Annotated in this window: 59 protein-coding genes (2 of these 59 cut by a window edge); 43 read left to right on the forward strand and 16 right to left on the reverse strand. The window is 62.0% G+C overall.

The annotated features are described in order from the left end of the window. The 19 genes from rpsE to truA form a co-directional block, all read left to right on the forward strand. A protein-coding gene (rpsE, locus tag J2Y41_RS02350; protein WP_216925200.1) for a 30S ribosomal protein S5 crosses the window boundary here: on the forward strand, positions 1-52 show its 3' portion. The gene continues 620 nt to the left of window position 1, outside the view; only the last 52 of its 672 coding nucleotides appear in the window; its start codon lies off the left edge, out of view; it ends in the stop codon at positions 50-52. A 2-nt stretch (positions 53-54) separates the two neighbouring features. Continuing rightward, positions 55-261 (forward strand): 50S ribosomal protein L30, encoded by a 207-nt coding sequence (rpmD, locus tag J2Y41_RS02355; RefSeq protein ID WP_216925092.1) that lies wholly within the window; start codon positions 55-57, stop codon positions 259-261. Further along, positions 261-743: a 50S ribosomal protein L15 gene (rplO, locus tag J2Y41_RS02360; protein ID WP_224164997.1), complete on the forward strand. Its 483-nt coding sequence runs from the start codon at positions 261-263 to the stop codon at positions 741-743. The genes rpmD and rplO overlap by 1 nt, the downstream gene beginning before the upstream one ends. Positions 744-929: 186 nt before the next feature. Beyond that, positions 930-2,240, forward strand: a complete 1,311-nt coding sequence (secY, locus tag J2Y41_RS02365; protein WP_224164996.1) for a preprotein translocase subunit SecY — start codon at positions 930-932, stop codon at positions 2,238-2,240. Between the two features lie 5 nt (positions 2,241-2,245). After that, a complete protein-coding gene (locus J2Y41_RS02370) occupies positions 2,246-2,815 on the forward strand; it encodes an adenylate kinase (RefSeq protein ID WP_224091119.1) in 570 nt (189 codons plus the stop codon). 111 nt (positions 2,816-2,926) lie between these two features. Continuing rightward, positions 2,927-3,982 carry a 3-oxoacyl-[acyl-carrier-protein] synthase III C-terminal domain-containing protein gene (locus J2Y41_RS02375; RefSeq protein ID WP_309925805.1) on the forward strand — a complete coding sequence of 352 codons (1,056 nt, stop codon included), beginning with the start codon at positions 2,927-2,929 and terminating at the stop codon, positions 3,980-3,982. Further along, complete coding sequence (locus J2Y41_RS02380) at positions 3,979-4,767, forward strand: glycosyltransferase (protein WP_309925807.1); 789 nt, start codon at positions 3,979-3,981, stop codon at positions 4,765-4,767. The genes J2Y41_RS02375 and J2Y41_RS02380 overlap by 4 nt, the downstream gene beginning before the upstream one ends. Continuing rightward, positions 4,724-5,992, forward strand: a complete 1,269-nt coding sequence (locus J2Y41_RS02385; protein WP_309925809.1) for a cytochrome P450 — start codon at positions 4,724-4,726, stop codon at positions 5,990-5,992. The genes J2Y41_RS02380 and J2Y41_RS02385 overlap by 44 nt, the downstream gene beginning before the upstream one ends. Further along, positions 5,985-7,742 (forward strand): class I adenylate-forming enzyme family protein, encoded by a 1,758-nt coding sequence (locus J2Y41_RS02390; protein WP_309925810.1) that lies wholly within the window; start codon positions 5,985-5,987, stop codon positions 7,740-7,742. The genes J2Y41_RS02385 and J2Y41_RS02390 overlap by 8 nt, the downstream gene beginning before the upstream one ends. Before the next feature lie 13 nt (positions 7,743-7,755). Continuing rightward, positions 7,756-8,667 carry an NAD-dependent epimerase/dehydratase family protein gene (locus J2Y41_RS02395; protein ID WP_309925813.1) on the forward strand — a complete coding sequence of 304 codons (912 nt, stop codon included), beginning with the start codon at positions 7,756-7,758 and terminating at the stop codon, positions 8,665-8,667. Positions 8,668-8,700: 33 nt separating this feature from the next. Next, positions 8,701-9,528, forward strand: coding sequence for a type I methionyl aminopeptidase (map, locus tag J2Y41_RS02400; RefSeq protein WP_224164990.1), 828 nt, complete (start codon positions 8,701-8,703; stop codon positions 9,526-9,528). Positions 9,529-9,598: 70 nt separating this feature from the next. Next, entirely contained in the window at positions 9,599-10,609 is a 1,011-nt protein-coding gene (locus tag J2Y41_RS02405) for a P1 family peptidase (RefSeq protein ID WP_309925816.1), read from the forward strand. 194 nt (positions 10,610-10,803) lie between these two features. Then, entirely contained in the window at positions 10,804-11,025 is a 222-nt protein-coding gene (gene infA / locus J2Y41_RS02410; protein WP_011775571.1) for a translation initiation factor IF-1, read from the forward strand. Positions 11,026-11,097: 72 nt separating this feature from the next. Beyond that, positions 11,098-11,211 (forward strand): 50S ribosomal protein L36, encoded by a 114-nt coding sequence (rpmJ, locus tag J2Y41_RS02415; protein WP_011775570.1) that lies wholly within the window; start codon positions 11,098-11,100, stop codon positions 11,209-11,211. Positions 11,212-11,407: 196 nt separating this feature from the next. Then, positions 11,408-11,785 carry a 30S ribosomal protein S13 gene (gene rpsM, locus J2Y41_RS02420; protein ID WP_011775569.1) on the forward strand — a complete coding sequence of 126 codons (378 nt, stop codon included), beginning with the start codon at positions 11,408-11,410 and terminating at the stop codon, positions 11,783-11,785. Positions 11,786-11,836: 51 nt separating this feature from the next. After that, complete coding sequence (gene rpsK / locus J2Y41_RS02425; RefSeq protein WP_014922380.1) at positions 11,837-12,238, forward strand: 30S ribosomal protein S11; 402 nt, start codon at positions 11,837-11,839, stop codon at positions 12,236-12,238. A 149-nt stretch (positions 12,239-12,387) separates the two neighbouring features. After that, on the forward strand, positions 12,388-13,398 hold the full coding sequence (locus tag J2Y41_RS02430; RefSeq protein ID WP_011775567.1) for a DNA-directed RNA polymerase subunit alpha: 1,011 nt from the start codon (positions 12,388-12,390) through the stop codon (positions 13,396-13,398). A gap of 66 nt (positions 13,399-13,464) precedes the next feature. Next, on the forward strand, positions 13,465-14,025 hold the full coding sequence (rplQ, locus tag J2Y41_RS02435; protein ID WP_224164988.1) for a 50S ribosomal protein L17: 561 nt from the start codon (positions 13,465-13,467) through the stop codon (positions 14,023-14,025). A gap of 32 nt (positions 14,026-14,057) precedes the next feature. Further along, entirely contained in the window at positions 14,058-14,948 is an 891-nt protein-coding gene (gene truA / locus J2Y41_RS02440) for a tRNA pseudouridine(38-40) synthase TruA (protein ID WP_309925823.1), read from the forward strand. Positions 14,949-15,058: 110 nt separating this feature from the next. On the opposite strand, the gene J2Y41_RS02445 is transcribed toward truA, so the two are convergent. From J2Y41_RS02445 to J2Y41_RS02485, 9 genes are all read right to left on the reverse strand, one after another. Beyond that, positions 15,059-15,937 (reverse strand): type II secretion system F family protein, encoded by an 879-nt coding sequence (locus J2Y41_RS02445; RefSeq protein WP_224164986.1) that lies wholly within the window; start codon positions 15,935-15,937, stop codon positions 15,059-15,061. 12 nt (positions 15,938-15,949) lie between these two features. After that, a complete protein-coding gene (locus tag J2Y41_RS02450) occupies positions 15,950-16,891 on the reverse strand; it encodes a type II secretion system F family protein (RefSeq protein WP_224164985.1) in 942 nt (313 codons plus the stop codon). Between the two features lies 1 nt (position 16,892). Continuing rightward, positions 16,893-18,335: a CpaF family protein gene (locus J2Y41_RS02455; RefSeq protein ID WP_224164984.1), complete on the reverse strand. Its 1,443-nt coding sequence runs from the start codon at positions 18,333-18,335 to the stop codon at positions 16,893-16,895. Continuing rightward, the gene (locus J2Y41_RS02460; protein WP_224164983.1) at positions 18,332-19,531 is read right to left on the reverse strand and encodes an AAA family ATPase; all 1,200 of its coding nucleotides are present in this window, start codon (positions 19,529-19,531) and stop codon (positions 18,332-18,334) included. Before J2Y41_RS02460 ends, J2Y41_RS02455 begins: the two co-directional genes overlap by 4 nt. After that, positions 19,528-20,295 (reverse strand): Flp pilus assembly protein CpaB, encoded by a 768-nt coding sequence (locus J2Y41_RS02465; protein WP_224164982.1) that lies wholly within the window; start codon positions 20,293-20,295, stop codon positions 19,528-19,530. The genes J2Y41_RS02460 and J2Y41_RS02465 overlap by 4 nt, the downstream gene beginning before the upstream one ends. A 53-nt stretch (positions 20,296-20,348) precedes the next feature. After that, complete coding sequence (locus J2Y41_RS02470; RefSeq protein WP_396133428.1) at positions 20,349-21,389, reverse strand: pilus assembly protein TadG-related protein; 1,041 nt, start codon at positions 21,387-21,389, stop codon at positions 20,349-20,351. Beyond that, positions 21,377-21,784, reverse strand: coding sequence for a TadE/TadG family type IV pilus assembly protein (locus J2Y41_RS02475; RefSeq protein WP_224164981.1), 408 nt, complete (start codon positions 21,782-21,784; stop codon positions 21,377-21,379). Before J2Y41_RS02475 ends, J2Y41_RS02470 begins: the two co-directional genes overlap by 13 nt. Before the next feature lie 116 nt (positions 21,785-21,900). Further along, positions 21,901-22,095 carry a Flp family type IVb pilin gene (locus J2Y41_RS02480; protein WP_309925833.1) on the reverse strand — a complete coding sequence of 65 codons (195 nt, stop codon included), beginning with the start codon at positions 22,093-22,095 and terminating at the stop codon, positions 21,901-21,903. A 331-nt stretch (positions 22,096-22,426) separates the two neighbouring features. Continuing rightward, positions 22,427-23,071 carry an A24 family peptidase gene (locus J2Y41_RS02485; protein WP_309925835.1) on the reverse strand — a complete coding sequence of 215 codons (645 nt, stop codon included), beginning with the start codon at positions 23,069-23,071 and terminating at the stop codon, positions 22,427-22,429. A 287-nt stretch (positions 23,072-23,358) separates the two neighbouring features. Between J2Y41_RS02485 and rplM the strand changes: the two genes are divergently transcribed. From rplM to glmM, 3 genes are all read left to right on the forward strand, one after another. Continuing rightward, the gene (gene rplM, locus J2Y41_RS02490; protein WP_011775554.1) at positions 23,359-23,802 is read left to right on the forward strand and encodes a 50S ribosomal protein L13; all 444 of its coding nucleotides are present in this window, start codon (positions 23,359-23,361) and stop codon (positions 23,800-23,802) included. A 38-nt stretch (positions 23,803-23,840) separates the two neighbouring features. Beyond that, a complete protein-coding gene (gene rpsI / locus J2Y41_RS02495; RefSeq protein WP_216925110.1) occupies positions 23,841-24,347 on the forward strand; it encodes a 30S ribosomal protein S9 in 507 nt (168 codons plus the stop codon). A 177-nt stretch (positions 24,348-24,524) separates the two neighbouring features. Continuing rightward, positions 24,525-25,889, forward strand: a complete 1,365-nt coding sequence (glmM, locus tag J2Y41_RS02500) for a phosphoglucosamine mutase (RefSeq protein WP_223946542.1) — start codon at positions 24,525-24,527, stop codon at positions 25,887-25,889. Between the two features lie 88 nt (positions 25,890-25,977). Here the strand turns inward: glmM and J2Y41_RS02505 are convergent, their stop codons facing one another. Continuing rightward, positions 25,978-26,817, reverse strand: coding sequence for a D-alanyl-D-alanine carboxypeptidase family protein (locus J2Y41_RS02505; RefSeq protein ID WP_396133429.1), 840 nt, complete (start codon positions 26,815-26,817; stop codon positions 25,978-25,980). A 1-nt stretch (position 26,818) separates the two neighbouring features. Next, on the reverse strand, positions 26,819-27,784 hold the full coding sequence (coaA, locus tag J2Y41_RS02510) for a type I pantothenate kinase (RefSeq protein WP_216925113.1): 966 nt from the start codon (positions 27,782-27,784) through the stop codon (positions 26,819-26,821). A gap of 144 nt (positions 27,785-27,928) precedes the next feature. Between coaA and glmS the strand changes: the two genes are divergently transcribed. The 8 genes from glmS (at position 27,929) to J2Y41_RS02550 (ending at position 40,697) form a co-directional block, all read left to right on the forward strand. Further along, positions 27,929-29,812 (forward strand): glutamine--fructose-6-phosphate transaminase (isomerizing), encoded by a 1,884-nt coding sequence (gene glmS / locus J2Y41_RS02515; protein WP_224164977.1) that lies wholly within the window; start codon positions 27,929-27,931, stop codon positions 29,810-29,812. A gap of 4 nt (positions 29,813-29,816) precedes the next feature. After that, positions 29,817-30,164, forward strand: a complete 348-nt coding sequence (locus J2Y41_RS02520; RefSeq protein WP_216925115.1) for a holo-ACP synthase — start codon at positions 29,817-29,819, stop codon at positions 30,162-30,164. Between the two features lie 18 nt (positions 30,165-30,182). Then, a complete protein-coding gene (locus J2Y41_RS02525) occupies positions 30,183-31,754 on the forward strand; it encodes an NAD(P)H-hydrate epimerase (protein ID WP_309925842.1) in 1,572 nt (523 codons plus the stop codon). A 70-nt stretch (positions 31,755-31,824) separates the two neighbouring features. Then, positions 31,825-34,170 carry a glycogen debranching protein GlgX gene (gene glgX / locus J2Y41_RS02530; RefSeq protein ID WP_309925844.1) on the forward strand — a complete coding sequence of 782 codons (2,346 nt, stop codon included), beginning with the start codon at positions 31,825-31,827 and terminating at the stop codon, positions 34,168-34,170. Continuing rightward, entirely contained in the window at positions 34,167-36,479 is a 2,313-nt protein-coding gene (gene treY / locus J2Y41_RS02535; RefSeq protein WP_309925847.1) for a malto-oligosyltrehalose synthase, read from the forward strand. The genes glgX and treY overlap by 4 nt, the downstream gene beginning before the upstream one ends. Before the next feature lie 70 nt (positions 36,480-36,549). Then, positions 36,550-38,334: a malto-oligosyltrehalose trehalohydrolase gene (treZ, locus tag J2Y41_RS02540; RefSeq protein WP_309925849.1), complete on the forward strand. Its 1,785-nt coding sequence runs from the start codon at positions 36,550-36,552 to the stop codon at positions 38,332-38,334. 69 nt (positions 38,335-38,403) lie between these two features. After that, complete coding sequence (mgrA, locus tag J2Y41_RS02545; protein ID WP_309925852.1) at positions 38,404-39,441, forward strand: L-glyceraldehyde 3-phosphate reductase; 1,038 nt, start codon at positions 38,404-38,406, stop codon at positions 39,439-39,441. A gap of 170 nt (positions 39,442-39,611) precedes the next feature. Then, positions 39,612-40,697 carry an inositol-3-phosphate synthase gene (locus tag J2Y41_RS02550; protein WP_224088285.1) on the forward strand — a complete coding sequence of 362 codons (1,086 nt, stop codon included), beginning with the start codon at positions 39,612-39,614 and terminating at the stop codon, positions 40,695-40,697. A gap of 91 nt (positions 40,698-40,788) precedes the next feature. Here the strand turns inward: J2Y41_RS02550 and J2Y41_RS02555 are convergent, their stop codons facing one another. Both J2Y41_RS02555 and mshA read right to left on the reverse strand, forming a co-directional pair. Continuing rightward, positions 40,789-42,477, reverse strand: a complete 1,689-nt coding sequence (locus tag J2Y41_RS02555; RefSeq protein ID WP_309925855.1) for a formate--tetrahydrofolate ligase — start codon at positions 42,475-42,477, stop codon at positions 40,789-40,791. A 105-nt stretch (positions 42,478-42,582) separates the two neighbouring features. Beyond that, entirely contained in the window at positions 42,583-43,827 is a 1,245-nt protein-coding gene (mshA, locus tag J2Y41_RS02560) for a D-inositol-3-phosphate glycosyltransferase (protein ID WP_309925858.1), read from the reverse strand. 123 nt (positions 43,828-43,950) lie between these two features. On the opposite strand from mshA, the gene J2Y41_RS02565 reads away from it, so the two are divergent. After that, a complete protein-coding gene (locus J2Y41_RS02565; protein ID WP_309925861.1) occupies positions 43,951-44,484 on the forward strand; it encodes an N-acetyltransferase in 534 nt (177 codons plus the stop codon). Positions 44,485-44,487: 3 nt separating this feature from the next. On the opposite strand, the gene J2Y41_RS02570 is transcribed toward J2Y41_RS02565, so the two are convergent. Continuing rightward, positions 44,488-45,864 (reverse strand): 6-phospho-beta-glucosidase, encoded by a 1,377-nt coding sequence (locus tag J2Y41_RS02570; protein ID WP_309925863.1) that lies wholly within the window; start codon positions 45,862-45,864, stop codon positions 44,488-44,490. Between the two features lie 46 nt (positions 45,865-45,910). Between J2Y41_RS02570 and J2Y41_RS02575 the strand changes: the two genes are divergently transcribed. The 6 genes from J2Y41_RS02575 to tsaD are packed head-to-tail and all read left to right on the forward strand — an operon-like array spanning position 45,911 to position 51,264. After that, the gene (locus J2Y41_RS02575) at positions 45,911-47,005 is read left to right on the forward strand and encodes a carbohydrate kinase family protein (protein ID WP_224088279.1); all 1,095 of its coding nucleotides are present in this window, start codon (positions 45,911-45,913) and stop codon (positions 47,003-47,005) included. 50 nt (positions 47,006-47,055) lie between these two features. After that, positions 47,056-48,309: an alanine racemase gene (gene alr, locus J2Y41_RS02580; protein WP_224088277.1), complete on the forward strand. Its 1,254-nt coding sequence runs from the start codon at positions 47,056-47,058 to the stop codon at positions 48,307-48,309. Beyond that, positions 48,306-48,935, forward strand: coding sequence for a tRNA (adenosine(37)-N6)-threonylcarbamoyltransferase complex ATPase subunit type 1 TsaE (gene tsaE / locus J2Y41_RS02585; protein WP_309925867.1), 630 nt, complete (start codon positions 48,306-48,308; stop codon positions 48,933-48,935). Before alr ends, tsaE begins: the two co-directional genes overlap by 4 nt. Then, positions 48,935-49,606, forward strand: a complete 672-nt coding sequence (tsaB, locus tag J2Y41_RS02590; RefSeq protein ID WP_224164965.1) for a tRNA (adenosine(37)-N6)-threonylcarbamoyltransferase complex dimerization subunit type 1 TsaB — start codon at positions 48,935-48,937, stop codon at positions 49,604-49,606. The genes tsaE and tsaB overlap by 1 nt, the downstream gene beginning before the upstream one ends. 13 nt (positions 49,607-49,619) lie before the next feature. Continuing rightward, positions 49,620-50,099, forward strand: a complete 480-nt coding sequence (gene rimI / locus J2Y41_RS02595) for a ribosomal protein S18-alanine N-acetyltransferase (protein WP_224088273.1) — start codon at positions 49,620-49,622, stop codon at positions 50,097-50,099. A gap of 37 nt (positions 50,100-50,136) precedes the next feature. Next, positions 50,137-51,264 carry a tRNA (adenosine(37)-N6)-threonylcarbamoyltransferase complex transferase subunit TsaD gene (tsaD, locus tag J2Y41_RS02600; protein ID WP_309925871.1) on the forward strand — a complete coding sequence of 376 codons (1,128 nt, stop codon included), beginning with the start codon at positions 50,137-50,139 and terminating at the stop codon, positions 51,262-51,264. A 10-nt stretch (positions 51,265-51,274) separates the two neighbouring features. Here the strand turns inward: tsaD and J2Y41_RS02605 are convergent, their stop codons facing one another. After that, entirely contained in the window at positions 51,275-52,426 is a 1,152-nt protein-coding gene (locus J2Y41_RS02605; protein ID WP_224164962.1) for a glutamate--cysteine ligase, read from the reverse strand. 185 nt (positions 52,427-52,611) lie between these two features. On the opposite strand from J2Y41_RS02605, the gene J2Y41_RS02610 reads away from it, so the two are divergent. The 3 genes from J2Y41_RS02610 to J2Y41_RS02620 are packed head-to-tail and all read left to right on the forward strand — an operon-like array spanning position 52,612 to position 54,771. Next, on the forward strand, positions 52,612-53,751 hold the full coding sequence (locus J2Y41_RS02610; RefSeq protein ID WP_309925873.1) for a GTP-binding protein: 1,140 nt from the start codon (positions 52,612-52,614) through the stop codon (positions 53,749-53,751). Positions 53,752-53,796: 45 nt separating this feature from the next. After that, the gene (gene ykgO, locus J2Y41_RS02615) at positions 53,797-53,919 is read left to right on the forward strand and encodes a type B 50S ribosomal protein L36 (RefSeq protein ID WP_011775528.1); all 123 of its coding nucleotides are present in this window, start codon (positions 53,797-53,799) and stop codon (positions 53,917-53,919) included. Between the two features lie 39 nt (positions 53,920-53,958). Next, positions 53,959-54,771, forward strand: coding sequence for a shikimate 5-dehydrogenase (locus J2Y41_RS02620; RefSeq protein WP_309925875.1), 813 nt, complete (start codon positions 53,959-53,961; stop codon positions 54,769-54,771). 6 nt (positions 54,772-54,777) lie between these two features. Here J2Y41_RS02620 and J2Y41_RS02625 read toward each other — a convergent pair whose 3' ends face one another. Beyond that, the gene (locus J2Y41_RS02625; protein WP_309925877.1) at positions 54,778-56,004 is read right to left on the reverse strand and encodes a class I SAM-dependent methyltransferase; all 1,227 of its coding nucleotides are present in this window, start codon (positions 56,002-56,004) and stop codon (positions 54,778-54,780) included. 67 nt (positions 56,005-56,071) lie between these two features. Between J2Y41_RS02625 and J2Y41_RS02630 the strand changes: the two genes are divergently transcribed. The 3 genes from J2Y41_RS02630 to groL form a co-directional block, all read left to right on the forward strand. After that, the gene (locus tag J2Y41_RS02630) at positions 56,072-56,500 is read left to right on the forward strand and encodes a hypothetical protein (RefSeq protein WP_224088267.1); all 429 of its coding nucleotides are present in this window, start codon (positions 56,072-56,074) and stop codon (positions 56,498-56,500) included. 191 nt (positions 56,501-56,691) lie between these two features. Then, entirely contained in the window at positions 56,692-56,988 is a 297-nt protein-coding gene (gene groES / locus J2Y41_RS02635; protein WP_011775524.1) for a co-chaperone GroES, read from the forward strand. Positions 56,989-57,072: 84 nt separating this feature from the next. Then, positions 57,073-57,118: the 5' end (the start) of a chaperonin GroEL gene (gene groL, locus J2Y41_RS02640; protein WP_216925135.1), read on the forward strand. It continues 1,568 nt past the right edge of the window; 46 of the gene's 1,614 nt are visible here — the first part of the coding sequence; it begins with the start codon at positions 57,073-57,075; its stop codon lies beyond the right edge, outside the window.

Genomic DNA, 57,118 nt, shown 5'->3' on the forward strand with positions numbered 1-57,118 from the left:
TGCTCCTGCTGCTCTGGTGCGCGCGCTCCAGAACCAGAAGGCAGGTGTTTAGTCATGGCTAAGAACCTGACTCCCTCCGACGCCAAGTTGGAGATCACCCAGATCAAGGGCGTCATCGGCGCCAAGCAGAACCAGAAGGCTACCCTCCGGTCCCTCGGCCTGAAGCGCATCGGACACACTGTTGTCCGTGACGCCGACGCCGTGACCGTTGGAATGCTCAACACGGTTCCGCACCTCGTGAATGTAGAGGAGGCGAAGTAATGGCCGAGAACAAGACCGCTGCAGAGGCTGCTGAGAAGCAGAACGCTCTGAAGGTCCACCACCTGCGTCCCGCCCCGGGTGCCAAGACCACCAAGACCCGTGTTGGTCGTGGTGAAGGCTCCAAGGGTAAGACCGCTGGTCGCGGTACCAAGGGTACGAAGGCCCGCTACCAGGTAAAGGCTGGCTTTGCCGGCGGCCAGCTGCCGCTGCACATGCGCCTGCCGAAGCTGCGCGGCTTCAAGAACCCGTTCCGGGTTGAGTTCCAGGTTGTGAACCTGGACAAGCTCAACGAGCTGTTCCCGGAAGGTGGCGCTGTCACCGTTGAGTCCCTGGTTGAGAAGGGTGCCGTTCGCAAGAACCAGCCCGTCAAGGTCCTGGGCACCGGCGACATCACCGTCAAGGTTGACGTCACCGCCCACGCTTTCTCTTCCAGCGCTGCTGAAAAGATTGCTGCAGCAGGTGGAAGCACCACTGCTCTCTAAGAGCCAGTGGGGCTGATGCCCGTTGTAAAAAAGATCCCGGTATGCGGGGCTTCGGCCCCGTATGCCGGGATTTTTTGCGTGAAAGTGGACTCTCGATTATTACGACGGCGTCACAAGCAGCTAGACTCGGTTGTTGGGTTTCATTGAGCCCATCCACATCCTTGTACTTTCTACTCAGGAGGACGCTTGCTAAGCGCATTCGGCCGGGCGTTTCGGACGCCTGATTTGCGACGCAAGTTGTTGTTCACGCTGGGAATCATCACAATCTTCCGCTTGGGAGCTTTCATCCCCTCGCCTGGTGTGAACTACCAGAATGTCCAGCAATGCTTGAACAACGGTGACACCTCGCAGGGCATTTACCAGCTGGTGAACTTGTTCAGCGGCGGCGCGTTGCTGCAGGTCTCGATCTTTGCCCTGGGCATCATGCCCTACATTACGTCGAGCATCATCGTTCAGCTGCTCCGGGTGGTCATTCCCCGGTTCCAGCAGCTCTACGAAGAGGGCTCCTCGGGCCAGTCGAAGTTGACCCAGTACACCCGGTACCTCACCATCGCGCTCGGACTCCTGAACGCCACCACCCTGGTGTCCTTGGCGCGGTCCGGCCAGCTTCTTCCGGGCTGCAACCTCCCGATCATTCCTGATGAGAGCATCATTACGACGCTGCTCATCATCATCACGCTGACGGCCGGTACCGGCCTCATCATGTGGATGGGCGAGCTGGTTACGGAAAAGGGTGTGGGCAACGGAATGTCGCTGCTCATCTTCACCTCCATCGCTGCAGGCTTCCCGCGTTCACTTGGTTCCATTTGGGAGACGAAGGGACCGGGAACGTTCTTCATCGTCCTGGCAATCGGCTTGCTCACGGTGGCATTGGTGGTCTTCGTGGAACAGTCCCAGCGGCGGGTTCCGGTCCAATATGCCAAGCGCATGATCGGACGCCGCACCGTGGGTGGCACCAGCACCTACATCCCCATCAAGGTGAACATGGCCGGCGTCGTGCCCGTCATCTTCGCTTCCTCCATGCTGTACCTGCCAGGCCTGATTGCGCAGTTCAACCAGCCGAAGCCAGGGGAGCAGCTGGCGCCCTGGGTTGAGTGGATCAACAACAACCTCACCCGTGGCGACCACCCCATCTACATGGCGCTGTACTTCGCCATGATCGTGTTCTTCACCTACTTCTATGTGGCCATCACCTTCAACCCTGAAGAAGTGTCGGACAACATGAAGAAGTACGGCGGGTTCATTCCGGGCATCCGGGCGGGTAAACCGACCGCGGACTACCTGCAGTACGTGCTTTCCAGGATCACCCTGCCTGGAGCCTTCTATCTGGGCTTCGTGGCGTTGATTCCGCTGGTTGCACTCGTCCTGATCAACGCCAACCAGAACTTCCCGTTTGGTGGCACATCAATCCTGATCATGGTGGGTGTCGGCCTGGAAACCGTCAAGCAGATTGATGCGCAGCTACAACAACGTCACTACGAAGGGCTTTTGCGATGACGAGAATGCTGATCATTGGACCTCCCGGTTCGGGTAAGGGTACGCAGGCTGAGCGGATTTCCGAGCGCCTCGGCGTAGTCGCCATCTCCACCGGCGACATCTTCCGTGCCAACGTTAAGGGCGAAACCCCTTTGGGCATTGAAGCCAAGAAATACATGGACGCAGGGGACTTCGTTCCGGACAGCGTCACGAACAACATGGTTCGTGACCGCCTGAGCCAGAGCGACGTCGAGAACGGCTTCCTTTTGGACGGCTACCCGCGCACCACCGCGCAGGTCGACTACCTGGACCAGATCCTCGCTGAAGGCGAGCAGGAGCTCGACGTCGTGCTCCAGCTGACTGCCGACGACGAAGAACTGGTGTCCCGCCTCCTGGGCCGTGCGAAGGAAACCGGGCGCTCTGACGACAATGAGGCCGTCATCCGTCACCGGCTGGACCTCTACCACGAGCAGACTGAGGCCGTTGTTGCCAAGTATGCCGAGCGCGGCATCCTGACGCAGGTGGACGGAATCGGCGGCATCGACGAAGTCACCGACCGCGTTCTCACCGCCATCGAGTCGGCCAAGGCCGTCTAGCGAGGGCTTTTCCACATAGCCGGATCGTCGGCGCTGGAGCAAAGGGTGTGTCCCGTACCATTGGTGCGGGACACACCCTTTTCGTTTCGCGGCAGTTTTTGGGGGAACCGCATGCAAACAGCTCTTTCCGGACACAGCAGGATTGCGGGTTTGGAGGTTTACCTTCCGCCTGCGCGCCTGGAGACTTCCGCCGTCGAACGCCGTATTGGTGAGTCGAGTCCGGGGTTCCGGGTACCCAAGGGCTTGATCTCCCGTGTTACCGGGATCCGCTCCCGGAGCGTCATGGCAGACTCCGAGCAAGCATCGGACCTTGCGGCCAATGCTGCGGCGAAGCTCCTTGCTGAATGTGGCCTGCAGGCCCCGGACATAGATCTCATCATCTTCGCGTCTGCCAGCCAGGACATGGTGGAACCGGCTACGGGCCACATGGCCGCCGCCAAACTCGGACTCTGCTGCCCGGTGATGGATGTGAAGAATGCGTGCAACAGTTTCCTGAACGGCCTGGAAGTGGGCGATGCCCTGATTGCCACGGGACGGTATACCCGGGTCCTGGTGGTCACGGGGGAGTCGCCGTCGCGGGCGGTCCGTTGGAGGGTTCCGGACTTTGGCACTTTCGCATCAAGCTTTCCCGGGTACACCATGAGCGACGGCGGAGCGGCAGTGTTGCTTGAACCCGCGGGTCCGGCGGCAATGGCGTCGAACGGACTGGAGGCGGGGCCGGCAGGCATTCTTGGTATGGGCTTCACTGCCCGCAGCAGCCACTGGTCTGTCGGCACCTTGGCTGCAGGTGGATCTGCTTATCCGCGTGATCCGGAAGCTACCTATTTCACCATGGACGGGGAGAAGCTCAAGGAGGCTTTTCTGGATTTGGGCTGCGGCGTCCTGGACGAAACTTTAAACGGCTTGGGTCTGCAGTGGACGGACTTCGCCGTGGTTTGCGTGCACCAGGTGAGTGCACCGTACCGGGAGGTCTTTGCGGAACGGGCCGGTGTTCCGCGTGAGTTGCTGGTTCCTTCGGTAGAGGACTTCGGAAATTTGGCCTCAGTTAGCTTGCCCCTGCAATTGAAACTCGCCGTGGACAGTGGACGCTGCGGTCCGGGAGATCTGGTGGCATTGGTGGGACTCGCCGGCGGCGTGAGCCTGGGTATGGCGGTGGTGCGGCTGTGACGCCGGAACACCATCCCGGAAGCACGGCCCGTACCCGGCCGCTGTCCATCGCCCTGCCCATGCTGAACGAAGAGAAGCTTGTCCGGCAGACGTTGGACTCTCTTGCGGCCCAGGAGCACCCGGACTTCACGGCGGTGGTTGTAGACAACGGATCCACGGACTCCAGCTGTTCGATCGTGGCAGAGTTCGCCGCAGCCCATCCCACTATGGACATCAGGCTTGTCCATGAAGCCGAGAAGGGGACGGGCGCGGCCGCGGATACCGGCATGCGCTTCGGTGTGGAGCATGGCGCGAGGTGGCTGGCCCGGACGGATGCCGATTGCCTCGCTGCGCCGGATTGGACCGCGAGGATTGTCCGGGCCTTCAACGACGGTCTGGAACTCATCGCCGGCCAGCTTGTGCCCCGTGAGGATGAAGGCATCAGTGCGGGGGAGCGGAGGATGATGCTCCTGGCAGTTGAGATCGCATCCTTCTTCGGCCGTATTCGCCCCGGCAACAAAGGTGACGGATATCTGGGCCCTTATCAGATGCTTCCAGGGTGCAATATGGCGATCACGGCAGATATGTATCACCGTTCAGGTGGGTTCCCGCGGACCAGCATAGAAGACCTCCATGAAGACCGCGCATTGTCCAACCGCGTGCGAAAGCTGACCCGCAATTACGCGCTGCGCCGGGATGTTGTCGTGTACGGCTCCTCACGGCGGGTCAAAGCCTGGGGTTTGAAGAACACCCTGGCCTGGTATGCGGACCATCGGTACCGCCCAGAGCACGTGGACATCCGGTGACGCCGTGATAACCAACGGCAGAAAGTCCAGCGGCAGGATGTCCAGCGGCTTCATGAGCAAGGCCGAACGCTGGGAACAGCGTGTTCAACTGGGGGCGCATCCATTGCTCTACCCGGCGATTCGTGGGCTGGGCAGCATGCGGCCGGTGATGCGTTTGCCCGGTCTGGGGATCCTTGTCAGCGAAGCCGCCCTGGTGCGTGACGTTCTCATGGATACCCAGCGGTTCATCAAGAACGGACCGTCGGGTTCAGGTGCGCTCTGGACTCCCGTAGTGGGACCAAAGGCGTTGGTGAACATGGACGGCACGGAGCACAGGGAGCTGCGGCGCAAGCTTGCCGACCTCTTCACTCCGGGCTCGGTGGCGGCGATTGTCGAGCCGGCGGCTGCGTCGCTTCATGACCGCTTACACCACGGACTGGACGCAGGTGGGCACGTGGATCTGGTGGACTGCGTCAAGGAGCTTGCCGGGGGAGTCATCTCCAGGCTGCTGGGCGTGCCGGATGATGCACCTGGCCGGTTGCCCAATAGGGAACTCTTCAATTTAGGGTCTTCCATCTCTTCCCTCGTCCACCTGGGGCGCCCCACGCTGACGGTGAGGCAGATCGCCAAGGGAAGATCCGCCGTCGGGGTTTTGGCAGGACCGGCGCGGGAAGCGTACCGGAAGAGCGACCCCCAAACGTTTCCAGGCAGGCTGCGCGCACTCGGCATGACCGAGGAGGAGGCCATGGGCATCATCAGCGCATTCGTGATGGTGGGAACTGAGACGCTGGTGTCCTTCGTTCCGCGGCTGATTGCCCTGCTCGCTGACAGTGGACGCCTTGCGGGACTGGTTGAGGATCGCTCCGGTGTTGCCTCGGCCGTGAACGAGGCATTACGGTTCACCGTGCCGTCCCCGATGATGCTGAGGGATGCTCTTTCTCCTTGCACCCTTGGCGGAGTCGCTATCCGGGCAGGGGACCGTCTTTTGCTATCGACTGTTCACGCCTCCAAGAGCCTGGGCAGATTCGAACCCGGGATTCCCACCCCGCCGCAGGCGCGTCAGCTGTGGTTCGGTGCGGGTCCGCACTTTTGCATCGGCATGCCGTTGGCCATGGCCGAGATCAATGCGACGCTGTCTTTGCTCCTGGACAGGTATGCCCGGCACCAGTGGCTCGTCTCGTCCCGGCAAGTGAGCAAAGGTGTGCTGATTCCCGGATACAGAAAGTTGGAGCTGGTCAATGCCTGATGACGCATTGTGGGAAGGTACCGCGTCCGGCACCGATCTTATCGAAGCCGTCTACGCCGCAGCCGGGCGCGTGCCAGAGAGCCCCGCGATCACGGCGCCTGGCAGATTTTCCCTCTGGAACCATGTTCCAGGGCGACTACGGCGTCCCGGCCGGCTCCGACCAGGACGGACCATCACATACCGCGAATTGGTCAAAGGCATAGATGCTACGGCCCGGCACCTCCATGATGACGGTTTTGGTGCCGGTGAACGGATGCTCTTCTCGGTCCGCCCCAGCCCGGCAGCGTTCATCCTGGCACTGGGGGCCGTCCGCGCCGGTGGTTCCGTAGTGTTCATCGATCCAGGAATCGGACCGTCGCTTTTCCATGACCGGGCCAGGCTGGCTGCGCCGCGGTGGGCTGCCTCAGAGTCCCTTCTGTACGCCCTCAGTACCAGGAGCCCACTGCGGCCGCTGGCCCGGCGGAGGGGATTGCTGCTGCCGGATTATGGTGCCATGGACGTCCGGCACTACTATTCCGGCCCATGGCTCCCTGGCGTACCCCGAGGCGCGACCCCGGTGAAGCGACTCGCCAGTCCCGGGCTTCCCAGGGATATCGTTCCGCCCTCCCCGGAGGCTTCCTCCGGGCAGGAAGCCGTGATCATTTTTACGTCAGGGACCACCGGTGCGCCGAAGGGCGTAGTACACACCCGGCGTTCGCTTGGAGCAGGATTCGAGCAGCTCAACCAACGCTGTACCTTTGGCGAGGGCGATCGCATCCACTCCGAGCAGCTCATGATGGGCTTGCCGGCACTCATCGCCGGCGCGCACTGGACCATGCCCGGCTATGGCTTTTCAGCGCACATTGACCCTCTTCGCTTGGCACGCGAGCTTGGGCCGGTGGCTGGCAAAGAGGACTCGTACGACGGCGCGACGCACCTTTTCCTTGTGCCGTCCCAGTTGGCGCCAATCCTGGATGCGGTCGAGGACGGCAGCGTCAGGCTCCCCCCAACGCTGCGGACAGTAATGCTTGGAGCCGCGCCGGTGCTTGCTCCCTTCCTGAAACGGGCAACGACACTGCTTCCCGGCGTCGAGTTCAAACTCATCTACGGCATGACGGAGTTGCTGCCGATTGCCGTTGCCGATGGTAGGGAAAAGCTGGCCTTTGCGTCCGGCGCTGATGCCGAATTTACGTCGCCGGATGGAAGTGGCGAAGGCGATTTCCTCGGAGAGCCACTGCCCGCCGTCGGCATCCGGGTAGGGGAGGACCACGAACTGTACGCCCGGGGACCGAACATGTGTCACGGATATCTGGGTGAGGAAGCCATGATTGAGCACGCCACCGGAGACCTGGTGCGGCTGGACCACGGTACGGCAGGCCCCGGAACGGGTCCCGCGCGCTTGGTGATGATCGGGCGCAAGAAGGACATGATCATCCGGGGCAAGACCAACATCTACCCTGCCCTGTATGAACCGCTGATCACTTCCGTGCCAGGAGTTCAGCAGGCCGTCATGGTCGGGGTGCCCGACGGGATCGGTGATGAAGCTGTGTGGCTGGCCGTCGTGGCTGCACAGGCGAACCCAGGGGCGGACGGAGAGCTGAAAGCAAAACTAACCAAGGTCCTCCCGGAGATGATTGACGAATCCGCTCTCCCCGACCACATCGAAATCCTGGATGCCATCCCTGTCGGCGGACGCCACAAGAAGCCGGACCGGGAAGCGCTTCGACGCGAATTTGCCCGCAAGTCCGCTGATAAAGCCGCGGCGCTGTGAAAGCCGGGGCGCTGTGAAAATCGCGGTTACCGGGGCCACAGGCTTCATAGGGGGAGCAGTCGCCGCTGCCGCCGAGGCTAAAGGGTGGGACGTTGTTCGTTTCGCACGGCGCCAAGGCCCTGGGCTGACGTATTGGGACCTAACGGGTGTGCCGCCTGGCCGAATGCCGGCCGTGGACGCGGTGGTCCATGCCGCCGCCCACGTGGCGGACTGGGGCGCCGCCCGCATGTTCTACCGCACGAATGTGCTGGGTACCCGTGCCGTGGTTGAGGCCTACCCAACAACGCGGCTGGTGCACATTTCCAGTTCAAGTGTCTACCCGTGGTGGGAGCCCTGTACCAACCGCGGCGAAGTTGAGGTGGCTGTGCGCCACCTCAACGCCTACGCGAGCAGCAAGGCGCTCGCCGACGTGGAGGCCCGACGGCATCGCAACGCCGTGGTTCTTCGACCACACGGAGTTTATGGACCGGGCGATCGGACGCTGATGCCGCGCCTGATCAGCAACGTACGCCGCGGAAGGCTCCTCACCGTGGGCCATGCCGGTATTCGTCATCAGCTCACGCATGTTGACAACCTGACAGAGGCAGCGCTGGCAGCTTGCCAGTCCGATGCCCGAGGGGCTATCAACGTGGCCGACGCGGAGCCGGTGGAGCTTGGGACCGTATTGAAGAAGGTACTTGCTGTCACTGGCCACGCCGGGGCGGGTATCAGGTACATTCCGGAGCCTGCCGCCATGGCACTTGCCGGCATTTCCGAAGCCGTTGCCCGCGTTTCCGGCCGGGCACCACGCCTCACGCGCTACGCCGTCAGCCAGCTCGGACGGGACAGAACCTACCGTTTGGACCGGCTCCGGGAAGAGCTGGGAGTCGAACCAATTTCGACCACGCTCTCCGATGCGGGAAAATGGTTGGAGCACGGGGCCTGATGGGCTCCTACAGCAAACCATCCAGAGGAGAACATGGCGTTCGGTCAGCCCCGCATCGAGTACAAAACCAACGAGCAAATGCGCAAGATGCACGAGGCCGGTTTGGTCCTCAGCCGTGCCCTTGACGCTGCCGTTGCGGCGGCCAAGGCAGGCGTCACCACCAAGGACCTCGACGACGTTTTCGCGGCAGTCCTGAATGACGCCGGGGCCAAGTCAAACTTCCTTGGCTACCACGGCTTTCCCGCCACCATCTGCACGTCAGTGAACGAGGAAGTGGTCCACGGCATCCCAGGAAACCGTGTCCTCAACGATGGCGACATTATTTCCATCGACGGCGGCTGCATCGTGGACGGATGGCACTCGGACTCCGCCCGCACTGTCATCGTTGGCACGGCAGACCCTGAGGACCAGCGCCTCTCGGATGTCACTGAGGCCGCCATGTGGCGAGGGATTGCTGCGCTGGCCAAGGGCAAGTTCGTCGGCGACATCGGCAATGCGATTGATGACTACGTTTCTTCCGTCCCCGGTAAGCCCTTGGGCATCCTGGAGGACTATGTTGGCCACGGCATCGGTTCGGAAATGCATATGGCCCCCGACGTCCTGAATTACCGCACCAATCACCGCGGCCCGAAGATCCGCCCGGGACTGTGCCTCGCCATTGAACCCATGCTGGTGCGCGGTGGCATCGAGACTGCCACCCTGGATGATGACTGGACTGTTGTCACCACCGACGGCAAGCGCTCCTGCCAGTGGGAACACTCGGTGGCCGTGCACGAAAAGGGCATCTGGGTCCTGTCCGCCCCGGACGGAGGGGCCGAGCAGTTGGCGCCGCTCGGCGTCGTGCCCGTCCCGATTCCGTAACCGGGGCGCGGCCGGCTGCCGGCCGGCGTGCTGCGGCTTAGGGCGTTGCCTCCAGGTGGACAATAAAGCCATGAATGCGATCACCGATGTACCGGGCATCCGTATTGGCCACGTCCAGAAGAACGACGGCGGGTGGCTCTCTGGCGTGACAGTCGTCCTTCCGCCTGTGGGAACCGTGGGGTCGGTGGACGTACGCGGGGGAGGTCCTGGTACTCATGAAACTGATGCTCTCGATCCGACGACGTTGGTATCCACGGTCGATGCCATCGTGCTGACGGGTGGCAGTGCGTTCGGCCTCGTCTCAGCGGCTGGTGCCCAGCTCTGGTGTGAGGAGCAGGGCAGGGGCTTTGCGGTTCCCGGAACCGTCGTACCGATCGTTCCGGCAGCAGCCATCTTCGACCTCGGACGCGGTGGTGACGTCAAAGCGCGACCAGGCGCGGACATGGGTTACCAGGCAGCCGCCGCAGCGTTCGCCTCAGGTGACCACGCCGCCGTCGGGCGCGGAAACGTTGGCGCAGGCACTGGCGCGGTGATTGCGCGCGGACAGTACAAAGGTGGCGTCGGAACATCCTCGATTACGCTCGACGGTGGGATCATCGTCGGTGCCATAGCAGTAGTCAACGCGCTGGGTGCGCCCGTGAGTGGGGGCCCGCAACCCTCTGCGCGCTCGGTCGTTCCTCCCTTGGACGCGCGCGGCCGGGTTCCGGGCCCCCAGGGCACGTCTCCCTCTGCTCCGGTCGTTTCTCCCCAAGGTCTCAACACAACGCTCGTCGTGGTCGCTACGAATGCTGTCCTGGATGTTGCTGAGTGCAAGCGGACCGCCAGCGCTGGGCACGCCGGGCTCGCGCGGGCGTTGGATCCGTCCCACACTTTGGCAGACGGTGACACCGTTTTCACTCTGGCGACCGGCGCCGTCGGGCTTGATCGCAGTACCGAGCAGGCACGGCAGGTATCGCTCATAACGCTCCAAAGCGCCGCAGCTGAGGCCGTGCGTTTGGCGATCCTGGACGGTGTTGAAGCCGCCGAAAGTGTCACGACGGCGGGAGGAGACTTCCCTGCTTACCGGACCGTAGGGGAGTGACGGGCGGCGGTACGTGCGCTACCATGGACGGATTTAACTTTCCGGCCCCATTGGCGTAGAGTTATTTGTTGGTTGTCTGTGCAGCCACGCCCTTTTTAGTGTCGTGGTTCCAAGAGGGCCAAGCAAACAAAAACGTCCGTTGGATTTTCGGTGCCTAACCGGAGGACAGCGGCAAACAACAGTTAGCGGAGGATATGGCCAAGAAGGACGGGGTCATTGAGATCGAGGGCGTTGTGACTGAGGCGCTGCCCAATGCGATGTTTCGTGTTGAGCTCACCAACAAGCACGTCGTTCTCGCACACATCTCTGGGAAGATGCGTCAGCACTACATTCGAATCCTCCCCGAGGACCGGGTAGTGGTGGAGCTGAGCCCATACGACCTCACACGTGGTCGTATCGTCTACCGCTACAAGTAAATTGCTGGGCGGCCCAGGCAATAGTGCCAAGCCGCTCCAGCAGATCAACTGCAAAACACGCAAAGGAACGCCATGAAGGTCAAGCCGAGCGTCAAGCAGATCTGCGACAAGTGCAAAGTGATCCGCCGTAACGGCCGGGTCATGGTGATCTGCGAGAACCCGCGCCACAAGCAGCGCCAGGGCTAATTCCCCTTCTGGGAATCAGCGCCCGCAAGGGCAAACCTGGGTTGCTAGCCCACGCAAGTAAATAAAGGCAGCACAAGTTGTGCCAGGACTGCATTACAGAGCCTGGTCAACGTACCCCCGGTCGGAGGCTGGGGCCACACGGATCGTGTGGGTGTACTGCCTACGACCTCCGGTTTATTCAAGGAGTACCGCCACTATGGCTCGTCTCGCTGGCGTAGACATTCCCCGCGAAAAGCGGTTGGAAATTGCGCTTACTTACATCTACGGCGTGGGCAAGACCCGTGCACACGAAACCCTGGCTGCCACCGGCATCAGCGCTGACGTTCGCGTCAAGGACCTGACTGACGCCGAACTGGTCCAGCTGCGTGACTACATTGAAGGCAACTACAAGGTTGAGGGTGACCTTCGCCGCGAGGTAGCCGCTGACATCCGCCGCAAGGTTGAGATCGGCAGCTACGAAGGCCTGCGCCACCGCAAGGGCCTGCCCGTACGCGGACAGCGTACGAAGACCAACGCTCGTACCCGCAAGGGCCCGAAGCGCACCGTCGCCGGCAAGAAGAAGGCCGGACGTTAATCCCTCGGGATTGACCTGGTTTTCCCCCGATAACTTTCTGTAGGAGAAACAATGCCCCCGAAGACTCGTGGAGCGGTTCGTAAGCCGCGTCGCAAGGATAAGAAGAATATTGCGCTTGGCCAGGCGCACATCAAGAGCACCTTTAACAACACCATCGTGTCCATCACGGACCCGAACGGTGCTGTAATCTCCTGGGCTTCCGCCGGTGAGGTTGGCTTCAAGGGCTCCCGTAAGTCCACCCCGTTCGCTGCCCAGATGGCTGCTGAAGCTGCTGCAAAGCGCGCTCAGGAGCACGGTCTGCGCAAGGTTGACGTATTCGTCAAGGGTCCGGGATCCGGACGCGAAACCGCAATCCGTTCGCTTCAGGCTGCTGGCCTTGAGGTTGGCTCCATCCAGGACGTCACCCCCAGCGCCCACAACGGTTGCCGCCCGCCGAAGCGCCGCCGCGTCTAATTAGGTATTCCCTGTCTGACCGGCCGGGCCTGCTGTACATGGTTTAGACCATCTACAAGCATGGCCCGGCTGGTCAGGCTGGAAACCGAAGCCGATTTCCACCACCTGTGTTGCGTCATATAGCGGATGCTCGCCGAAAGGAAACCTAAGTGCTCATTGCACAGCGCCCCACCCTGTCTGAAGAAGTTGTATCCGAGAACCGCTCCCGTTTCATCATTGAACCGCTGGAGCCGGGCTTCGGCTACACCCTCGGAAACTCCCTCCGCCGTACCCTGCTCTCCTCCATCCCCGGTGCCGCTGTAACCAGCATCCGGATCGATGGCGTGCTGCACGAGTTCACCACGGTTCCGGGTGTCAAGGAAGATGTCACCGAGATCATCCTGAACATCAAGAACCTTTCGGTTTCCTCCGAGCACGACGAGCCGGTTGTTGCTTACCTGCGCAAGCAGGGCCCCGGAGTCGTCACCGCCGCGGACATTGCTCCGCCGGCCGGCGTCGAATTCCACAACCCGGATCTGCACATTGCCACCCTGAACTCGAAGGGCAAGTTCGAACTCGAACTGACCATCGAGCGCGGCCGTGGCTACGTTTCGGCAGCTCAGAACAAGTCCGGCGACTCCGAGATCGGCCGTATTCCGGTTGACTCGATCTACTCGCCGGTCATGAAGGTAACCTTCCGCGTGGAAGCTACCCGTGTTGAGCAGCGCACTGACTTCGACAAGCTCATTGTCGACGTCGAGACCAAGCAGGCAATCGCTCCGCGCGACGCCGTTGCTTCTGCAGGCACCACCCTGGTGGAACTGTTCGGTCTGGCTCGTGAGCTGAACACCGCAGCTGAAGGTATCGAGATTGGCCCGTCGCCGACGGACGCTGCCCTGGCAGCGGACATGGCTCTGCCGATCGAGGATCTGGACCTTACCGTCCGTTCCTACAACTGCCTCAAGCGTGAGGGCATCCACACCGTGGGTGAACTCGTTGCCCGCTCCGAGGCTGACCTGATGGACATCCGTAACTTCGGTGCGAAGTCCATTGACGAGGTCAAGGCAAAGCTCGTCGAACTGGGTCTGTCCCTCAAGGACTCCCCTCCCGGTTTCGACCTCGCAGCCCGCGCCGCAGCCATCGAAGAGGACGACGCCGCGTTCAGCGACGACGAGCTCTAAAAAGCAGATCTTGGCCGTCAGGTCCAGCGATGGACCTGACCGGCTTACACAACAGGAGAAATTATTATGCCTACCCCCACTAAGGGTCCGCGCCTCGGAGGCGGCCCGGCTCACGAGCGCCTGATGCTCGCGAACCTGGCAGCTGCTCTGTTTGAGCACAAGCGCATCACCACCACGGTCACCAAGGCCAAGCGCCTGAAGCCGTACGCAGAGCGTTTGGTCACCTTCGCCAAGCGTGGCGACCTCTCGTCCCGCCGCCGCGTTCTCGGCCTGATCAGCGACAAGGGCATCGTCCACGAGCTGTTCACCGACATCGCCGGCGCCGTTGCCAACCGCGATGGTGGCTACACCCGTATCACCAAGATCGGCAACCGCAAGGGCGACAACGCTCCCATGGCTGTCATCGAGCTCGTCCTTGAGCCGGTTTCCCCGAAGCAGGCCGTAGTTGCTGAAGCAACCGCTGCTGCTGCCAAGGCTGCCCCGGCTGCTGAGGAAGAGGTTGTTGAGACCGAGGCTGTAGAGACCGAAGCTGCTGAAACCGAAGAGGCTCCGGCCGCTGAGGCTGAGGCTGCTGACGCTGAAGCTGCTGAAACCGAAGAGGCTCCGGCCGCTGAGGAAAAGAAGTAATTCACTGAATTCTTCTTAGTAGACTTAAGTCTATGAACGAACGAAAACCCGCTGCCCCCGCTTTGGAGGGCGGCGGGTTTTTGCGTGTCCGGATGGATCTTTCCTACGACGGTGGACCATTCAACGGCTGGGCCCTTCAGCCCGGTCTGCTCACAGTTCAGGGATCACTTGAGGAAGCTTTGGCGCTCCTCGTGCGCCGTCCCGTGCGGGTCACGGTTGCCGGCCGCACCGACGCCGGTGTCCACGCCCGCGGCCAGGTCGTCCATCTCGATCTGACTGAAGCCGAGTGGCTGGGACTTCCGCGTGGACACGAGCTGGACCCCGCCGTCGCGCTTTTACGGCGCCTTCGCGGCGCCCTCAGCCGCGTCCTCGGCGATCTTACCGGTGCCATAGAAGTGCACGACGCCGGTCTGGCGCCTGAAGGTTTCGACGCCCGGTTCTCTGCGTTGTGGCGTCGTTACAGTTACCGCATTGCTGATGGTGCCGAGCGCTGGGATCCGGTGCTTCGAGGAATTACGCTGTGGCATAAGGCGCCGCTGAACATTTCTCTTTTGAATGAGGGCGCTTCCCAGTTGCTGGGGCTCCAGGACTTCCGCTCCTACTGCAAGCCCCGCGAGGGCGCCACAACCATCCGCGAGCTACAGAAGTTTGAGTTCGAACGGGGGAGCGACGGGGTCATTGTCGCCACAGTTCAGGCCGATGCGTTCTGCCACAACATGGTCAGGTCCTTGGTGGGCTCGGCCCTGCGCGTGGGCGAAGGCCTGGAGCGACCGGGCTGGCTGCATGAACGTCTTCTGGAACGTAAGCGTGATGCCAAGTCCGTGTTGGCTGCACCCCACCCCTTGGTGTTGGAGGAAGTTGCGTACCCATCGGACGGCGAGCTGCTGGCACGGGCCGAGCTGACGAGGGCCCGGCGCGAGTAAGTCCGGACATTGGAGGACCCCCTCCCGGCTCTGGGTACCGGAAGGGGGCCGTTGTGGCCGTCCACGGTCTGGGATCCGCGAACGGCCGGTCTAATTCCCGCGGGGCAAGATCAGCTGAAGGCTTGGATGATCTTGATGGCCGCAGGACCCAGAAGGACTATGAACAAAACCGGGAAAATGCAGAACAAGAGCGGAAAAAGCACTTTGACCGGAAGCTTCATGGCCTTTTCTTCTGCGTTCTGTCGACGCTTTACCCTCGCTTGCTTCGCCTGAGCCCGGAGAACGCTGGCGATGCCGATGCCGTATTTGTCGGCTTGAATGACAGCCAAGACAAAGCTGCGAATGTCCGGTACGGCGCAGCGTTCGGACAATGCATCGTAGGCTTCACGCCGGGGGCGTCCCACCTGGATGTCCTGAAGTGTACGCATCAGCTCGTGGGCCAGGGGTCCGGTCCCCTGCATGGACGCCCGCTCCATCGCAGCTTCGAATCCAAGGCCAGCCTCGACCGAGATAAGCATCTGATCGAGCGTGTTGGGGAACTCCAACTTGATGGCATCCTGACGTTTGGTTCCCGTGTTGTAGATCAAGAGGTCTGGCAGGAAGTACAGGAATATCGTTAGAAAGATACCGATTCCAGCGAGCGTAGGAGTGGGATTCCCCGCGAAAAGGAGTAAGCCGATCACTGCGCCAGCCAGGGCGAGGACAGGCTTGAGTGCGATCAATTTGGTGAGCGGCATGGAGCGGGGGCGCCCTGCCAGGGCCAATAGATGATCCAGCTTTGCTTCATAACTGCCGGGCGTGAGCTTTCTGGCAATGCCTAACAAAAGCGGAGGCCTGCGGGCGACGCTTCCGCTGCCTTGGGCGAATCCTGATCCCAGGTTGGTCTGGATGGCCACAATCCCCTTGCGGTCAATGGTGACCAAGGACCAAGCAAAGTAGGCGATGGGGAGAACGATAACTGCGATGATGATCCAAGCAACGGGAGTCATTGTGGGGCCTCCTTAGAACTTGATCTTGACGGTGCGGCTCATCCAGAAGCCGCCGATGATGAACAGGACAACGCTCGCGATCAGCATTGCGATGCCGACCGGGTGGGTGACGAACGTCTTCATATACCCGGGGTTAATGGCGCCCATGAAGATCCCGACGGCCACCGGCATGGCCATGAGGATAAGGGCGGACATCTTGCCCTCCGCACTCAGTGCCCGTACGTGGCCCTTGATCTCGCTCCGCTCCCGAATGGTTCCGGCGACCTGTTCGAGCACCTCGGCAAGATCACCGCCTACCTCCCGGTTGATTTGCATTGCTTGGCCGATCCAACGGAAGTCCTCGCTGTCCATCCGCGCAGCACAGTCGTCCAGGGCCTGGCGGGGGTCCTTGCCGATTGTTACTTCGTTGACAATCCGGCCCAGTTCTTCGGACGTGGGGGATTGAGCCTCCCGAGCAGCAGCTTCCAGCGAACGCATGATACTGTGTCCCACGCGAAGCCCCCCGATCAACATTTGAATGGTGTCGGTTAGCTGTGTCTCAAACCGGGAACGACGCTTTTCTGTCTTGAACACCAGGAACAGCTTGGCTGCGAACGGCGTCGCTAATGCTAAGACGATGCCTATGAACAGGTTCACCAGAAGGGTACCGAGCGTACCCACTACGAGAGTCGTCACTGCTACCAAGACCGTGAAATCGGCAGGAGCCTGTTTTACTCCGGCGCGGTAGAGAATTTCACGGTTGAAGGGACCGCCGGAACGGCCCAACGCTGAATCGACTGCTGCAACCGCTGTTTGGGATACCCGGCCGAGGGCAGACTCGTCGGCCACGGAGCCCACTCGACGGCGTTCGATGGGGATGACGCCGTTTCGAGGCTTGAGGACCACCATAATAACCAGTGCGAGCGCAGCGACGCAGAGGCCGACGGCAGCTATGAAAATAAGCGAGTTTTCCATCTCAGCGCCTCCCGACCGGTGTGGGTGCCACCCCGAAGACAGCGGGCGACACCGTGATGCCGAGTTCCGCGAAGCGGTCCAGGAAACGGGGACGAATACCCGTCGGGAGAGCCTTTCCCAAGAATCGCCCCTGCGCGTCGAGGCCAGCAGAGTAGTCGAAAAGGAAGGCATCCTGTAGCGTCACGACGTCGCCCTCCATTCCCTGGACCTCCGTCACATGCGTCACACGGCGGCTTCCGTCGCGAAGCCGCGTGACCTGCACGATGACATCGACAGCCGATGAGACCTGCTCGCGGATGGCCCGAAGGGGAAGATCCATCCCGGCCATGAGGACCAGGGTTTCCAAACGCGCAATGGCATCACGTGGAGAGTTCGCGTGGACTGTGGAAAGCGACCCGTCGTGGCCGGTGTTCATTGCCTGAAGCATGTCCAGGGACTCACCGCCACGGACTTCGCCGACGATGATTCTGTCGGGTCGCATGCGCAACGAGTTCCTCACTAAATCACGGATGGTGATAGCGCCCTTGCCCTCGATGTTCGGTGGCCGGCTCTCCAACCGCACAACATGTCTCTGCTGGAGTTGGAGTTCAACAGCATCTTCAATGGTCACGATGCGGTCGGCTTCCGGGATGAACGACGAGAGAACGTTCAACAGTGTCGTTTTACCGGTACCTGTACCACCGGAAACGATGACGTTCAGCCTAGCGCGGACACAGGCACTTAGCAGCTCTGCCATCTCGGGACTCATGGAGCCCCATTCGATCAGATTTCGAACTGTCAAAGGCACGTGGCTGAACTTTCTTATGGTGAGTGACGGCCCATTGACAGCCAACGGCGGAATGATGGCGTTGACGCGTGAACCATCCTCCAGCCTGGCGTCAACCAGCGGTGACGACTCATCGATACGCCGCCCAACCTTGGAGACGATCCGTTCAATGACTTTCCGCAGATGATCATCGGAACTGAATTGCAGGTCAGTCAGCGCCAGTTGCCCATGACGCTCAACGTAGATCTGGTCGAAGCGATTGACCATCACTTCCGTAATGGAAGGATCCTCGAGAAGACGCTGCAGCGGGCCGAAGCCCATGACTTCGTCGGCTATTTCCCGGATGAGGCGCCGACGTTCTTCGGGCGAAAGCGGGACCTGCTCGTCGTCGATGACCGACGAAAGCTCGTCAACGGCGAACGTCCGAAGTTCCTCCTCGGACGTTGAGCTATCCCCGAGCCTGTTGCCAATGCGCTCAAACAGCGAGGTGGCCGCCCGATGCTTCAGCCCTGCGAGGGCATCCACCGCAGGGACGGAGGGAGCACCCCCCAGCAGGGACGCCTGCCCGGGGTCGACTCCCGGAGCGTCGGTCGTCCCAATGAAACCGCCCGTCTGGCCAAGCCCTTCTTCCACCGAGGAGAGCGGTCCGTTCTTCGAAAGCCTTTCAGACAGTTTCATGACACAACCACCCGTCGGTGAAGTTTGTTCTGGGGAAGGGCTTCCAGCTTGGGATCAAATCGCTCTACGAGCTTCCTCAACCCTTTCGTCGCGGAATCCCTGGTGGTTCCTTGAAGGACCGGAATGCCCCTGTTCGTGGAGAAGGGCAGGTTCCTTGACCGCGGGATGACCGTATCCACGGGAACTCCGATAGTGGCCTCGACGTCCTGAACAGAGATGCCACTCTTCCTATCCGCGAAATTCAAGACAGTGTGCCTGTTCTGTGGCAAGAGTTGAAGTTCCTTTAGCACACTGAAGCTCTTTCGAAGACCTCGAATGCTGGGTACGTCCATGCCGCACACCCAAACCCCGTCGGTGGCCAACTCGAGCGTCGCAAGGCAGTGTTCGCCCAAGCCCGGAGCTGTGTCAACTACGACGTATTTGAACTCGCCGGCCAGTTGGTTGATCAGCCGCGACACATGGTCTGCCGTTATGTAGTCCGATTCCGATGGCCTGCTGGGAGCGCACAAGGCGTAGATCCCAGCGGGATGCACCGTCAGGAAGGCCTTGAGCACCATGGAGTCTTGGGCCGCGGAGCCATGGACTGCCTCGGTGATTGAGTGCTCAGGTTCCAACAACAAGCCGGAGGCCACATCACCGAACTGGAGGTCCAGGTCCACGATAACCACTCCCATGGGTGCTACGGCCCCGAGGCCTACAGCCAGGTTGGTGGCCACCGTGGTCTTGCCGACTCCGCCCTTGGGCGACATCACGGCGATGACACGGCCCCTCTCGTGCCCTGTTTCTGCTGCAGGCTGCATGCCCCTTCGCCGACTAGCTGAGGCAAGGCAAGCCCGTTCCAAGAGGACGCGCAGCTCATTGATTTCGATTTCCGGCGAGATGACGTCCCGAATTCCGGCGTGCATGGCTCGGAGCACCGTTTCGGCTTCTGGCTCGGAAACAAGAAGCAGACTAATTTCGGGGTACTGCAGATCAAAGACAGTCGCCAACTTGAGGGCATCGTCAGGATTAACACCAGGCCCTAGGATCATTACCTCTGGCGGAGCGCCGGTCAGTTCTTTGAAGACATCGTCCGTGCTGCCGTGCAGGACAGCAGGTGAAAGTGTCTGCAGGTCCCCATGCAGTGCACCCGTAATGGCTTGGCGTACCCGACCCTCAAAGTCGCGAACCGCGGTGATGGCTACGAAGCGAGTCATTGGACCAGCCCTCCAAAGGTTGTTGTTGGGGGATCGCTCTTTGCGGTCTTGTCGGTCTGTTTGGATAGCCACAGGGTTCCGAATTCGGCGCCGAAGACCATCTTGGAGGCGTTCGCATCGCTCAGCGCGACGGTGACGTAGGCAGAACCGTTGGGGAGGGCTACCCCCTTATCGGTGCCCGCAGACTTTTCTGCGTCCGGAGCGGCCTGCTGAACGGCAGTAACCAGGACATCGTGGTAGAGCAACTCGGTGAAGTTCTTCCAGCCGGTCAGTCCCGGCGGGAGGTTGGCTCCGGCGGGGACGTTGTCGTCCAGTTTGAAGGATGCGAAGACGGTAACGGTGTCGCCGGCCTCAATGCGACCACCCAGGATCCGCTCCGGGGCCAGTACGAAAGTGGTCTCCTGGAGTCCATCCGGGACGGGGACCGTGCCTGGCACAAGTTGGTTGGGGGCGACGAGCTTGACTCCGAGTAATTGCTCACCGGGTTGAAGATCGACGTTGGTGACCTTCCCGGACTGATCGTTGAGGGCACTGATGGTTCCTGGCGCGACAGCGGACTTAGGCAAGGTTTCTGTCTTCACTTTCGAGCCCAGGTCCTCGGCCTTGGTGCCGGCGGGGATGCGTTCCTTGGCAACAAGGACGCTGACGGGATCGAGCCCCTGTTGCGCGCGCTTGTCAGCTCCCTGAACGTAGGTGACTAGCAGGACGGTGCCGATGACTGCCAGCAGCAGTGCCGCAATGCCTCCCAGTAGGCGTGTTTTCACGGTGTAACTCCCTTCGGATTTCTAACTTGACGTAGTCGGCATTGGGCCGGCTGCTATTTGGTAAGTGAAACGACAGAAGCTCCATAGTTGGGGATACCTCCGGTGACCTTCATTCCGTCTTCCAGTGAGACGAAACGGTCAAAGAAGCCCTGGATGCCGCGGCAGTTTCCGTTGCATTTCGGGGCAGCTGGATCGACCACACCTCCGGTGCCGCTGAATTGGTAACCAGTAACTTGGAACGCAGCAAAGCCAATCAGCTTGTAGGTGGCATTTGATCCGTTGCCAGTAGCGGTTCTGAAGAGGGGGACCAGCGCGGGTTGGTCCATGATGTGGGCCAGCACGGTGTTGCACGCGGCATCATTCGGGAAGTGGTTGCCTGGTTGGCCTTGGACTGTGGCGTCGAGTGAAATGTCTGTTGAGCAGCCCGAGGTGGTCAGCAGCCAGCCAAAACCACCGGGCTCGTAGCCATTTTGGGCTGCGCAGCCGGGGTACGCCGGCGCGTTTTCGTCATAACGCAGCAGCACGTGCGTTGGAATGGGGTCTCCGGTGAAGTTGCCGGTGGAGTTCAGAGATGCCAGCTGCGTTGGGGACAAGTACTTCTTGAAGACGCACTCGCTGATCGTCCACGGCAAAGTGCTTGCCTTGGACGGCGCACCCCAGCTGGCCTCAGCCGTCGCTTTTACAGTGGTCGACTCAAACCCCATGACCTGGGCGAAGTAGAGCGAGAAACTGTTGACGCCGCCCTCCTTGGCGTTGGTGACGACCCTGACCGTCGTGGCGCCCGGGAATGTGACCGTGGCCCCGCTCTGGCCGTCATTGGAATTCTTGTTGGCGAAGTCGTTGCCGGTAGTTGTGCTGTTTCCACAGCTGCCGTTGGCGCAGTCCGTTGCAATTGCCAGGGCTGCGGCATCGGCACCGTTCTGCAGTTGGGCCTTTTCGGCGTACAAGGCGCCGACGTCGACCGCCAGGGCCGCAAACCCGAGCAGCACGACCATGATCCCGGCCACCATGATGGTGGCGGCGCCGCGGCTTCCTTGATCAGCCTCCGCGCCTCTCGCTAGGCGCCTTTGGAGCGCTCGTACTATCCGCCGCATCTCATCACTCCCTCACCTTTGAGGTTCATCGGGAAGAGGCCCGGGGAACCAAAGAAGCCGGCATCCAGGAAGCCGGATATCGAAGTCAACGAAACACTCGTTGTTACCTTGACGTTGGATCCGGGTTTGCAGCTGGAAGCGTTGTCGGTGACAGTGACACCAAGCCCGTTCAACGAGGGGGCCGCCGCGAGAGCAACGCCCGACACGTTGAGGCCGCCTTTGTCATAATTCACTGCCGCGTAGCGAGCGCCCTCGCGGGCCGCCTGGGTCAGGGAAACCTGAACGTTCAGCACGCGGCCAAACTCTATAATTCCAACCAAGATCAACAGTAGGAGCGGCAAGAGAATTGCCATTTCCACGGCTACTGCACCGCGCTCTTTCTTTCGTGTTGTCACGACTGTCTCCCAGACCCAGATCCCCTTTAGGGGGTGTACGGAACAGCTGTTAAGAAGAAATGGCCGGCGGCTGTGGCGGAAGTTCGTTCCACAGCCGCCGGCCAAGGGGGAAGAGGCTAGATCTTGGTTGTGACGTCAGCGAACATGTCGTGGATAGCAGTGCCCAAGGGGCCTACAGCTGCCAGGACCACCACTGCGATCAGGGCGACCATGATGCCGTATTCAACCATCGTCGCGCCCTTCTCCTCGGAGGTGAAGCGGTCCTTGACGCCGGCGATGTACGAGGTGATGGTGAACATAAGAGCAGACATTGGAAAATCCTTCCCAGATGAATTTTTTGGGTTTGGTAAATTATGGATATAGGTCCAGCAAATTATCGGAATTTGCTTTCGATTCCCGAACTACCCCCATGTTGCCTTTAGCGGTTCGGAATTCGATGAGATAAGAATTCACCCTGGACGCACTGCTGAACAATGCGTAGTCGTACTCGAATTCCTGCAACGCATATGACGCGGTCACCCGTAGAAGGGCAGGGAAGTACTCAGTTGAGAGGTCAAAAAAGGCAAGCGACTACTTGGAATCGACAGCAGCCTTACATTTTTGAGGCCATGTAGGGCCCGCGGAAACGCAGGAGAACCAGGACTACTGAAGTAGGAGAGTCACACCCAGTGCCGCGATAACCATGGCGGGTCCGTGTGCCGTTTCCACTGTCTTTTCCTTGCGATTCAGGCGCAACATCAGCACCGTGAGCACCCCGCCCACCACGAATCCCAGTAGTCCGCCGTAGAGTACTTGCTTCCAACCCAAGTACCCCAAGTACAGTCCGACGGGTGCTGCGAGCTTCACATCGCCCATTCCGAGGCTTCTTGGCGAAATAAGTCCCAGAATCAGGTAGCAAACGAAGAGTATGAGGCCTCCGGCGAGTGCTCGGAGCAGCTCGGGCCAGGCGGGATCCAGTGCCGCGGACGTGGCAAGGAGAACAAAACCGCCCCCCAGCAGGAACAAAACGAGCGGGTTTGGCAGCAAATGGAGGGTGAAATCAATTCTCGAAAGCTGCACCCCAACAAGTGCCAATAAAAGGAACGCCGGCAATTCCGGAGTAAAACCAAAGCGCCACCCCAGCAGGGCAAAGAGCAGCGCGGTGATTGCCGCCGTCGTAATCCGGACGGCAGGGGAGGGGAGTCCGCCCAGGCGCGGAAGGCCGCGGGCGATCACAAACTCGACGGCCGGGCTCAACAGCAAGCCGGCGATGGCAAGCAGGATCAGGAAAACGGGACCGTTGGTCATGTACTCTCCCTCAAAGCGCATGCGACCCCGAGGGGCGGATACCCCATTTTGACCCGGACGGCCCGTTGAAGGTATTGTTTATAGTCGTTGTGCGTGTCCTATCTCGATGACACATGCCTTCTCGGGGATCCAGTTGCAGGGTCGCTAACTCAAGAGGCATATCGAGATTCTGGGATGACTGGTCTATAGAGCCCTCACCTCTGCTCCGGTAACGCATACATAGTAGGTACACGCCTCACTGCGTGTCGCCTAAAACATGAACGCCAGAACAAGAACGAGGCAAAACCGTGCGTACGTACACCCCGAAGCCCGGCGATATCAACCGCCAGTGGCACGTCATTGACGCCACCGACGTTGTCCTTGGTCGTCTTGCCAGCCAGACCGCAACACTGCTGCGCGGAAAGCACAAGCCGACCTTTGCGTCCCACATGGACATGGGCGACTTCGTCATCATCATCAACGCTGAAAAGGTTGCCCTCACCGGCGCCAAGCTGGAGCAGAAGCGCGCATACCGCCACTCCGGCTACCCGGGCGGCCTGACCTCCGTCAACTACGCCGAGCTGCTGGAATCCAACCCGGTTCGCGCTGTTGAGAAGGCCATCAAGGGCATGCTCCCCAAGAACTCCCTCGCCGCTCAGCAGCTGGGCAAGCTCAAGGTCTACGCAGGCCCCGAGCACCCGCACGCTGCACAGCAGCCGAAGACTTTCGAAATCACCCAGGTCGCCCAGTAGTCCTGGCCACCAAACAACTTTTCATTACAAGGAGAACCGTGGCTCAGAACGAAGAACTGACCGCCGAAGCCGTCGAGGCTGAGGAAACCCTCACCAGCTACACCTCTGAAAGCACATCTGTTGAAGATGCGCCCAAGAAGGAGCGCCCGGCACTGACCGTTGCCGGTGCCGCTGTTGGCCGCCGCAAGGAAGCCGTTGCACGCGTTCGCGTCATCCCGGGTTCCGGCAAGTGGATCATCAACGGCCGCACGCTGGAGAACTACTTCCCGAACAAGCTGCACCAGCAGGACGTCAACGAGCCCTTCAAGATCCTTGATCTTGAAGGCGCCTACGACGTCATCGCCCGCATCCACGGCGGTGGCATCTCCGGCCAGGCCGGTGCACTGCGCCTCGGTGTGGCCCGCTCGCTGAACGAGATCGACGTCGACAACAACCGCGCCACCCTCAAGAAGGCCGGTTACCTGCGCCGTGACGCCCGCGTCATCGAGCGTAAGAAGGCTGGTCTCAAGAAGGCACGCAAGGCTCAGCAGTACTCCAAGCGTTAATCTGCGCTTACTCGAAGGCCCGTTCCGCCGTTTCGGCGGGGCGGGCTTTCGCCGTTTAAGAAGTTGCGCTTCAAACAGTTCGAAGATGCAAGCGGGGAGCCGGATGTGACCTGCTCACATGACCTTCCGACACGCTGCTGGACGGGTGGTGTCCCGTCGTCGTCTAAACTTGAGCCGATGTCTAGATTATTTGGAACAGATGGCGTGCGCGGTCTCGCGAACGGATTGCTCACCGCCGAGCTGGCTATGCAGCTGGCCCAGGCCGCCGCCGTCGTACTCGGCCATGACCGCACAACCGATGGCAAGCGGCCACGCGCCGTAGTCGCCCGGGACCCCAGAGCGAGTGGCGAGTTCCTTGCCGCCGCCGTCGAAGCGGGGCTCTCCAGCTCCGGCATCGACGTCTATGACGCCGGGGTGCTGCCCACGCCGGCTGCGGCCTATCTGGTGGCAGACCTCGACGCCGATTTCGGCGTGATGCTCTCGGCCTCCCATAACCCGGCCCCTGACAACGGGATCAAGTTCTTCGCCCGCGGCGGCCAGAAGCTGCCCGACGACGTCGAGGACGCCATCGAAGCACAGCTGGGCAAAGAGCCCCAGCGACCCGTAGGCGGCGACGTTGGACGCATCCAGCGCTTCTCCGACGCTGAGGACCGCTACATTGTCCACTTGCTCGGCACCCTCCCCAAGCGCCTCGAGGGCCTGAAGGTTGTCCTGGACTGCGCCCACGGCGCGGCGAGTGGTTGTTCGCCGCAGGTCTTCAAGGACGCCGGCGCGGATGTCGTCGTCATCGGCGCCGAGCCGGACGGCCTGAACATCAACGACGGCGTGGGCTCCACCCATCTGGGTCCGTTGAAGGAAGCGGTGGTCAAGCATGGTGCGAACCTTGGCATTGCCCACGACGGCGACGCCGACCGCTGCCTCGCTGTAGACCACGAAGGCAACGAAGTAGATGGCGACCAGATCATGGCGATCCTGGCGCTGGCACTCAATGAAGCGGGCAAGCTCAAGGACAGCATCCTGGTTGCCACGGTCATGAGCAACCTCGGACTCAAGATTGCCCTCCGCAATGCCGGCATCACCATCCGCGAAACCGCTGTTGGCGACCGTTACGTGCTGGAGGAAATGCGCGATGGCGGCTACAACCTGGGCGGCGAACAGTCCGGCCACGTGATCTTCTCCGACTACGCAACCACCGGCGATGGCGTACTCACCGGCTTGCAGCTTGCTGCGCAGGTGGCACTCACGGGCCGTAGCTTGAAGGAACTCGCAACGGCGATGACCAAGCTCCCGCAGCTCATGATCAACGTCAAGGGCGTGGACAAGGCCCGTGCGGGCACCGACGAAGGCGTCGCCGCGGCGGTAGCCGCTGCTGAGCTGGAACTGGGTGAAACCGGCCGTGTGCTGCTCCGCCCTTCCGGCACCGAAGCCCTGGTCCGCGTCATGGTGGAAGCTGCGGACATGGAAACGGCCGAGCGGATTTGCAACAGCCTGGCTGCCGTGGTCAAAGAGCGCCTGAGCGCTCCCAGCGAACTGGCTGTCTAAGAACCCAAGCAGCTTCGGCCCGCTTTCCTGCATTACCGGTTTGACCGGATTACCAGGGAGCGGGCCGTACTGGTTTAAAAGGACGGGCCTACAGGTAGGCCGGCGCTGCTTCCAACCCGAAGTACTCCTCAAGGGTTGCAATGCCTCGGGTGTTCATCTCCGTCGCTGCTTCTACGCCGATGTAGCGCAGGTGCCAGGACTCGTAGAAGTATCCGGTTGTTTCGTGGAACATCCATGGATAGCGGACGATGAAACCGAATTTGTGTGCGTTGGCTTTGGCCCAAATAGCCGCGGGCTGCTCGGCGAAGCAGGGCTGGAAACTGCAGGCACCTCCGCCGTCGGCTATGTCGAAGGACCAGCCCGTTTGGTGTTCGGAATGACCGGGCCGTGCAGAGGCCCGGTCGGCTGCAACCTGGCCACTGTTGGCGACATAGCCGTTGTATGTGGTGACCTGGGTGGAATAGGAACGGTACCCGGACGCCAATGCCATGATGACGCCCTCGGCCGCCGCTGCGGCGAACATCTTCTCCGCGGCAGCCGCCGTCGTGCTGTTCATCAGTGTGGCTTCGCCAGTGACGGCGAGCCGGATGTTCGGCTGAACTAAATCCGCCGGCACATAGTTTTGAGGGTTCAACGGCCTGTGCTTGTTGACCACCACCCATGGGCTCGCTGGATCGGTCAGCGAGAACTGCTTGGCGGCGGCTTGCGACGGCGGTGCGCTGGAAGGCTCGGTAGCGGCAGCGGGCGTAACGGCAGTGACTTGAGTTGGCGTGGGGCTCGAGGCAGCGGCGGACGGTGTCGAAGCCCCGGCAGGGGACGGGGAGGGGCCATCCGGAGTGCAGGCCGTCAGGGCGGCCAAGCCTGCGCCAGCGGTGAGCAAACCCGCGAATGCCCTCCGGCTGGGCATCGGCTGGGGTTGGGTGTGCACGCTAGACCTTCCGCAAAAGCATGCGACGGATGGAGTGGTCTGCGTCCTTGGTAAGTACCAGCTGGGCGCGGCCACGGGTGGGGAGCACGTTCTCTTCGAGGTTCGGCTCGTTGATGCGCTTCCAGATGCCGCGGGCTGTTGACTCGGCATCTTCGTCGGACAGCGTGGCGTAGCGGTGGAAGTAGGACTCCGGCTGCGCGAAGGCTGTACTGCGGAGCTTTCGGAACCTGTCGACGTACCACTCCTCGATGTAGGAGGTCTTGGCGTCAACGTAGATGGAGAAGTCAAAGAAGTCGCTCAGCGCAAGTCCCTGCTTGCCGTCCATGCGGGGCCTGGCAGGGGCCAGAACGTTGAGGCCTTCCACGATCAGCACATCAGGCCGGCGCACTACGACTTCCTTGCCCGGGACGATGTCGTAGGTGACGTGGGAGTACCACGGTGCCCGGACTTCCTCGGCTCCACCTTTGATTTCCGACACAAAACGCAATAGCGCCCGGCGGTCGTAGGACTCCGGGAAACCTTTGCGTTCCAGCAAATGGCGGCGTTTCAATTCGGCCAACGGGTAGAGGAAGCCGTCCGTGGTGATGAGTTCCACGTTGGGTGTTCCCGGCCAGCGCCGCAGCATTTCACGGAGCACGCGGGCGATGGTGGACTTTCCAACAGCAACGGAACCGGCCACGCCGATCACGAACGGGGTGCGCTGTGTTTGCTCGCCCAAGAACGTTGTTGTCGCCGCGTGAAGCTGATGTGAAGCTTCGACGTAGAGGTGCAGAAGCCGCGAAAGGGGGAGGTACACCTCCCGCACTTCCTTCATATCCAAGGGATCGCCGAGGCCCCGCAGGCGGAAAATGTCCTCTTCGTTGAGGGGCTGCTCCATCTGTGCTGCCAGCCGGGACCACGTTTGGCGGTCCAGCTCAACAAAGGGGGAAGCGCCGTCGCCGTTTGCTTCGGTGCGTTGCAAAGTCACGTTCTGATTCTGCCCTTAGCCCGGCGGATCAGGAAATGCGGGACGACGTGAGGGTGAATTCTGCGTGATTAACGCGTCAGAGACAAGAGTGGAAGGGGGGACGTCCCACATCAGTTGTTTGACCTAGCCGTTAGGCTTATACCCATGTGTGGAATCGTAGGCTATGTTGGCAATTCGTCTCGTAAGGCAGCTGGTCACAGCGCCCTTGACGTCGTCGTGGAGGGGCTGCGTCGTCTTGAGTACCGCGGCTATGACTCCGCCGGCGTCGCAGTGGTGGCTGATGGAACCATCTCGTCCCGTAAAAAGTCCGGCAAGTTGAGCAACCTGATCAGTGAACTGGAAGCAAACCCGGTTCCTGAATCCCTGACCGGCATTGGCCACACCCGTTGGGCCACGCATGGCGGCCCCACCGACCGTAACGCGCACCCCCACCTTTCCGACGGCGGCCGTTTGGCGTTGATTCACAACGGCATCATCGAAAACTTCGCAGAGCTTAAGCAGGAGTTGCTGGGCAAGGGCGTCACGTTCGAGTCCGAAACCGACACCGAAGTTGCTGCCGCACTGGTTGGCAACATCTTCCGCAACGAACTCAATGGCAACGGCGGCGACCTCACCAAGGCGATGCGCCTGGCCTGCCAGCGTCTCGAGGGTGCCTTCACCCTCCTCGCCGTCCACGCGGACCAGCCCGACGTCGTCGTGGCCGCCCGTCGTAACTCCCCGCTCGTGGTCGGCCTTGGCGACGGCGAAAACTTCCTCGGCTCGGACGTCTCCGGCTTCATCGACTACACGCGCCGCGCCGTGGAACTCGGCCAGGACCAGATCGTCACCATCACCGCGGACTCCGTGGAGATCACCGACTTCTTCGGCGCTCCCGCCGAAGGCAAGGAATACCACGTTGACTGGGACCCGGCTTCTGCCGAAAAGGGTGGCTTCAGTTCCTTCATGGAGAAGGAAATCCACGACCAGCCCGATGCCGTGGCCCAGACTCTCCTGGGACGCTCGGACCTCAACGGAAAGCTGACGCTGGACGAAGTCCGCATCGATCCTGAGCTCCTCAAGCAGGTTGACAAGATCATCGTTCTGGCATGCGGGACCGCAGCCTACGCTGGCCTGGTGGCCAAGTACGCCATTGAAAACTGGTGCCGCATCCCCACGGAAGTGGAGCTCGCACACGAGTTCCGTTACCGCGACCCGATCGTCGACGCCAACACCCTGGTGGTTTCCATCAGCCAGTCCGGCGAGACCATGGACACGCTCATGGCCGTCCGCTACGCCCGCGAACAGGGCGCCAAGACGATCTCCATCTGCAACACCAACGGTTCCACCATCCCGCGCGAATCCGACGCCGTGCTCTACACCCACGCTGGTCCGGAGATCGCTGTGGCATCCACCAAGGCGTTCCTCGCCCAGATCACTGCCGCTTACTTGCTTGGCCTTTACCTGGCCCAGCTGCGTGGCAACATCTTCTCCGGCCAGATCAAGGACGTCCTCGCGGACCTGAACAAGATCCCGGCCAAGATTCAGAAGATCCTGGACAACGCAGGTCCCTTGCGCGAACTGGCCCGCAGCATGAAGGACGAAAAGTCCGTCTTGTTCCTGGGCCGCCACGTTGGCTTCCCGGTTGCACTGGAAGGCGCCTTGAAGCTCAAGGAAATCGCCTACATCCACGCTGAGGGCTTCGCTGCCGGGGAACTCAAGCACGGACCGATCGCCCTGATCGACGACGGCCAGCCGGTTTTTGTGGTTGTCCCGTCCCCGCGTGGTCGTGACTCCCTGCACTCCAAGGTTGTCAGCAACATCCAGGAAGTCCGCGCACGTGGTGCACGCACCCTGGTCATTGCTGAGGAGGGCGACGAGTCCGTCAAGGACTACGCAGAGCACGTCTTCTATGTCCCGGAGACGCCCACGTTGCTCATGCCACTGCTCACCACCGTGCCACTGCAGATCTTTGCTGCTGAACTGGCCGGGGCAAAGGGTTACGACGTCGATCAGCCGCGTAACCTCGCCAAGAGCGTGACCGTAGAATAACCGCATGATTGTTGGCATTGGAGTAGACGTCGTAGACATCGAGCGGTTCGCCCGGCAACTGGAGCGGACCCCCGGACTGCGGGACAGACTTTTCGTTCCTGCGGAGCGTGAACTCAACACCAGGTCACTCGCTGCGCGCTTCGCTGCCAAGGAAGCAGTAGCCAAGGTCCTGGGTGCTCCCGCTGGCATGAACTGGCAGGACTGCTGGATTGGTCTTGACCAGAATGGTCCTACCGTTCAGGTCAAAGGAACGGTATTGGCCGTGTCCGATGCCAAGGGCGTCAAGCGCTGGCACCTGTCCATGAGCCACGATGGCGGCATCGCTACGGCGTATGTCCTCGCCGAGGGCTAAACGGACCTTTATATAACGATGATCAGCGCCTTCACCGGACAACAGATCAGGGATGCGGAACAACCGCTCCTGGACTCCGGCGAGGGCGCTGTTCTCATGCAACGGGCCGCCTACGGCTTGGCGCAGGAAGTGGTGCGCGTGGTCAAGGCCAGGCGCAAGCTGACCGGTGCCAGCGTCACGGTCCTGGCAGGCAAGGGCAACAACGGCGGTGACGGACTCTTCGCGGCTTCCATGCTTGCCCGCCGCGGCATGCGGACGACGGCGGTACTCGCCTCAGCGGAAGTCCATACCGAGGCTCTGGCGGCTTTTCAGTCGGCAGGTGGCCGCGTGCTGCGATTGGATTCCGGAAACGCCGAAGAACTTGCTGTCCTGTGCGCTGGCGACGATGTCATTATCGACGCCCTCCTGGGCACCGGCGCCCGCGGCGGATTGCGTGATGCTTCGGCTGAGTTGGTTGCTTCCCTTCAGGAGCTGAAGCCCCGTTGCGTGGTGGCGTGCGACCTCCCCAGCGGTTTGGATGCCAATACGGGCGAAGTCCACTGGCCGGTGCTTGATGCCGATGTCACAGTGACTTTCGGCGGCATCAAGGCCGGGCTGATGACAGACCCCGGCGAAGGCTGTGCGGGGCGGGTGGTGCTGGTACCGATTGGGATCGAAGACTCCCTGGATACCCCTGAGTTGCGTCGGCTTGATGCCCCGGACCTGAAGTCTTTGCTCGCCAAGCCGGGCCGCCGCTCCCATAAATACTCCCGTGGCGTGTTGGGCGTTGTCGCTGGCTCGCCTCGTTTTGCCGGGGCAGCTGTACTAACCGTCCATGCGGCAGCCGTGGCTGGCGCAGGGATGGTCCGTTATGTAGGACCGGAATCTGCGGCACGCCAGGTTTTGACCCGGACTCCCGAGGCCCTGTGGGAGGCCGGGGATCCCGGCCGGGTCCAAGCGTGGTTGCTTGGTCCTGGCGTCGACGGGGAGGACCAACTCGGACGTGCCGGGGACGCCGCAGGGTCGGCGCTCGACGCTGAATTGCCAGTCGTCGTCGACGCCGGAGCCTTGAGTATCCTGCCCGAGCATTGTCCCGCCCATTGGATCCTCACCCCGCACGCCGGGGAGCTGGCGACGCTCCTGGCAGCCCTTCCATCCACCGGCGAGGTTGCCGTGACCCGTGAGGACGTCGAGTCCCGGCCGCTGCACTTCGTACGGCAAGCAGCCGGGCAAACCGGTGCCACAGTCCTGCTGAAGGGTGCCACCACACTGGTGGCCTCGCCGTCGGGCGTTGTTTTCAGCCAGTCCGAGGGCACTGCCTGGATGGCCACCGCAGGCAGCGGCGATGTCCTTGCCGGCATCTTGGGAGCCTTGCTGGCGCAATCTGTGGACTCTGTCAGGGACGACGACGGCGCGTACGCAGCCCTGGGCTTGAAACTGGACGACCGCTGGGCTGCTGTGGCGGCGGTCGCCGCCAGCGTTCACGGCCGCGCTGGCTCGATCGCGTCGAACGATTTTGATGGTGGCCCCCTTACAGCGTCAGCGATCATGGCGGCGGTACCGCGCGTCGTAGGTTCGCTGACTGCGGAATACGACCCTACAAGACCGTAAGGTTACTGTCCGTGTCGGGGGTCATGAGTAGGCTTGCAGCAAGTTATCCGCATCACCCAGAGGAGAACGCATGGAAGTCTGGCCTGGATCGGCCTATCCGCTTGGAGCCACCTTTGACGGGACCGGCACCAACTTCGCGCTGTTCAGCGAGAAGGCCGAGAAAGTGGAGCTGTGCCTCTTCGACGACGACGGCGGGGAAGTCCGCGTAGATGTCACCGAGGTAGACGGCTACGTGTGGCACTGCTACCTGCCACAAGTCCAACCCGGACAGAAATATGGCTATCGGGTGCACGGACCCTACGACCCCGACGCCGGCCAACGGTTCAACCCCAACAAGCTGTTGCTGGACCCGTATGCCAAGGCCATCCATCGTCAGATCGATTGGGACCCGGCCCTGTTCTCCTACAACATGGGGGACCCGGACTCCCGGAATGACGCTGACTCCGCACCGCACATGATGCTGGGCGTGGTCATCAACCCCTTCTTCGACTGGGACGGCGACAAACTCCTGAAGATTCCGTACCACAAGTCGGTCATCTACGAGGCCCACGTCAAGGGACTTACCCAGCTGCACCCGGAAGTTCCCGAGGAACAGCGCGGAACCTACGCAGGTGTAGCCCACCCCGCAGTCATTTCCCACCTTCAAAAGCTGGGTATTACTGCGATCGAGCTTATGCCCGTGCACCAGTTCGTCAACGACGGCATCCTGCAGGATAAGGGCCTGAACAACTACTGGGGCTACAACACCATCGGCTTCTTCGCCCCGCACAACACTTACAGCTCCAAGGGCGATACAGGCCAGCAGGTCCAGGACTTCAAGGCCATGGTGCGTTCCCTGCACAACGCCGGGATCGAAGTCATTTTGGACGTCGTTTACAACCACACGGCCGAGGGCAACCATCTGGGGCCCACGTTGTCCTTCAAGGGCATCGACAACTCCGCGTACTACCGCCTGGTGGAGAACGACCAAAAGTACTACATGGACTACACAGGCACCGGGAACTCATTGAATGTCCGGAGCCCCCATTCACTCCAGCTGCTGATGGACTCGCTCCGCTACTGGGTGACGGAGATGCACGTGGACGGGTTCCGGTTCGATCTCGCGTCCACGCTGGCCCGCGAATTCTATGACGTGGACAAGCTTTCCACCTTCTTCGAACTCATCCAGCAGGACCCCGTTGTGTCCCAAGTGAAGCTCATCGCCGAACCGTGGGATGTTGGTCCGGGTGGATACCAAGTGGGAAACTTCCCGCCCCAATGGACGGAATGGAATGGCCAATACCGGGACACTGTCCGCGACTTCTGGCGGGGAGAGCCCTCCACCCTTGGTGAATTCGCCTCGCGTCTGACAGGCTCCGCCGACCTCTACGAGCACTCGGGTCGCCGGCCCGTGGCCTCGATCAACTTCGTCACTGCCCACGACGGCTTCACGTTGGCCGACCTCGTGTCGTATAACGAGAAACACAACGAGGCCAACGGTGAGGGCAACAACGACGGCGAATCGCACAACCGTTCGTGGAACTGTGGCGTTGAGGGCCCCACGGACGATCCGAAGGTTCTGGGCCTCAGGGCCCGACAACAGAGGAACTTCATCGCCTCGCTTTTCCTGTCACAGGGCGTCCCCATGCTCCTGCACGGCGATGAACTTGGAAGGACGCAGCAGGGTAACAACAACGGTTACTGTCAGGACTCCGAGCTCACTTGGATCAATTGGGATAACGTTGACCAGCCCTTGGTGGAGTTCACGGCTGCTGTTAGCGCCCTGAGGGCCAAACACCCGAGCCTTCGCCGAAGCAGGTTCTTCGATGGACGGCCCGTGCTGCGAGGCGAGGGCGAGCGGCTTCCGGACATCGTATGGCTGGATGCCGATGCCAGCACCATGACGCCCTCGGACTGGGACACCGCGTTGGGCCGTTCTGTTGGCGTGTTCTTGAACGGTGACGGAATCCACGGACGCGACACTCAAGGCCGCCGGATCACCGACGTCAACTTCCTGCTGTACTTCAATGCGGACGAGGACGAGGTTGGGTTCAGGGTGCCGTCGGACGAATATGCCCCTGCCTGGGACGTCATGATCGACACCGGCGGTGAAGGCGCAGATTCAGACGTCGTGAAGGCAGACCAGATCCTGATGATCGCTGCCAAGTCATTGGTAGTGCTTCGTGCCCACAGCACACCCGAGTCCGAGCCGGACCATTCAGTGGCCGCCTCCCTTGCTGCGCTCAGCCAGACAAGCACCCCCGAAACTGCGTCGCTCACGGCACCTGCGGTGAACTCGCTGCCGACAGATTCGTCGGCGAACGCTCGATCACTGGATGCCTCAGAGGCGGGCACCTCTTCCGATGGGGGAGATGCGGCCACTGCGGAATCAAAACCCACCCGGAAGCGCCGTACGTCGAAGAAGGCGGATTCATGAGGACGCCCGTTTCAACGTACAGGCTGCAAATCCGCCGGAGCTTTACGCTTCAGGACGCTGCGGAACTCACCGGGTACCTGCACAACCTCGGGGTTGATTGGGTCTACGTATCCCCGATCCTCACAGCGGAGGAGGGTTCAGACCACGGTTATGACGTCACGGATCCTTCCTCCGTGGATCCGGCCAGGGGCGGAACCGAGGGCCTCGCTGCGTTGTCCAAGGCCGCCCGCTCGAAGGGACTTGGCATCCTCGCGGACATCGTTCCCAACCATATGGGTGTCGCCTCACCAGGACAGAATGCCTGGTGGTGGCAGCTCCTGAAAGAGGGTCGCTCGTCCAAGTACGCAGAAGCGTTCGACGTCGACTGGGATTTTGGTGGCGGAAAGATCCGCATCCCCGTGCTCGGCAGCGATGACGACCTTGAGCAACTCACGGTGGTGGACGGCGAACTGCACTACTACGATCACCGATTCCCGTTGGCCGAGGGCAGCTTCAGTGCCGGAGACAGCCCGCAGGACGTTCATGCGCGGCAGAACTATGAATTGGTGGGCTGGCGCCGCGCGGACGCTGAACTGAACTACCGCCGCTTCTTCGCCGTGAACACACTGGCAGGCGTGCGCGTCGAGGTTCCGTGGGTCTTTAATGAGGCGCACGAGGAAATCGTGCGCTGGTTCCGGGAAGAGCTGGTGGATGGTCTCAGGATCGATCACCCCGATGGGCTGGCCGATCCGGAAGGGTATCTGGCGAGGCTTCGCAAGGAGACAGGCGGGGCGTACCTCCTGGTGGAGAAGATCCTTGAGCCGGGGGAGAAACTGCCGGAAACCTTTGATTGCGAAGGCACCACAGGGTATGACGCACTGGCGGACGTAGACCGTCTGTTCGTCGACCCCGCAGCAGAGGAATACCTGGATTCCCTCGACGCCCGGCTGCGGGATGCAGCCCGGCCCGCTGACTATGAGGACATGATCCACGGGACCAAACGTCGCATCGCCGATGGCATCCTGAGGTCCGAGATCCTCCGGTTGTCCCGGCTTGTTCCCGAGTCGCCGGAATTGCCGCGCGCCGAGGTAGCCGATGCGCTGGCCGAGATTATTTGTTGGTTCCCCATCTACAGGACCTACCTGCCGCACGGCCAGGAGATCCTGGAGGAAGCCATAGAGCGCGCCGGGCAACACCGGCCCGGGCTCCGGTCTGTGCTGAACGGGTTACGCCCGCTCCTGGTTGATCCAACCGGGGAACTGGCACGCCGCTTCCAACAGACCTCAGGAATGGTGATGGCGAAGGGCGTGGAGGACACCGCGTTCTTCCGCTACACACGCTTGGGGACGCTCACCGAAGTGGGAGCTGATCCCACTGAATTTGCGCTTTCCCCTGGCGGGTTCCATGAGCGCATGGCACGGCGTCAGGCAGAGATCCCGCTTTCCATGACCACGCTGAGCACGCATGACACCAAGCGCAGCGAGGACGCCCGGGCCCGGATTTCGGTCATTTCCGAATCCGTCCCGGAATGGGAACTCTTCCTCGGCACTGTGCAGGAGCTGGCGCCCATCCCGGACGGTCCGCTGGCAGCCCTCGTTTGGCAGTCAATTGCGGGCGCTTGGCCCGCCGACCGTGGGCGCCTCCAATCGTATGCACTCAAGGCCGCCCGCGAAGCCGGAAATTCGACCAACTGGACCGATCCCAACCTGGACTTCGAGCGTCACTTGGCTGCCGCCGTCGACGCCGTTTTTGACGTCCCCGAGGTCGCTGCCGCATTGGAGAACTTCGTCGAGGAACTGGAACCTTTTGGAACGTCGAACTCACTCTCAGCGAAGCTCATCCAACTGACCATGCCGGGCGTTCCGGATGTCTATCAGGGCACAGAGTTCCGGGACGGTTCATTGACCGACCCCGACAACCGGCGGCCCGTGGACTTTCAAGCCCGGATCGCGGCGCTCGCAGAACTCGATACTGGTGCGCGGCCCGCTTTCACAGAGGAAGCCGCCAAACTGCTGGTGGTATCCAGGGCGCTCAGGTTACGTCGTGACCGGCCGGAACTGTTTGCTGGTTACCAGCCCGTGCACGCGAGCGGCGCCGCCGCTGATCACGTAGTTGCCTTCAACCGTGGGGCGGACGCACCCGGCGTGGTCACGGTTGGCACGCGGCTGCCCAAGCGGCTCGCCCGCGAAGGCGGATGGCGGGACACGGCTATCGACTTGCCGGTGAACTGTCATGACGAACTGACCGGGACCATTTATGACGCCGGTTCGGTCGCGGTCGCTACGCTGCTGGAGCATTACCCGGTGGCCCTGCTGGTGCCCACTGACTGATCCGCTGAAAACACGAACACCCACCAACACCGCCACTGCAACGCAAGCTAAAACAAGCACAGGGGACACGATGCTGGAGCACGCTGCTGGAAAAAACCGCTATGACGTCTGGGCGCCCAACGCCGGCACAGTGAAGCTGCTCGCCGGGGGTAGCGAGCACGCGATGGAACAAATTCACGACGGCGGCGCTACCGGTTGGTGGCGCGCGTCCGCCGAGGTCACCGGCAACGAAGGCGACGCGGTAGCGTACGGCTACATCGTGGACGGCGAGGGACCCTTTCCCGATCCACGCTCAAGGCGACAGCCGGACGGTGTGCATGGGCTGTCGGCCACCTTCGATCCTGCCGCTTACCACTGGGGGGATGGCGAGTGGAAGGGGCGCAGCCTCAAGGGATCCGTCATCTACGAGCTCCACCTGGGCACGTTCACTCCCGAAGGCACACTTGACGCTGCCGCCAGGAAACTGGACTACTTGGTCGACTTGGGCGTCGACTTCATCGAACTGCTGCCGGTCAACGCATTCAACGGAGTTCACAACTGGGGTTACGACGGCGTGCTTTGGTACGCCATCCACGAGCCCTACGGTGGCCCCGAGGCCTATCAACGGTTCGTCGACGCCGCCCACGCCGCTGGCTTGGGGGTCATCCAGGACGTTGTCTATAACCATCTTGGACCCAGCGGCAACTACCTTCCCAAATTTGGCCCCTACCTGAAATCGGGGGAGGGGAACACCTGGGGCGATTCGGTAAACCTCGATGGCCCGGGCTCCGATGAGGTTCGCCGGTACATTCTGGAGAATGCGGCGATGTGGCTCCGTGACTATCACGTAGACGGGCTCAGGCTGGACGCCGTGCACGCCCTGCGCGACGAACGTGCCGTGCACATCCTTGAGGACTTTGGCGCGCTGGGGGACCAGATCGAGGCGGAGACCGGCATTCCGCGGACGCTCATCGCGGAATCGGACCTGAACAATCCGCGCCTGATCTATCCCCGCAAGGACAACGGCTATGGCTTGGAAGGCCAATGGAGCGACGACTTCCACCATGCCCTCCACGTGAACCTTAGCGGTGAAACCACCGGATACTACGCCGACTTCGAGTCCCTCGCTGTCCTCGCCAAGGTCCTCGAGCACGGCTTCCTCCACGATGGCAGCTACTCAAGTTTCCGGGGACGCCACCACGGCCGGCCGATCCGGCACGACCTCGCGCATCCTTCAGCGTTGGTGGTTTGCCTGCAGAACCACGACCAAATCGGCAACCGTGCCACCGGTGACAGGCTCACGGCATCACTGTCATTTGGTCGGTTGGCGATCGGCGCAGTGCTGACCATGACATCGCCCTTCACGCCCATGCTGTTCATGGGCGAGGAATTTGGGGCTTCCACTCCGTGGCAGTTCTTCACCTCCCACCCCGAACCGGAATTGGGGGAGGCCACAGCGAAGGGCCGGATCAAGGAATTCGAACGGATGGGCTGGGACCCTGCCGTTGTGCCGGACCCCCAGGATCCCGAAACTTTCAAGCGTTCAAAGCTGGACTGGAGCGAGCCAAGCACGGGGGACCACGCACGCCTACTGCAGCTGTATCGGGATTTAGCACAGCTGCGCCGCAATACGCCGGAGCTTGTGAACGGTGGTTTCGGCGAGACCACGGTGGAGTTCGACGACGACGAGCACTGGCTGGAGTTGACCCGTGGTGCCATCCGCGTGGTGTGCAACTTTGGAGACGAGCCGTTGGATTCGCCTATGGCTGGGTCCCTGCTGCTGGCAACCGACACCGAAGTAGCCCTCGACGACCGTTCGCTGACCCTGCCCGGTGGGAGCGCCGCCGTCGTGCGCGTCCAGCAAGGCGAGCAGTGAAAAGGGTGACGGCGCCCACATTGCGGACAGCCCGAACACGGTGATCTGTGCAGTGGCAGGATGGTACGTATGACTTATTCGGCTGCGGAAAACCGCTACGAAACCATGCCCTACCGCCGCGTCGGACGCAGTGGGCTCAAGCTCCCCGCTATCTCGCTGGGCCTTTGGCACAACTTCGGCGACGACAAGCGGTTCGACGAACAGCGCGCCATCCTGCGCCGTGCCTTCGATCTGGGCGTCAACCACTTCGACCTCGCCAACAACTATGGCCCGCCGGATGGATCGGCGGAAACGAACTTCGGACGCCACCTAAAGGAAGACTTCAAGCCGTACCGTGACGAGCTCGTCATATCCACCAAGGCCGGCTACTACATGTGGCCGGGCCCCTATGGTGAATGGGGATCCCGCAAGTACCTGATCTCCAGCCTTGACCAGTCCCTGCAGCGCATGGGCCTGGACTATGTGGACATCTTCTACAGCCACCGTCCGGATCCTGAGACTCCATTGGAGGAAACAATGGGGGCGCTGGACTACGCGGTCCGGTCCGGCAAAGCCTTGTACGCAGGTATCTCTTCCTACACCCCCGAGCAAACACTCGAGGCAGCCCGGATCCTGAAGGAGCTCGGCACGCCTCTGCTGATCCACCAGCCCAGCTACTCCATGCTGAACCGGTGGACCGAGAATGGCTCGCCGAACCTCTACGAGGCACTGGACCAGGTGGGCGCCGGCTCCATCGCCTTCTCGCCTCTTGCCCAGGGCATGCTGACCAACCGCTACCTCAACGGTGTTCCGGCTGACTCGCGGGCCGCGAAGGAACGGTTCCTCTCCGAATCCGCCTTGACGGAGGACAAGCTGGACCGCGTTCGGGGACTCAACGCTATCGCCGAGGGCCGTGGACAGACCCTCGCGCAGATGGCCATCGCATGGATTCTCCGGGACCAGCCGAAGGGCTCTCCCGTAACATCCGCGCTTGTTGGAGCGTCCAGCGTTTCGCAGCTTGAAGACACGCTGAGCGCCATCAACAACCTGAAGTTCTCCACTGATGAGCTGACTGCGATCGATGAGTTCGCCGTCGAATCCGACATCAATCTGTGGGCGCAGGAGTAAACCCAGGGGAAAGACATAAAACAGGAGGGGCCGGCGGGAACAAAGCCGGCCCCTTCTCTGTTGGCTACAATGCAAGTGTGCGCCAACTGGCGCCGTGCCAATCAGTCGTGCTCTGAGCTCAGTCAGAGTTTGCGCCTGGCACCTGAGGTTTAGTTCTCAAAAGGAGTTCCGTGTCTTCACATCCGATTCGTGTTGCCATTGTCGGCGTAGGAAACTGCGCCGCATCGCTGGTCCAAGGTGTTCAGTACTATCGCGACGCTGACCCCAAGGCCACGATTCCGGGTCTGATGCACGTCGAGTTCGGCCAGTACCACGTCAACGATGTTCAGTTCGTTGCTGCTTTCGACGTCGATAGCAAGAAAGTTGGACTGGACCTTGCCGACGCCATCGGCGCCAGCGAAAACAACACCATCAAGATCGCCGACGTCCCTGCCACCGGAGTCACCGTTCAGCGTGGACATACCCTTGACGGCCTGGGCAAGTACTACCGCGAGACCATCGTCGAAGCTCCCGAGGAGGACGTCGACATCGTTGCTGCCCTCCGCGAAGCCAACGTAGACGTCATGGTTTGCTACCTGCCCGTTGGTTCGGAGCAGGCTGCCAAGTTCTACGCCCAGTGCGCCATCGACGCTGGCGTGGCTTTCGTCAATGCTCTCCCCGTCTTCATCGCCGGCACCAAGGAGTGGGCTGACAAGTTCACTGCGGCCGGTGTTCCGATCGTGGGCGACGACATCAAGAGCCAGATCGGTGCCACCATCACCCACCGCGTGATGGCCAAGCTGTTCGAGGACCGCGGCGTCACCTTGGACCGCACGTACCAGTTGAACGTTGGCGGCAACATGGACTTCAAGAACATGCTTGAGCGCGATCGTCTTGAGTCCAAGAAGATCTCCAAGACGCAGGCCGTCACCTCCAACGTTGAGGCAGACCTTCACGCTGACGACGTCCACATCGGGCCGTCCGATTACGTTGCCTGGCTTGACGACCGCAAGTGGGCCTTCGTCCGCCTCGAGGGCCGCAACTTCGGTGATGCTCCCGTTTCCCTCGAATACAAGCTCGAAGTATGGGATTCCCCGAACTCCGCTGGTGTGATCATCGACGCCATCCGCGCGGCCAAGATTGGCCTGGATCGCGGCATCGGCGGCCCGCTGCTCTCCGCGTCCAGCTACTTCATGAAGTCCCCGCCGGAGCAGTTCAACGACGACATCGCCCGCGACAAGGTGGAAGCCTTCATCCGCGGCGATATCGAGCGCTAAACCGCAACAGCACAAGCAACGCGGGGTCACTTACGGCCGATGATTGACCATCGGATGGGCCGTAAGTGACCCCGCGTTGCTTTTAAGGAGGTCAGAAGAGGCCAGTGGGGTTGCCGTCGGGACCGACGTCCATGCGCATGGCGGCCGGTTCTTTGGGCAGCCCGGGCATGGTCATGACGGCTCCGGTCAGGGCGACAATGAAGCCTGCACCCGTTTTGGGAATGAGTTCGCGCACGTGTACCCGGAATCCCTTTGGCGCCCCGAGCTTGGACGCATCGTCCGTGAATGAGTATTGCGTCTTGGCCATGCAGACGGGCAACCCGCCCCACCCATTCTTTTGGATGTCCACCAGCCGCTTCTGTGCCGGGACGGAAAATTCCACTCCGTCGGCGCCGTAGATCTCCTGCACGATGGTCCGGATCTTGTCCTCCACAGAAAGTTCCAGTGGGTACAAGTGGTGAAAATTTGAGGGCCCTTGCACTGCCGCTGCCACCTTGGCCGCGAGTTCATCGCCACCGTCGCCTCCTCCGCCCCGGCCCCAGACGTCGGCGACGGCGGCTTCCACGCCTTCCGCTGCGCACCAGTTCAGCAGCCACTGAAGTTCGTCGTCGGTGTCGGTGGCGAACCTGTTGATGGCAACGACCGGCGAAATGCCGAACTTGGCGACATTGCCAACATGTCGTTTGAGGTTTTCCACCCCGGCGGCTACGGCGTCCACGTTGGGTTCGCTGAGTTTGTCCTTTGGAACTCCGCCTTGCATCTTGAGTGCACGGATTGTGGCCACAACAACGACGGCGGACGGCGCCACGTCAGCGATGCGCGACTTGATGTCCATGTACTTTTCGGCACCCAGGTCCGCGCCGAATCCTGCCTCGGTGACCACGATGTCTGCCAGTTGCTGTGCAGTCCGCGTTGCGATGATGGAGTTGCACCCGTGGGCGATGTTGGCGAAGGGGCCACCGTGTACCAGTGCCGGTGTCCCGGCGATGGTCTGGACAAGGTTTGGCTTGATGGCATCCTTCAAGAGCAATGTCAGGGCACCTTCCACACCAAGATCCGCAACAGTTACCGGTTGGCGGTCGAAGGTGTAGCCGAAGGTGATCCGGCCCAAGCGCGCTCGGAGGTCGTCCAGGTCCGCGGCCAGGCAGAATACGGCCATGATTTCGGAGGCCACGGTGATGTCGAAGCCGTCTTGCCGGGGTACGCCCTGGGCAGGGCCGCCGAGCCCGATAATGATTTCCCGTAAGGAGCGGTCGTTCATGTCGATAACGCGTTTGAACGTCATGCGGCGGGGGTCGATTCCGAGCTGGTTGCCTTGGAAGATGTGGTTGTCCACGAGTGCCATGAGGGCGTTGTTGGCCGAGGTGACGGCGTGGAAGTCGCCGGTGAAGTGGAGGTTGATATCGTCCATGGGCAATACCTGGGAGTATCCACCTCCGGTTGCTCCGCCTTTCATGCCAAGGATGGGTCCAAGTGACGGTTCACGCAGCGCGATCATCACTTTGTGGCCGGCGCGTGCAAGGGAATCGGCCAGACCGACTGTGGTTGTCGATTTTCCTTCGCCGGCGGGGGTGGGGGACATGGCTGAAACGAGGACTACCCTGCCGGGCGCCTTGCCCTCGGGGAGCACAAGCTTGGCCGGAGTGATCTTGGCTTTGTAAGGCCCATAGTGTTCCAGTGCGTCCACGTTGATGCCCGCGCGTCGCGCAATTTCTTCGATGGGCAGGATGGTGGCGTTGTGGGCTATCTCAAGATCGCTCAGGCCCTTGTTTTCAGACATCGTTGTCCTTCGGCTTAGTGCTTACGCTGTGTGGGCTGACGCTCGGCGCCCTGCCTACGCTGTGCGCGACAATCTATCAGGCGCCAGCCAGTAACCGCGTGAGGTTCACCGCCCGGGGACCAGCAGGCCGCCAACAGACTCGCGATAGCTTTCCAAGGTGATCGCAGCAGTCCGCTGCCAGCCAAAGGATTCGGCGTGGGTCGCGGCCAAACGGCCCATGTCCTCGCGTGTCTGTACGTCGTCGTACAAATCCTCGAGGGCATCAGCCCAGTCGGAAGGATCGTGGCCATCTACCAGGATGCCCGTCCGGCCATCGGAAATGGCGCGTGAGAGCCCACCAACGTTGGTGGCCACTACGGGGGTGCCGCACGCTTGTGCTTCCAAGGCCACGAGTCCGAATGACTCGCTGAACGAGGGCATCACCACGACGTCTGCGGAGCGGAACCAGCTGGCGAGCTCGGGCGCTACAACGGGCGGGCGATGCGTGACGACGTCGGCCAGCCCGGCCTCCTCGATGATGTGCTGCAGGTTGAAGTCCTTGGCGCCGCTGAGCGAACCCAGAATGGTCATTTCCAGATCGATGTCAGGCCTGCGCTTCCGCAGGAGACCGGCCGCTTTGACGAAGACCTGGGGACCCTTAAGACGTTGGATCCGGCCTGCGAAGAGTATGTGGAAACTGTCCGGCCTGACATCCCGCTGGGCGCGCGACTTGCGACGGAAGGATGGCGTGAATACTTTCAGGTCCACGCCGGGAGGTGCGACGTCAATCTTGTCGATGTCGGCTCCGTAGTGGGAGACAAGCTCTTCTGCCTCGGCTGGAGTATTGGCGATGAGGCGGGCGGCACCATCAACAATTCGCTGCTCGCCGTCCTCCCGACGCCGCGGTTCGGGCCGCTCGCCGGACTCAAGAACAAGATTCTTGACCTTGGCCATGGTGTGCATGGTGTGGACCAGGGGAACACCCCAGAGCTCGGACAATTCCAGTCCGGCAACCCCGGACACCCAGTAATGGGAATGGATGATGTCGTAGCGGCCGTGGGGTTGCTGCTGCCGGATCCGATCGATCTCCTCCACCATCTGGTGGAGCAAGGCAGGCAATTCTTCCTTGGGGACTTTCCGGCGGGGTCCGGCCATCACGTTGTGGACGCATACGCCGGGTCCGGGATGCTCGACGGCGGCCTGGCCGGCTTTGGTGGAACGGGTGAAGATCTCCACCTCCACACCGGTCTCGGCCAGCGCCATGGCCAAAGCCCGCACATAGACGTTCATTCCACCAGCGTCACCGGCCCCTGGCTGTTCCATGGGGGAGGTGTGCAGTGAAAGGAATGCCACCCGACGGATCAATGGCACACTTTTCTCCTTCCCGTGAAGCCAACTTCTGAAGCCAAACCACTTTTGCCCTGCAGAAAACACTACTCCTGAAGCCGGGCACTACATGGCGCCAATCCCGGCTATGTGGACAAGGCTGCTAGCGTGTGCGCTGTGAGCCAAGAAACCCTTTTCGACATCCGCCCAGCCACGCCCGAAGATTGGCCCGGCATCTGGTCCGTCATGGAGCCGATCCTCCGTCAGGGGGAGACCTTCACCTGGGACCGCGACACCACCGAAGAAGCTGCCCGTGCCAAATGGTTGAAGGAAGCGCCCGGCCAAACGTTCGTGGCCGTGCGCACTGCGGATGGGCCGCACCCGGGAGGCGAGGTGCTGGGTACTGGCGAGTTCCATGCGAACCAGTCCGGCGGCGGGAGCCATGTGGCGAACGCCGGGTATATGGTCAGCTCCAGGCATTCGGGCCAGGGAATTGCACGGGCGCTGTGTGCCTACTCGTTAAAGGAAGCCAAAGCGGCAGGATTCCGCTCCATGCAATTCAATGCTGTGGTGGAGAGCAACGTCCGGGCAGTGTGGTTGTGGCAATCCATGGGATTCCGCATCCTGGCCACGGTGCCCGAGGCCTTCGACCACCCTGAAATTGGGTACGTCGGCATGCACGTGATGTACCGGAAGCTCTAGAAATCACTTCCAGAGTCCGCGCAGTGCCGGGAAGGCTGCCTCGTAGCCGTCAAGGAGTTGGGCGCCCAGCGAGGCCGAGCCGACCAGCGGGTGCGCAGCAAAGGCTTGCAGTGCAGCCTCCCTGTCACCGTCCCGGACAGCCCTGACCGTCAGCCGTTCCACTTCCTTGACGTGTTGCATCAAGGTGAGGAACTGGCCCCCGGGCCGTTCCTGCGCAAGCGGCAGGGCGCCGTCGGGTGTTACCTCGCAGGGAACTTCGACGACGGCGTCCCCCGGCAGCCCGGGCACGGCGACTTCCGCCTCATGTGCCGAAGAGCCGGCTACGGGTGAATTGGGCACATTGAGGATCAGCTGCGCCGTCCCGCCTCCGGATAGGGCCCGCATCACGGACAAAGCCACACGCTCATAGCCGCCCCCGGCGAGGTCTTCCTCGTCGCGGTGCTCCCCGTGTGTGCGGGCCTCGGCCAGGTAGCCTTCCTCGCGGGAGCGCCGGGCCGCATCCCACATGACGTAGGCGTTCGAGGCTTCCACAAGGGATGGGTAGAGCGAGCTCTGTTGCTGGTGGATGGACGCCCCACGCGTTTCGCGTTGCGTCAGGATGGCTTCAGTCGCCTGTTCGGTTTGGTAATAGTAGTAAAGGTATTCATTGGGCAGGCAACCGAGTTTCTCCAGGGTGTGCTGGCCGAACAAACGCCCTTCCTCGATTCGTTCCAGCGCCCCACGATCCGATAACAGCTCCGGCAGCAGATCCCGGCCGTCGGGTGCCAGCTTGTAGAGCCAGCCCAGATGGTTCAACCCGAAGTAGCCCACGCCGTCGAGCGTTCCTTCTTGAAGGGGTGAACCGGCGGCCCGTGCGGCGCGTTGGGCCAGGCCGCCGGCGGAATCGCAGATACCGATCACCTTTCGTCCCAGCACCGGCACAAGCGCCTCGGTGACCATCCCGGCGGGGTTGGTGAAGTTGATGAGCCACGCATCCGGGCAATAGTGCCGCATTCCCTCGGCGAGCTCCAGCATGTGCGGAATGGAGCGGAGGGCGTAGGAGATGCCGCCCGCACCCGTGGTTTCCTGGCCCAGCAAACCGAGATCCAGGGCCACGCGTTCGTCGGCGATCCGTCCTGCCGTTCCGCCCGGGCGGATCGCGGCGAAGACCATATCGGTGGCGGTGAGTGCCTGCCCCAGGTCAGTTGAAATCACGACGGCGGGCCGGGAACCTTCCGTCGTGGGCATATCGCGGAGGACTGCCTGGATGGCGGCGAGACGCGCGGGATCGACGTCGTAGAGCACCACCTCGTGCACCAGTCCCGCGAATGGACCCGTGCATAAGGCACGGTACACAAGGGGTACCCGGAAGCCGCCGCCACCGGCGATCATGAGCCGCATGATCCGAGTCTATGCAGCCCGGAAGGCGCAGCGTAGTGTGCCGTGCATGGACGCAATGCCCCAGCGACGTTTTGATCCCCTTGCCGCCGTGCGCACCGAGGGCGACGGCCAATGCGACCTTCTCCTGGCAGGAACGGTCTTCCAGGACATCATTTTCACCGGGCTCCCGCACTCTCCCGAGCCCGGCACTGAAGTGTGGAGCGAGGGCATGGGCAGCTGCCCGGGCGGGGTTGCCAACCAAGCGATCGCCGCGGCCCGGCTTGGCCTGAGGACCAACCTGGCGGCAGCCTTTGGCGACGACGGTTACGGGGATTACAACTGGCAGATCCTTGAAAGCCAGGAGCATGTGGACTTGTCCCTGTCGCGTCGCGTCCCGGGCTGGCACTCGCCGGTTACGGTGTCCATGTGCGTGAACCAGGATCGATCCATGGTCACCCACGGGCACCCGGCTCCGATCAAAGCCTCGGACCTGATCGGAAAGCCACCCAAGGCGCTCGCGGCCGTCGCGGATCTGGGCGAGGAATTGGAACCCTGGATGCTGGCGGCGAAGTCCGCCGGAACCAAACTTTTCGGCGTGGTGGGCTGGGACCCCAGTGGAGAGTGGTCCCAGCGCAGGTTGGAGCAACTGGAACATTTTTACGCTTTCCTGCCCAACGCGCCGGAGGCCATGGCGTTCACAGGCAAGACCGATCCGTGGGCGGCGCTCTATTCCCTGGCCGATCGCGTTCCAGTGGCTGTGGTGACGTTGGGCGCGCAGGGGGCTATGGCCGTGGACTCGGAGACGGGCGAAGAGGAATGGGTGCCATCGCTGCCCGTGTCCGCGTACGATCCCACCGGCGCCGGCGATTGTTTCGGGGCGGCCTTCATTGTGGGGTGCCTGGCAGGATGGCGATTGGGGGACCGCCTGCGGTTCGCGAACCTCTGTGCCTCGCTGGCTGTCCAACAAGTCGGTGGGTCGTTGGCAGCGCCTGGCTGGGGCGACATCGCGGACTGGTGGCAGCGTGCCAACGCGCGGAAGGAACGCCAATCGAGCCAGTGGCTGCGGCGCTTCGCCTTCCTTGAACCGATCGTGAAGGACATCCCCGCTGAAGCACAGCGACGCGCCCGCGCCACGATCGCGCACTTGTCCGATGCCCAGTAGGAACGGGGGGAATTGAACCCCCGTTCCCCGGCACCACTAGAATCTCTAGGGTGACTTACGAAGCAGCTGCAGATATCGGGATCGGGTCCAAGGCCTCCATAGCAAAGTCAGCGGTTCTTGAGCGTTCCGCCGTGATCGATCTTGATGCCGTGCGGCACAACGTTCGCCAGTTTGTCGCGATCGCCTCCCCGGCCTCCGTGATGGCTGTGGTGAAGGCCGATGCTTATGGCCATGGCGTGGTTCAGGTTGCACGTGCAGCCCTCGACGCCGGAGCGGCCTGGCTGGGCGTCGCCCACATTTCAGAGGCGCTCGCCTTGCGCGCAGCGGGCATAGACGCACCGTTGTTGGCGTGGCTGCACACCCGTGAAAGCAACTTCCAAGCCGCAGTTGCCGCCGGCATCGACGTCGGGATTTCCGGTTGGGAACTCGACGCCGTGGTGGCGGCCGCCCGCGAACAGGAGCGTCCCGCGCGGGTCCATTTGAAGGTGGACACAGGGCTGGGCCGGAACGGCTGTCCAATCGCCGAATGGGACCAGCTGGTGGGCCAGGCCATGGAATACCAGGACGAGGGCCTGCTTCGCGTTGTGGGCATTTTCTCCCACCTTGCGGTGGCCGACGAACCGCACCGGCCCGAAACGGACCAGCAGTTGGCGGTTTTCCGTGACGCACTCGCCATCGCTGAGGATGCCGGCGTCGATACCGAGGTCAGGCACATCGCCAACACTCCCGCTGCGCTGTCCCGGCCGGATTCGCACTTCGACCTCATCCGGGTGGGGCTCGGCATCTACGGGTTGTCGCCCTTCGAAGGAGTCACCTCCGCCGAACTTGGCCTGCACGCTGCCATGAGCGTCCGCACACTCCTCTCCAACTGCAAAAAGGTCCCGGAGGGGCAAGGCGTTTCCTACGGCCTGAAGTACCACACCAGCCAGGAGAGCACGCTGGGCCTGGTTCCCCTGGGCTACGCCGACGGGGTCCCGCGCATCGCCACGGGCGGTCCGGTTCGCGTTAACGGCGTCACCTACCCTGTGGTGGGCCAGATCGCGATGGACCAGATGGTGATTGATCTTGGACCGCTCACCCCTGAAGAAGCGGCCGGGCTTAAGGGCAGCGAAGCCGTGATGTTCGGCGACGGTGCCGATGGCGGCCCCACCGCCGATGACTGGGCGGCGGCAGCGGGAACCATCAACTATGAGATCGTGACCCGCATTAGTCCGCGGGTGCCCCGCAGTTACGTCAACGAGGTTCCGGCGCTGCCGGAGGTACACCAGGGCACCCAGGCAGCATCGGAATCGGCGACGCTATGAACGAACCACTGCTCGAACCAAGCGAACCATTGAAAGGCGGCGAACCATTCTGGGAACGCAGCCTGAAGGTCACGACGGCGGAACAAACCCACGCGCTCGGTGCAGCACTGGGCGGGGTGCTTGAGGCGGGAGATCTCCTTGTCCTGACCGGAGAGCTGGGTGCGGGGAAGACGACCTTCACCCAGGGGCTGGGAGAGGGCCTGGGCGTACGTGCCGGGATCATCTCGCCTACGTTCGTGCTGGTTCGGATCCACCCAAACCTTCCGGATGGCCCACGCCCCGGTGGACCGGACCTGGTCCACGTCGACGCCTACAGGCTGGAATCAGCTGCTGAGATCGATGACATTGATCTCGAGAACACCATGGACTCGTCCGTCACCGTGGTGGAGTGGGGGAGGGACCGGGTTGAGCACCTCTCGGACAGCCGCCTGGAAGTGGACCTTCACCGGTCTGTGGGTGCCGAAGGCGTTGTGCCGGCTATCCATGTCGAGGACAGCGGCACGGTCCTGGACTTTGACACTGATGACGACGACGAACCGCGCACCATCATTTTCCGCGGTTTTGGCCCACGCTGGGCCGAGGCGCCGAAGCTTCTTGAAACCACGATCTCCGAAGGAGGCCGCTGATGCTGATCCTGGCTATCGACACCTCGGCAGTGGCCAGTGCTGCGCTGATTTCGGATGTTGCCATGGAAGGCGTGGTGGATTCCTTTTCCACCGAGGACACCCGAAGCCATGCCGAAGTCCTTGCGCCGGGCATCGGGAAGCTGCTGGCCGGTGCCGGCGTTACCGGCGCGGACATTGACGTGATAGTCACAGGCGTGGGCCCCGGACCGTTTACCGGGCTGCGCTCAGGTATTGCCACCGCACGGACCCTGGCTTTCGTCTGGAACAAGCCGCTGTATGGGTTGATGAGCCTTGATGCGATCGCCCTCGAAGTAGCGGAGTCCACTGCGGCTGTTCCCGAATTCCTGGTGGCCACTGACGCGCGGCGCAAAGAGGTCTACTGGGCGCGGTACGTCCTTGAGGAAGGCCAGCTTCCCCAGCTCATCGACGGGCCGCATGTGGGTTTCGCCTCGGACTTACCGGACCTGCCCGTGTTTGGGGCCGGCGCTGGACTATACGCCGACGTCCTCCGTGCCGACGAAGACTTTGCCGAGGCACAACCGGACGCGGCGTCCCTTGGCCAGCTCGCGCTTGCCAGAATAACGGCAGGGCAGGAGCTCTTGGACTCCACACCTTTGTACTTGCGCGAATCGGATGCCCAGGTGCCGGGTCCCAGGAAGCGTGCCCTGTGATGGAAGTGGACCGATGAAACTCCCACCCAAACTGGAACTCGCAGGAGTTTCCCTGCGCGATATGACCGAGGCTGATGTCCCGGCCGTCGAAGCCTTGGAACGTCGACTGTTCCCCGTGGATGCCTGGCCCCTGCAGATGTTCTTCGACGAGTTGTCACAGCCGGAGACGCGCCGCTATGTGGTGGCCCAGGTTGAGGGCCAGATCGTGGCCTACGCCGGCTTGATGTGCATTGAGCCGATCGCGGACGTCCAGACGATCGCCGTCGTTCCCGAATTCGAAGGCAAAGGCATCGGTTCTGCCATCCTGACCGAGCTGATCGAGGAGGCGCGGCGGCGTCACGCGGCGGACGTCCTCCTGGAGGTGCGCGCGGACAACCCCCGTGCACAGCAGCTGTATCTGCGTTTCGGATTCGAACAGATCCATGTCCGGCCGCGGTATTACCGGGACGGTACGGATGCGTTGATCATGCGCCTGCCCCTGAATAACCCATGACACTGAACACGTCACATTCCACAGAAGGAGCCAACGCGTGAGCGGCCCTTATCCAGAACAGCCGAAGCAGCCGTTGGTGCTGGGCATCGAATCGTCCTGTGACGAAACCGGCGTTGGAATCGTGCGCGGTACAACGCTGCTGACCAACACGGTGTCCTCCTCCATGGACGAGCACGTGCGCTTTGGTGGTGTCATCCCTGAGATCGCTTCGCGTGCCCATTTGGATGCCTTTGTCCCCACGCTTCAGGAAGCGCTGCATGAAGCCGGAGTGACTCTGGAGGACATCGACGCCATCGCTGTCACATCCGGGCCGGGCCTGGCGGGCGCCCTTATGGTTGGTGTCTGCGCCGCGAAGGCCCTGGCCGTGGCTACGGGCAAGCCGCTCTACGCGATCAACCACCTGGTAGCGCACGTTGGCGTGGGGCTGCTGGATTCAAGGCCCGACGCCGGTGCTGCCGCCGGCCTGGGTGCCGGCCACTTGCCGCAGAACCTCGGTGCACTCCTGGTTTCCGGTGGCCATACGGAGATCCTCCGTATCCGCAGCATTACAGATGACGTGGAGCTCCTTGGTTCGACCATCGATGACGCCGCCGGTGAAGCCTACGACAAAGTTGCCCGGATCCTGGGCCTTGGCTACCCGGGCGGCCCCGCCATCGACAAGCTGGCACGCCAAGGCAACCCGAAGTCCATCCGCTTTCCGCGCGGCCTCACCCAGCCCAAATACATGGGCACCGCGGAGGAGAAAGGACCGCACCGCTACGACTGGTCCTTCAGCGGCCTTAAAACTGCGGTGGCCCGGTGCGTGGAGCAATTCGAAGCCCGCGGGGAAGAAGTACCCGTAGCCGATATCGCAGCGGCATTCCAGGAGGCCGTGGTGGACGTCATCAGTTCAAAGGCGGTCCTGGCCTGCAGGGAGCACGGCATTACCGACGTGCTCCTTGGTGGAGGTGTTGCTGCCAACTCGAGGCTGCGCGAATTGACCGGCCAACGGTGTGTATCGGCGGGCATCAGGTTGCACGTGCCGCCACTGGATCTCTGCACGGACAACGGTGCCATGGTGGCAGCCCTCGGTGCTCAACTGGTCATGGCCGGAATCGGGCCCAGCGGAATAGCGTTCGCGCCGGATTCCTCCTTGCCCGTTACTACGGTGTCGGTGGCTGCGTAACTCCACCCAACTATGCGTCGGGGCCTTTACGCATCTGCTGTACGAGGTCCATGACCACTGCCTGCAGGTCCCCGTTGTGTTCGGCGGCCACGCGGCGCTGGCGCTGGTAGCTGGCGCCGCGTTCAATGATCTTCATGACGTCGGCCAGTTCCTCAGAGCATCCAAGCTTGGCTGCCACGGGTTCCAAGCGTGCGACAGTTTCTGCGAGGTGCTCGGTGACCAACTGCTCGTTGCCCTTGGCATCGAGGATGATGATGGCTTCCATGCCGTAGCGCGCCGCACGCCACTTGTTCTCCTGGACGTGCCAGGGCGGCATGGTGGGGATGCTCCCGCCGGCGTCGAGGATGGAGGAGAACTCGTCCACGAGGCACTGTGTGAGTGCGGCGATGGCGCCCACTTCCTCAAGGGTGGCGAGGCCATCGCAAATGCGCATCTCGATAGTGCCCAGGTTGTAGACAGGCCGGATGTCCCAGCGGATCTCGGAAATGGCGTCGATGACACCTGTGGTGAACATGTCCTGGACATAGGACTCGTATGCTTCCCAGGTTTCGAACTGGAACGGCAGGCCAGCGGTGGGGAGCTGTTGGAACATGAGGGCCCGCTGGGATGCGTAGCCGGTTTCTTCGCCGGCCCAGAAGGGGCTGGAGGCGGACAGTGCCTGGAAGTGCGGGAAGTAGTTGACCAGGCCGTCCAGGATGGGAAGTACTTTGTCCCGGCGATCGATGCCTACGTGGACGTGGACACCATAGATGACCATTTGGCGTCCCCACCATTGGGTCCGCTCGATCAGCTTGGCGTAACGCTCCTTGTCGGTGACCGGCTGGAGCAGGGGAGGGCTGAAGGGATGGCTGCCTGCGCAGAACACCTCCACTCCCATGGGGTCGGTGACTTCGCGGACAGCGGCGAGGGAGCGGTTGAGGTCCTCTTTGGCTTCCTTGACCGTTTCGCAGATGCCTGTCACGAGTTCCACCGTGTTCAGGAGCAGTTCGCGCTTGATGTGGGGGTGTTCGTCGTCTTCGTTGAGGTCCGGATGGTTCGCAGCGACACCCTTGAGGACGTCGTTCGCCACTGAAACCAGTTCTCCGGTGCGTGCATTGACGAGCGCCAACTCCCATTCCACACCCAGTGTCGATTGCCTGGATGGCGCAAACTCAATCTGCACGTAGTCCCCTCGTTGCTTGTTTCTGCTGGACTTTCTGCTGGACGCAACCCGCTGCGGGGCCGTCAGCGGTCGGCTCAAGTCTAGTGCAGCCGGAGCATGGCTGATTGCGGACAGGGCGAAGTTAAGCGCCGCGACACACCGCAAGCGAATTGCTAATGAGAATGGTTTTCAATTAGAATCCTTCCATGCACCTCACCGTTGTCAGCTCCCTGGACAGTCAGTGCCGCGAAGCGGCCACCGCCAGGCTTGGCCGAACCCACACGAACTCCGTCGTCGTTCTTCACGACCTCCTGGATGGTTCCTTGGTCATGCGGCGCGTCTACAGGGGAGGCCAGCTCTTTGAGCGTGAAACAACCGTTCTGGAACACGGTTGCCTCAGCTGTACGGTCAAGCTGGATGTCGTACCGACGGCGGAGCGCCTCGCCGCTTGCGGGTTCGACCACGTGGTCCTGGGCCTACCACCCGGCGTCCCGGCAGGGATGGCAGTCGCGGAACTCCGGCGCGGCCTCACCCAGCCTGCCGTCATGGACAACGCCATCCTGGCCTTGGACCCCGTGGATCTCGACGATCACATCTGGGACCGGCACACCCTCTTTGAATCCGGCTTCACATCGATGCCGGAGGATGAACGGACCAGCGGCGAGTTCCTGATCGGCGAGTTCGGGCAGGTGGACACAGTCATGTTGCACCCGGGCTTGGGAGCGGAATTGTCCGGAAATCCCCGCATGGGATCCGAAGAATGGGTGACTGGCGTGGAGCTGCTCGGGCAGCTGGCACCACACGCTGCAGCAATCGGTGCGGCCGATGACTTCAGATCGGGCTGCTTCGACGACGCCGAAGCGGCCGCACGCACCCGGCCCGGAGTGGTCTGCGTGCCTTTGGATGATTCGCCCGGTTCCTTCCGAACCGTCCTCCACAAGGCCGGGCGGCCGCTGCACCCCGGCCGTTTCCGTGAAGCACTTCCCCAACTCGCGGCCGGAACCCACTGGCTGCGCGGACGCCTGTGGATCGCCTCGGCCGCCAAGACCCGGATTGCAGTACAGGGAATTGGTCCCCGGGTGTGGCTTGAGAGCACCGGAACCTGGCTGGCGGACGCACCTGCCGCAGGTCGCAGAGGCAAGGTGGGAGCCGACGTCGACGCCGTCCTTGACTGGCACCCGAATTACGGCGACCGCGGAACGGTCCTGGCCATTACCGGACGCTCCGAGGACATCGACCCCCAGGAAATCCGCGCCCTTCTGGAGGGCTGCCAATTGACGGAGGCAGAGATGGAACTCGACTTTGGTGTCTGGGAGGATCCCCTGGAACTTAGCGAAGCATTTTAGCCAGCCACCCCAAAAACCAACCCACCAACAACAAGGAGAAAAACCATGAAGGTCAGGAACTCACTGCGTGCCCTCAAGAAGATTCCGGGCGCGCAGATCGTCCGACGCCGTGGGCGCACGTTCGTCATCAACAAGAACAACCCGCGAATGAAGGCCCGCCAGGGCTAACGGCGCGGAAGCGCAAAGGGCCCGTTGTTTAATGGGTGAATGCCAATCCTGAACAAAGACATGTCCCTGTGCATTTCGCTCGCGGCCCGGCCCAGCAACATTGGGACCAGGTTCCACAATTACTTGTACGACCTGCTCGGACTGAACTTTGTCTACAAGGCATTCGCCCCGGCGGACATCACTCTTGCAGTGGCTGGCATCCGCGGCCTCCCCATCAGGGGAGCCGCGGTTTCCATGCCCTACAAGGAAGCGGTCATCCCGCTAGTGGACGTAATGGATCCCTCGGCAAAGGCCATCGACTCGGTCAACACGATTGTCAACAACGACGGCGTCCTGACCGCATACAACACCGACTACATCGCCATTGCCCGCCTGCTGAAGGACCATAAAGTACCCAGCAGCCACACCGTGTTGCTGCGAGGAGCCGGAGGAATGGCGAAAGCGGTGGCCGCAGCCCTCCGCGATGCAGGCTTTACGTCCGTGACCATCGTTGCCCGCAATGAAACCACAGGACGTGCGCTCGCGGACCTTTACGGTTTCGCCTGGCAGGACGATGTCAATGGATCCACGGCGGACCTGATCATCAATGTCACGCCCCTGGGCATGGCTGGTGCGGACGAAAGGGCACAGTCCTTTGACGACGCAACCATTGCGGCGGCAAAGATAGTGTTCGACGTCGTCGCCCTACCCTCCGAGACGCCCCTCATCACGGCTGCCCGGCAGGCAGGCAAGCCGGTGATCACTGGAGCGGAAGTCATCGCCATCCAGGCGGAGGAGCAGTTCGTCCTGTACACGGGCGTCCGCCCGAGTGCTGACCAGGTCCGCGAAGCCTCGGAATTCTCCCGCCGCTGACCTGGCCTAGAACGTCACGGGCTCCACCGCAACGGCCACTCTTTCCTCGCCAATCCTGGTGAGGACCAGGGTGGCCGTTTTTGCGGGCTTGGTGTCGCGCTTGGATGGAAGCAGTTGTTTCCGTAGTTCTTCGGGAGTGACAGCGGTGCCGCGCTTCTTGATGTCCAGCACCGAGATGCCGTTCGCTTTCACCCAGGCTTTGAGGGCTTTGACGTTGTATGGCATGACCTCCAGCACCCTGTAGGCCTTGGCAAAAGGCGAGTCATGGAGTTCCGGGGCGCAGATGTAGGCGATATGTTCATCCACCAGGTGGCCGCCCAGGCGTTCTGCGACGTCGGCCACCAGGCCTGCGCGGATGACGGCACCGTCAGGCTCGTAGAGGAACCCCTCAACCGGCCCGACGGCGGCTACCGGGCCGCCGTCGAAATCCTCACCGCTGGTGAGCTCGGCAGCGCCCTGGGAGCCGATGACAAGTGCCGCGCGCCGGATCCCGGGGCGGGCCACGGCGTTGAACCACAGGGTGACCTCCGTGACGTCGCCACCTACGGAGACCCACTGCGCTTCACAGTTCGCCGGAACCGAGTCGTGGGGCATGCCAGGACCCATCTTGACGCCGACCGCACGGCCGGCTGCGGCCAGGCCTTCAACGAACGACAACGGGGGAGAGAATGCTTCCGGATCCCAGATCCGCTTTGTCCCGGACGTCGAGGTTGTGCGCCGTGCGGGATCCAGCCACAGGCCGTCGATCCCGCCCAGTTCCACTGACGTGGCATCCGAATGCACCACTGTGGCGTGCGGGAAGGGCATGAGGTTGATCGTGGCGCAGGCCGCGGTGGTTTCATCCATCTCCACTGCAGTCACGGCAATGTCCATTGAGGCCAAGGCCATGGAGTCGGCTCCAAGACCGCAGCCAAGGTCTGCTACGTGGGAAATGCCGGCCTTGGCAAAACGCTCGGCGTGCCGGGCCGCGACGTTGAGGCGCGTTGCCTGCTCGAGTCCGGCCTGGGTGAACAGCATCTGGCGGGCGAACTCGCCGAATTTGGCCTCGGCGCGGGTTCGGAGCCGGGACTGCGTGAGTACCGCGGCCACCAGCTCAGGGGAGTGGCCTGCCTTTCGAAGATCGGCGTTCATGCTGAACGCATCGGCTTCGCGGTACGGCCCCAGCGAGGCAAGGAGTTCCCATCCTTCAGTGGTCAGCAAGGGTGCGATCTGTTCCTGCGGTGCATGAGACATGGGATCAAGCCTAACGGGGCGCGCCTTGACGCCGTGAGTTGGGAATCAGCCCGATAGGGTTGTTTTCATGGAAGACAACGCAGCTCCGCAGCCCTCCGACACGAACAACCCGGGCGGGAACCGCCCCGCTGCCCCGGGAGCTTCAGAGCATTCCGCCGGCCGGTCCCTTGTGGCGTTTGCGCGTCCTGCCTTGATCGCGGGGGCCGTGATCGCGGTAATCTGCGTTGCCCTGCTGATCGTCATCTTCGTCCTGGACTCATTCAATGCAGCTGCCTACTCCGTCACAGGCAAGAGCGTGAACGACGCTACTGATGAAGCCCGCGATATCCGGGACCTCTACAGCGGGGCCCGCATTGGCGGGATTATCGCCCTGGTGATTTCCGGCGTCGTGGCCCTGGCAGCCGCCGTCGTGCTGTATTTGAATCGCGGATCAGCACCTGTGGATGAGGATGACGACGGCGAAGACTACGATCTGGATGACCTCACCGGGCGGTAACGGGAGTTCACCAACGACGAAATTCTGGCACTCACCTTGACCGAGTGCTAACGCTTACATAGAGTCTTGTTAGCACTCTCCCCCGGAGGGTGCTAATCACGCCAGGCGTCCACCGGCACCGCGACGACGGTTGCACGCCACGGCACCCTAGTTCTTAGTCCATGAATCAGCTCATGAAAAGGAGAGTCCGAGTGTCGGTCTCGATTAAGCCTCTTGAGGATCGTATTGTTGTTCGCCCGCTCGAAGCAGAGCAGACCACGGCTTCCGGCCTGGTAATTCCGGACTCCGCACAGGAGAAGCCGCAGGAAGGCGAAGTTGTTGCAATCGGCCCCGGCCGCTTCGATGACAACGGCAACCGCGTGCCGGTTGACGTAGCTGTTGGCGACGTCGTTATCTACTCCAAGTACGGTGGAACCGAAGTCAAGACCGGCGGCAACGAGTACCTCGTTCTGTCCGCCCGCGACGTCCTTGCGATCGTCGTAAAGTAACTTCCTGGAGCCCCGCACCGCAGCCGCGTTGGAATCATTCCGACCTTCTGCGGTGCGGGTTTTCTGTCTTGAAAGGACACAACCATGGCAAAGCAGCTTGCTTTTAACGATGCTGCCCGCCGGTCTCTTG

Origin of the sequence: Arthrobacter sp. 1088 (assembly GCF_031455315.1) — a bacterium.
Classification (GTDB): Bacteria; Actinomycetota; Actinomycetes; order Actinomycetales; family Micrococcaceae; genus Arthrobacter.

Coding starts and splice junctions, on each gene's coding strand:
- glgX (WP_309925844.1), top strand. CDS start 31,825: ATGGAAGTCTGGCCTGGATCGGCCTATCCGCTTGGAGCCACCTTTGAC.
- J2Y41_RS02390 (WP_309925810.1), top strand. CDS start 5,985: ATGCCTGATGACGCATTGTGGGAAGGTACCGCGTCCGGCACCGATCTT.
- J2Y41_RS02480 (WP_309925833.1), bottom strand. CDS start 22,095: ATGTCTGCTCTTATGTTCACCATCACCTCGTACATCGCCGGCGTCAAG.
- J2Y41_RS02570 (WP_309925863.1), bottom strand. CDS start 45,864: ATGCGGCTCATGATCGCCGGTGGCGGCGGCTTCCGGGTACCCCTTGTG.
- J2Y41_RS02450 (WP_224164985.1), bottom strand. CDS start 16,891: ATGGAAAACTCGCTTATTTTCATAGCTGCCGTCGGCCTCTGCGTCGCT.
- J2Y41_RS02460 (WP_224164983.1), bottom strand. CDS start 19,531: ATGACTCGCTTCGTAGCCATCACCGCGGTTCGCGACTTTGAGGGTCGG.
- rpsM (WP_011775569.1), top strand. CDS start 11,408: ATGGCTCGTCTCGCTGGCGTAGACATTCCCCGCGAAAAGCGGTTGGAA.
- rplQ (WP_224164988.1), top strand. CDS start 13,465: ATGCCTACCCCCACTAAGGGTCCGCGCCTCGGAGGCGGCCCGGCTCAC.
- rpmD (WP_216925092.1), top strand. CDS start 55: ATGGCTAAGAACCTGACTCCCTCCGACGCCAAGTTGGAGATCACCCAG.
- J2Y41_RS02485 (WP_309925835.1), bottom strand. CDS start 23,071: ATGACCAACGGTCCCGTTTTCCTGATCCTGCTTGCCATCGCCGGCTTG.
- J2Y41_RS02375 (WP_309925805.1), top strand. CDS start 2,927: ATGCAAACAGCTCTTTCCGGACACAGCAGGATTGCGGGTTTGGAGGTT.
- J2Y41_RS02620 (WP_309925875.1), top strand. CDS start 53,959: ATGCCAATCCTGAACAAAGACATGTCCCTGTGCATTTCGCTCGCGGCC.
- J2Y41_RS02520 (WP_216925115.1), top strand. CDS start 29,817: ATGATTGTTGGCATTGGAGTAGACGTCGTAGACATCGAGCGGTTCGCC.
- tsaB (WP_224164965.1), top strand. CDS start 48,935: ATGCTGATCCTGGCTATCGACACCTCGGCAGTGGCCAGTGCTGCGCTG.
- ykgO (WP_011775528.1), top strand. CDS start 53,797: ATGAAGGTCAGGAACTCACTGCGTGCCCTCAAGAAGATTCCGGGCGCG.
- J2Y41_RS02555 (WP_309925855.1), bottom strand. CDS start 42,477: ATGTCTGAAAACAAGGGCCTGAGCGATCTTGAGATAGCCCACAACGCC.
- J2Y41_RS02525 (WP_309925842.1), top strand. CDS start 30,183: ATGATCAGCGCCTTCACCGGACAACAGATCAGGGATGCGGAACAACCG.
- truA (WP_309925823.1), top strand. CDS start 14,058: ATGAACGAACGAAAACCCGCTGCCCCCGCTTTGGAGGGCGGCGGGTTT.
- J2Y41_RS02445 (WP_224164986.1), bottom strand. CDS start 15,937: ATGACTCCCGTTGCTTGGATCATCATCGCAGTTATCGTTCTCCCCATC.
- J2Y41_RS02405 (WP_309925816.1), top strand. CDS start 9,599: ATGAATGCGATCACCGATGTACCGGGCATCCGTATTGGCCACGTCCAG.
- rimI (WP_224088273.1), top strand. CDS start 49,620: ATGAAACTCCCACCCAAACTGGAACTCGCAGGAGTTTCCCTGCGCGAT.
- treY (WP_309925847.1), top strand. CDS start 34,167: ATGAGGACGCCCGTTTCAACGTACAGGCTGCAAATCCGCCGGAGCTTT.
- J2Y41_RS02470 (WP_396133428.1), bottom strand. CDS start 21,389: ATGCGGCGGATAGTACGAGCGCTCCAAAGGCGCCTAGCGAGAGGCGCG.
- rpsK (WP_014922380.1), top strand. CDS start 11,837: ATGCCCCCGAAGACTCGTGGAGCGGTTCGTAAGCCGCGTCGCAAGGAT.
- J2Y41_RS02625 (WP_309925877.1), bottom strand. CDS start 56,004: ATGTCTCATGCACCGCAGGAACAGATCGCACCCTTGCTGACCACTGAA.
- map (WP_224164990.1), top strand. CDS start 8,701: ATGGCGTTCGGTCAGCCCCGCATCGAGTACAAAACCAACGAGCAAATG.
- J2Y41_RS02630 (WP_224088267.1), top strand. CDS start 56,072: ATGGAAGACAACGCAGCTCCGCAGCCCTCCGACACGAACAACCCGGGC.
- rplO (WP_224164997.1), top strand. CDS start 261: ATGGCCGAGAACAAGACCGCTGCAGAGGCTGCTGAGAAGCAGAACGCT.
- J2Y41_RS02610 (WP_309925873.1), top strand. CDS start 52,612: ATGCACCTCACCGTTGTCAGCTCCCTGGACAGTCAGTGCCGCGAAGCG.
- J2Y41_RS02575 (WP_224088279.1), top strand. CDS start 45,911: ATGGACGCAATGCCCCAGCGACGTTTTGATCCCCTTGCCGCCGTGCGC.
- infA (WP_011775571.1), top strand. CDS start 10,804: ATGGCCAAGAAGGACGGGGTCATTGAGATCGAGGGCGTTGTGACTGAG.
- tsaE (WP_309925867.1), top strand. CDS start 48,306: ATGAACGAACCACTGCTCGAACCAAGCGAACCATTGAAAGGCGGCGAA.
- mgrA (WP_309925852.1), top strand. CDS start 38,404: ATGACTTATTCGGCTGCGGAAAACCGCTACGAAACCATGCCCTACCGC.
- glmM (WP_223946542.1), top strand. CDS start 24,525: ATGTCTAGATTATTTGGAACAGATGGCGTGCGCGGTCTCGCGAACGGA.
- treZ (WP_309925849.1), top strand. CDS start 36,550: ATGCTGGAGCACGCTGCTGGAAAAAACCGCTATGACGTCTGGGCGCCC.
- J2Y41_RS02370 (WP_224091119.1), top strand. CDS start 2,246: ATGCTGATCATTGGACCTCCCGGTTCGGGTAAGGGTACGCAGGCTGAG.
- rpmJ (WP_011775570.1), top strand. CDS start 11,098: ATGAAGGTCAAGCCGAGCGTCAAGCAGATCTGCGACAAGTGCAAAGTG.
- J2Y41_RS02385 (WP_309925809.1), top strand. CDS start 4,724: ATGCGGACCATCGGTACCGCCCAGAGCACGTGGACATCCGGTGACGCC.
- J2Y41_RS02455 (WP_224164984.1), bottom strand. CDS start 18,335: ATGAAACTGTCTGAAAGGCTTTCGAAGAACGGACCGCTCTCCTCGGTG.
- glmS (WP_224164977.1), top strand. CDS start 27,929: ATGTGTGGAATCGTAGGCTATGTTGGCAATTCGTCTCGTAAGGCAGCT.